The following is a 56,114-nucleotide window of genomic DNA, read 5'->3' as shown; positions in this document are numbered from 1 at the left end:
CAGCCGTGTGGCCGCCACAGGGCAAAGCGATGGCTTCATCGAAACCGCCCATGGCCATATCCCCCGTCAGCACCTCGCCCCCGTTGACAGCCTTCACGACGATCCGGCCGAGGTTGCGGCATTGTTCATCGGCACGCCGTACCTGTGGGGCGGCAACAGCCGTTGGGGCATCGACTGCTCTGGTCTGGTACAGGCGGCGTGTGCAGCCTGCGGCCTGATCTGCCCCGGCGACAGCGATCTGCAAGAGGGCGCGCTTGGGTCCGAAGTGACGGACGACAGCCCACCCCAGCGCAATGATCTGCTGTTTTGGAAAGGGCACGTGGCGCTTGTCTATGACGCGCAGACGCTGATCCACGCCAATGCGCACGCCATGGCCACCGTGTTCGAGCCGCTTCAGGACGCCATAGACCGCATCGCACAGGCGGACGGACCGGTGACAAGCCACCGTCGTCTCGCGGTCAGTCCACCGCGCGGATAAGCTTGCGCTCAAGCACGCGCAAAACTGTCTTCAGGTCGTTCCCGCGCTTGAGGATCTGGCCGTTCAGCCCGATCACCGCGTACTGCCCCTGTTTGCCACGCAGGCGGGGCCGCTTTTCTATGCGGTACATCGGCATTTCCGCCGTGCGGCGGAATACCGAAAAAACGGCGACATCGCGCAGGCACGAAATCCCGTAATCCCGCCACTCGCCCGCAGCGACCATGCGCCCGTAAAGCGACAGGATCACCGAAAGTTCGGTGCGGTGAAAAGCGACCTGATCGGGCGCCCGCGTCGCGGCGACGCCCATTCCGGTCTGGGGAGGGGGTGGAAAGCTCATACCGATACAATTGCCCTGCGCCCCCCGATTATCAAGGGGGATCCCGCACCTGACCGCCTGCTTGACAGACTTACAATTTGCTTGATCGCGTTACATCTATGTGCAGAATATCGAAAGCAATGAAACGTATTGGCACAGTATGACACCGCAAGACCGCGCCCAAAGGGCGGCCAAGACAATGATGGCCAACGACCGCGCCAGCCGCGCGCTGGGCATGCAGCTGACCACCATCGCGCCGGGCGAGGCGACGATGACGATGCAGGTCACCGGCGATATGCTCAACGGGCACGGTATCTGCCACGGCGGCTATATCTTTACACTCGCCGACAGTGCCTTCGCGTTCGCCTGCAACAGCTACAACCGCCTCACGGTCGCGCAACAGAACCAGATCACCTATATCACACCGGGCAAACCCGGCGAGACACTGACCGCCACGGCACGCGAGACAGCTCTTGCCGGTCGCTCCGGCGTCTACGATGTTGAGGTGACAGGCGACGATGGCCGCACGGTCGCCACCTTCCGCGGCCTGTCCCGCACGATCAAAGGCCAGCATTTCCCCGAAGACGGAGCGTCCGCATGAAAGATCTCACCCCCGACCGCGCCAGCCTTGATCCGATCGAGATCGCCAGCCGCGACGAGATCGAGGCGCTGCAACTCGACCGGCTGAAATGGTCGCTGCGCCACGCCTACGATAACGTGCCGTTCTACCGGAAATCCTTTGACGCGGCGGGCGTGCACCCGGACGATCTGCACACGCTCAGCGATCTGGCCAAATTCCCCTTCACCGTGAAAACCGACCTGCGCGACAATTATCCCTTTGATATGTTCGCCGTGCCGCGCGATCAGCTGCGGCGCATCCATGCTTCATCCGGCACCACGGGCCAGCCAACTGTCGTGGGGTACACCCAGAACGATCTGACGAATTGGGGCAATGTGGTCGCGCGCAGCCTGCGTGCGGCGGGCATGCGGCCCGGTGACATGCTGCACAACGCCTACGGCTACGGGTTGTTTACCGGTGGTCTGGGCATCCATCTGGGCGCAGACGCGCTGGGGCTGGCCACGATCCCGATTTCGGGCGGCATGACCCCGCGCCAGGTCCGTCTGATCACCGATTTCCAACCCAAGGGCATCACCGTGACGCCCTCCTATGCACTTTCCGTACTCGATGAATTCGCCGCGCAAGGGATCGATCCGCGCAGCTCCTCGCTTGAGGTCGGCATTTTCGGCGCCGAACCCTGGACCAACGCCATGCGCCGCGAGATCGAGCAGGCCTTTGATATGCACGCCGTCGACATCTATGGCCTGTCCGAAGTCATGGGCCCCGGCGTGTCGATGGAATGTGTGGAAAGCAAGGACGGCCTGCACATCTGGGAGGACCACTTCTACCCCGAGATCATCAATCCCGAGACCGGCCAACCCGTCGCCGATGGCGAGCGCGGCGAGCTGGTATTCACCTCTCTCACGAAAGAGGCGTTTCCGATCATCCGCTACCGCACCCGCGATCTGACGCGGCTTCTGGCAGGCACCGCGCGGACCATGCGCCGGATGGAGAAAGTCACCGGGCGCAGCGACGACATGATCATCCTGCGCGGCGTGAACGTCTTTCCCACCCAGATCGAAGAGCTGTTGATGCAGACCCCGGCGCTCGCCCCGCATTTTCAGATCGAATTGACCCAAGAGGGCCGCATGGATCGTATGCGCGTGCTCTGCGAAGCCTCTGACGCCGGGGTCGACGCACACACCCGTGAGGCTGCGGGGGCGGCCCTGTCGGCGGCGATCAAGCAGACGGTGGGCATCAGCGTCGCCATCACCGTGGGCGACGTCGGCGCCGTCCCGCGCTCGGAAGGAAAGGCCGTGCGCATCCTGGATGCTCGGCCAAAAGGTTGATCAGCCGCAGCTCACCGACACAATGACGTCCGTTTCATCAAGCAGGACGTTTACCCGTTCGGGCACCAAATCCTGCGTCACGGCCTCATCCGTGCGGTAGACCCGCTTGGGCTCCGGCACGATCAACGCGGCGGCGGCATCCTGCCCGATCAGCCCCTGCTGTGCGGCGGCGCCGCAGGTGTCAGGGCCGCCCGCCGGGGCGCCACCGCCCGCAGGGGGCACCACCGCGCCGCATCCGGCGACCAAAACTGCGGTCAATATCGCGTATCTCATGTGCCGTACCTCGCTAGAAAAACCTCGACCGCGCTGTCGACAACCCGGTCGATCTCGGTCGCGCTGACCCTATCGATAACCCCAAACGTCAGCTGCATCCAGACCTGCGCCTTGCACAGTTCCCCAAATTGATCCGCGGCCAACAGATCATCCGCAATCCGCAACTCACCCCGCGCCCTTGCCTCGCCGAAGTATTCCGCGATCTCCTGACGCATGACTGCCGGACCAGACTCGTAGAACGCGCGCCCCAGTTCGGGGAATCGCTCCGCCTCCGCCACACAGATCCGAAAGATCCGCTGCCCGAATTCAGTCGTGATGAAGCTCAAAAAATGCCGCCCGGTCTGGCCAAGCACCTCCCGCGGCGGCGCGGTCTTGTCGATGCTGTCCATGGCGGCACTGGCTTGACGCTGGCACTCGCTGTTCACGACTTCGATGAACAGGATCCGCTTGTCGGGGAAATACTTGTAAAGCGTCGCTTTCGACACCCCGGCAACCCGTGCGATCTCGTCCACGCTGGCGCCCTCAAACCCGTCCGACAGGAACACCTGCCGCGCGCCCGCCAGCACCTGCGCGTATTTGCGCCCGCGGTGCACCGGGGTATCGGCGTGTGTGACTGTCTGATCCATAGAGGCTCCAACTAGGGCGGAACGGCAGGATATAAACAGATCGGTTCAGTTCCAAGCCGCATTCGCCCGCGATTTACGCTAGCGCGACCGTCCGGCGCGCGTTATCGAGAGGGCATGCTTGCGATCTTCCTCAAAACGCTCCCGTTTTTTGCCATCATCGGGGTCGGCTACTGGGCAGGTCGCAGCCGCTTTTTCTCCGAAGAAGCGACCGCCTACCTCACCAAATTCGTCTTCTACTTCGCGCTCTCCGCGATGCTGTTCCGCTTTTCCGCAAATCTCAGCCTCGCGGACGTCTGGAACGGGCGCATGGTCGCCGCGTATCTCTGGGGCACGGCCTTTGTCTACGGGATTGCCACCATCGTGGCCTACCTGCGTGGGCTCAGCATCGAACACACCGCGATCGAGGCGCAATGCGCCGTCATCGGCAATGTGGGCTTTCTCGGCGTGCCGATGCTGACCCTTCTACTGGGCCCCGAAGCCATCGGCCCCGTGATGATGGCCCTCGCCGTCGATCTCATCGTGTTTTCCTCGCTGATCGTGATCCTGATCACCGGCTCGCGGGACGGACGCATGAGCCTCGGCATCCTGAAAACCGTGGGCCTCGGCCTGATCAAGAATCCGATGATCGTTGCCATCGTCGCGGGGCTGGCGTGGTCCGGCCTGAAAATCCCGATCCCCACACCCGTCAATGAATTCGTGACGATCCTCGGCGGTGCGGCCACTCCCGGCGCGCTTTTCGCCATCGGCGCCTCGCTCGCTTCCAAATCGGCAGAGCGTATTTCGGTCGCGGGCTGGCTCACCTTTTGCAAACTGGTGCTGCACCCGCTCTTTGTCGGGTTCGCCTGCCTCGTGCTGTTCCACGTAGAGCCCTATCAGGCGACGGTCATCATCGCTGCCGCTGCGCTGCCGGTTGCAGGCAACGTCTACATCCTCGCCCAACACTACGGTGTCGCTCCGCAACGGGTCTCGGCTGCGATCCTCGTTTCCACCGCCGTCAGCATCCTCACCGTCAGCCTCTGCATCGCCTGGCTGACAGGCTAGGCACCGTCCTGCCCCTGCACCCTTTTCCAAATACCTGACTCCCGCCCTTGCCGCACGCGCCGCCCCCGCGTACCCAATGACAAACAGATCAAGGAGCGCCAGATGCAAACCCTCTCTTCGAATGCCAGCTTTGGCGGCATACAGCACGTCATCCAGCACCCCTCCACAAGCTGCAACTGCGACATGACCTTCGGCCTCTTTCTCCCCGAAGAAGCCCGAGACGGCCCCGTCCCCGTCCTGTGGTTCCTCGCGGGCCTGACCTGCACCCATGAGAACGCGATGACCAAGGCAGGCGCACAGGCGTGGGCGGCGGAACAGGGCATCGCGCTGGTCTTCCCCGACACGTCCCCCCGCGGCGACAGCGTTGCCGACGACGATGCCTACGATCTTGGCAAGGGGGCGGGATTCTACGTCGATGCGACCCAGGAACCATGGGCCGCAAATTTTCAGATGTGGCAGTATCTCAGCCAGGAGCTCCCCGATCTGCTCGCCGCGCATTTCCCGCTCGATATGGCGCGTCAGGCGATCACCGGGCATTCCATGGGCGGGCACGGCGCGCTGACGCTGGCGATGCGGCTGCCGGGGCGCTTTGCGTCCGTGTCGGCCTTTGCCCCCATCGCGCACCCCACGGCAAGCGATTGGGGCCGCAAACAGCTTACCGCCTATCTCGGCACGAACGAGGCATCGTGGCAGCCCCATGACGCGACGCTGCTCATGCGCGAGGCGGGCTTTGACGGGCCAGTCCTCATCGATCAGGGCACCGACGATCAGTTCCTCGATCTGCTGATGCCCGAAGCGCTGAGCGAGGCGATGGCCAAGCGCCGCCAGCCGGGCAGCTTCCGGATGCAGCCGGGTTATGACCACAGCTATTTCTTCATTGCGAGCTTCATGGAAGAGCACGTGAATTTTCACGCCGACGCGCTCTGGTCGATATGACCGCCGTCTACGTCGACGCCGACGCCTGCCCCGTGAAGGCCGAAGCAGAGCGGGTGGCCACCCGTCACAAGCTCCGTCTCTTTATCGTCTCGAACGGCGGGCTGCGCCCTTCGCCAAACCCATTGGTCGAGACGGTGATCGTGCCCGACGGCCCCGATATCGCCGACATGTGGATCGCCGAACGCGCGGGGCCGGGCGATGTGGTCGTGACGGGTGACATCCCGCTGGCCGCCAAATGCGTCGAGGCCGGCGCACGGGTGATCAAACACAACGGCGAGGCGCTGACACAGGCCAATATCGGCAACGTGCTGGCAACCCGCGATCTGATGACCGATCTGCGCGCCGCAGATCCCTTTCGCCAGGGCGGCGGCAAAGGCTTTACAAAAGCGGATCGTTCCCGCTTTCTGGAGGCATTGGAGCGTGAAATCCGGGCGGCACAACGGCCAGCCTAGCCCGAGTTTTTCGAAAAAATCGATCCCCGCAGAGAGGTAGAACATGACACCCAAGGCCGTGATCTTTGATATCGGGAACGTGCTGATCGAATGGCAGCCTGAACGGTTCTTTGACGGCGTCATCGGCGAAGAACGCCGCCGCGCTTTCTTTGGCGCGATCGATCTGCACACCATGAACGACCGCGTCGACAGTGGTGAGAATTTTCATGCCGTTCTGGCAGAGACAGCCGCCGCGCACCCCGATTTTGCCGAAGAATTGGCGATCTGGCAGGACCGCTGGCTCGACATGGCCGCCCCCGCTATCGACCATTCCGCACGGCTTATGGCCGCGCTTCAGGCACGCAATGTGCCGGTCTTTTCGCTCACCAATTTCGGGATCGAAACGTATGAGATAGCGCGGACCAAATACCCCTTCCTCAGCGCCTTTGATCGCGACTTCATCTCGGGGCACATGGGCGTGATCAAACCCGATCCTCAAATATACCAAATGCTTGAGGACGCGACGGGCCTCTCCGGTGCCGATCTGCTGTTTGCAGATGACCGCGCCGACAACATCGCGGCGGCTAAGGCACGCGGCTGGCAGACGCATCTGTTCACCGATCCGCAAGGCTGGGCCGATAGGCTGGTGGCCGCGGGGCTTCTCACCGCGCAAGAGGCCGCATGACCGAAATCCCCTTCATCCCCTTCGAGGCAGGTGAGCGTCTGCTGGACTGGATCGCCTTGACTGACGCGCTCGCCGCCGGGCACGCGCTGCCCAAGGCCGAGATCGGCGATACCTTCCTCTACCGTGACCCCGATACGCTGCTCAGCCGCGCCGCGTGGATCGACGGGATGGGCATGGCGGTCAAGACGGCGACGATCTTTCCCGGCAATACCGACCGCCCGTCGATCAACGGCGGCGTGAACCTTTATTCCGACACCGACGGCACGCTTGAGGCAATCATCGACTTTCATCTCGTGACCAAGTGGAAAACCGCCGGTGACAGCCTGCTTGCCGCGCGCCGCCTTGCCCGTCCCGACAGTCGGCGCATCCTGCTGGTAGGGGCAGGCACCGTCGCCGCCTCACTACACGCGGCCTACAGCGCGGCGTTTCCCGATGCGTCCTTCACCATCTGGAACCGCACCGCATCGCGCGCCGAGGCTTTGGCCGCGCGCCTGCCAAACCTCACCGTCGCCCCCGACCTGCAAAGCGCCATCGCCGACGCCGACATCATCGGCTGCGCCACGATGAGCACCGAACCAATCATCAAGGGCGACTGGCTGCGCCCCGGTCAGCACCTCGATCTGATCGGCGCCTACCGCCCCGACATGCGCGAGGTCGACGATACCGCGCTCCTGCGGGCGCGGCTCTTCGTTGACAGCTACGACACCACCTGCGGCCACATCGGCGAGATCAAGATCCCGCTTGAGGCGGGCACCCTCACCCGCGACCACATTCTCGCCGACTATTACACGCTTGATGCCATCACCCGCACCGACGACGACCAGATCACCATCGCGAAAAACGGCGGCGGCGCGCATCTGGATCTGATGACCAGCCGCTATATCCTCGACCAATGGCGCAAGCGGGCGTGACCGCGCTTTTGCTCATCTGCCTGCTCTGCGCCGGGGGCGGCTGGCCCTTTTATACCGAACACCGCCGCACGGTCATGACCGATGGGCATCGAGGTGCCGCGCCGGGCAAATTTGCCGAGCTGTCGCAAGGCGTGACCCACTACCATTTCAGCGGCCCGGTTGACGGCCCCCTTGTGGTCCTCGTGCACGGGCTGACCACGCCCAGCTTTGTCTGGACCCCGATCGCGCGCGCGCTGGCCGCCCGAGGGTTTCGCGTGCTGGCCTACGATCTCTACGGGCGCGGCTTTTCCGACCGGCCACACGGACCACAGGACAAGGCCTTCTTTCTCACCCAACTCGACGATCTGCTGGCCCATCTCGGGATCGAGAAATCGTTTTGCCTGATCGGCTACTCCATGGGCGGCGCCATCGCAGCAGGGTTTGCCGCCGCCGCCCCGCAACTTGTGGAGCGTTTGATCCTCATCGCGCCCGCCGGAATGGGCCTCCCGGACAGCCGAACGCTGTCTTTCATACGGGATCGCGGGTTCTTGGGCGTATGGGCCATGCTCGCCCTCTATCCGCGTCAGTTCCGACAAGGCATCAGGGCTGAAGCCGGTCAGCCCAGCGCCGTGCCCGATATCGCCGAATTACAGCTGGGGCAGCTTGACTATCGCGGCTTCGTGCCCGCGGTTCTGGCAAGTCTGCGCGGTATCCTGGCCCGTCCTCTCGAAGGGGAACATCTGGCGCTCAAGAACGAAGCGCTGCCCATCCTCGCCATCTGGGGAGAGGACGACGATGTCATTCCCGCCAGCGCCATGGGCACGCTTGCCGCGTGGAACCGGGCCGTGCGCCATGAAGTCATCGCGGACGCGGCTCACGGACTGCCCTATACGCACAGCGCGCAGGTGATCGATCACATCACGCGGTTTCTGCCGCTGCCCCCGCCACGCGATTAGCGGAAGCGTCCCAGGCACGCGCCCGAGGTCGTGCTGATCTTGCAGGCGCGGCGCATGTAGGTCTCGTACCGCGCCTCGCTCTTGCCACGGAAACCGCCGCGCCGGTATTCCTGCGCGGTCATGTAGCAGCCCCAGGGGTGCCCCTCGTCGCACATCCGCGAAAAGGTGCGGAACTGGCACGCGGGCGTCGCGGCGGCGGCGGGCTTTCCCCCGCTCCAGCTGGTATTCTTGATCGTGGCCCCGGCGTTCACGCAGGCGTTGCCATCCCCCAGCGCGCAGCCCCGCATGTACAGCGGATAGGTCGCGAGGTTGTCGTCGGGGTTCTGCGACACCTCGACGATCTGTGCCGCGTCGAAACAGGCCTTCCGATTGCCGGCCTTGCATTGGCTCAGGCACTGGCGCGGGTTGGTCGTGCAATCGGCAACCGGACCGGGCCGGTTCGCACCCGTCTTGTATACCGCCGTCTGACACGCCTGCGGAAAGGCGCGCAGCACCGGGTCGGCCGCGACAAAGCCGATCATCGCACGCGCCTTGCTGTCGCGCGCGTTGTCGCCGCCGCTGCTGCCGGGGGTTTCATCACAGGCCGCCAGACCCAGCACCATCAGGATCGCGAAAAATATTCTCATATCCGCAGCTTGCGCGAAGCCGACCCGCGCGGTCAAGCCGGTTGCAGCCCCACGCGCCGCTCCCGCACCGGCAGGTGCACGATGGCGCTGAACGCGCCCACGGCCACGCCAATCCACCACACGGTCGTATAGGTGCCATACGCATCATACATCCGCCCACCTAGCCAGACGCCGACAAAGCTGCCCAACTGGTGGCTGAAAAAGATGATCCCGTAGAGCGTCCCCATGTAGCGCAGCCCGTAGATATGCGCGATCAATCCGGACGTCAGCGGCACCGTCGCCAGCCAGAGCGATCCCATCAACACCGAGAACACGATCACCGACACCGGCGTGATCGGCAACAGGATGAACACTGCCGCAACCACCGTGCGCCCGGTATAGATCCCCGCCAAAAGATACTTTTTCGAATACCGCTTGCCCGCCCAACCGGCCAGCAGCGTGCCCGCGATATTCGCCAGTCCAATCAGCGAGATCGCCACCGCCCCCAGCGCCGAGGTTGTCGTGATCCCGATATTATGCAGCACGCCACCCGCGAGGATCGGGCCACACATCTCGGTCACGAAGGCCGGGAAATGCGCGGTGATGAAGGCCAGTTGATACCCGCAGGAAAAGAAACCGAGAAATATCAGCGTATAGCTTGGATCGCGGAAGGCGCGCAGCAGGATCGTGCCCATGCTCTCTTCAAGCTCCGCCCGACCTGCCTGCACCGGGGCGCGCATGAAAGGCAGCGTAACCAGCACGGCGAGAATCGCCCCGGCGAACACCGTGAACACCATCTGCCAGCTCATCATCCCCAGCAGCCATTCCGCCACCGGCGCGCCGAATACCTGCCCCGCGCTGCCCGCTGCCGTCACCACCGCCAGCGCCATGGATCTGTTGTCGTCGCTCGCCGCGCGTCCTACCACCGCAAGGATCACGCCAAAGCCTGTGCCCGCGATGCCAAACCCCACCAGCCAGGCGTAGGTCTGATGCGCGATCGGCGTGTCAGATCCCGCCGACAGCACCAGCCCCAGCGCATAGATCACCGCCCCCGCAATGATCGCCTTTCGATCCCCGATCTTTTCGGCGAGCGCGCCAAAGATCGGCTGCCCGATCCCCCACGCTAGGTTCTGGATCGCGATGGCCAGCGAAAATTCGGTCCGCAGCCAGCCGTATTCCTCGGCGATGGGGATCTGGAACACGCCAAAGGACGCGCGGATCGCAAAGCTGACGACGATGATCACGCAGCCAACGATCAGGACGGGCGAGAAGAGAGGGGATTTTTCCATGGGTGTCGCTCGGGTTATGGCGACACCACGTTGCGCACCCATGCCCGCGACGTCAATCGCACGATTGTGTGGGTACACTTCCCCTCGGACCGCCATCGCGCTACGCAAGGGGCATGAGCATACGCGCAACATACGACCGGCTGGTGGCCGAGGGCACCCTGAAACACGACCCCGCGCAGGAAGCCGTGATGGCCGAATTCGACCGCATCCGCGAAGGACTGGCGCAGCCCGTCAAACGCGGATTGTTCCGCCGCGCGCCCGACCCTGTGCGGGGCCTGTACCTGTGGGGGGGCGTCGGGCGCGGCAAATCCATGTTGATGGATCTCTTTGTCGATGGTCTTGGCGATATCCCCGCACGCCGCGTGCATTTCCACGCCTTCATGCAGGAAATCCATACCGCCCTGCACGCCGCGCGCAAACAAGGCGTCGATGACGCCATCGCCCCCGTGGCCGCCGATGTCGTGGCCTCGGTCCGCCTGCTGGCCTTCGACGAGATGCAGATCACCGACATCACCGACGCCATGATCGTGGGTCGCCTGTTCGAGGCGCTGTTTGCCGGCGGTGTGACCGTCATCACCACCTCGAACCGGATCCCCGATGATCTGTACAAAGATGGGCTGAACCGCCAGATCTTTTTGCCCTTCATCGAGTTGATCAAGGACCGCATGGTCGTGCATGAGCTGGCCTCCCCCACCGACTACCGTCAGGACCGTTTGTCGGGCAGCCCGGTCTATTTCACCCCCGTCGACGCAGAGGCGCGCGCCACGATGCAGGCCGTGTGGACGGATCTGGCGGGCGGGGATGCCACCCCGCTGACCCTGCATGTGAAGGGCCGCGAAGTGACGCTGCCACGCTTTCGCAACGGTGTGGGGCGCGTGGGGTTTCACGCGCTGTGTGGCCTGCCGCTGGGTGCGGCGGATTATCTGGCCGTGGCCGACGCGGTCAAGGTTCTGATGATCGACGACATCCCAACCCTCGGGCGCAGCAATTTCAACGAGGCAAAACGTTTCGTCACCCTGATCGACGCGCTCTACGAGGCGCGCGTGCGGCTCATCTGCTCGGCGGCGGCGGCGCCAGAGATGCTGTACCTCGAAGGGGAAGGCACATTTGAATTCGAACGCACGGCCTCACGCCTGCGCGAAATGATGAGCGCCGACTGGGGCCGTTAATCGAGCGCGGCAATACCGCCCGCGTCACGGCTGACGTCCTGCAGCTCGAACGTGCCGCTCTCCGACATCTCGGCGGGGTGGTACGGCGCCATATCTGACCAGAGCGTCCAGACGCCCGCGCCCATCACGCACAACGCCACGCCGCAGACGATCATCTGGCGAAGGACGATATTCCTGGGGTGCGCAGCCAATCGCTGCGGTGCTTTTTCGGTGTTCATGCTCAAATCCTCGGGGTCGGTCTGCCCTTAACGACGGGCGATCCATACTCTTATTTGTACGAGTCTGCGGATGCTGTGCCCCAGCGTCAAGCTGACCCCCGATGAGTTGAAAAATCGTTACCCGTTTGTGCGCAGGATGTTGCCCGCAAGATACAGCGAGCCGCAGATGAGGATCCGGGCGTTGGGTGTCGTGCGGACGATTTCCTCCACCGCAGCGCCTACATCCGACGCCTCCGTCGCGGTCAGCCCCGCATCGCGCGCCGCCTGCGCTGTTTCAGCTGCGGGCAGGGTCGCGGCCTCACCGGGGATTGAAACGGCGTGCAGGCTTTGCGCCACGTCGGCCAGCGGGCGCAGGTAGCCACCGATATCCTTGGTGTTGAGCATGCCGCAAATCAGATACGTGGGCGCGGGCGGCAGGCTGCGCAGCAGATCGGCAATCGCCTCTCCCGCCGCCGGGTTGTGCCCCCCGTCGAGCCACAGCTGCGCCGTACCCGCCGCTTCCACCAATGGTCCGGTTTTCAAACGCTGCATCCGCGCGGGCCATTCGGCGCGGGCGGTGGCGGCGGCGCAGGCGTCTTCACCGTATCCCAGCGCACGCAGGGTGGCGATGGCGATGCCCGCGTTCTGGACCTGATGGGCACCGGGCAGCGCGGGCATCGGCAGATCCAGCAATCCGCCTTCATCTTCGAACACCAGCCGCCCCGCCTCGGCCCGCACGTGCCAGTGCTCACCGTAAACCGACAGGGGTGCGCCCAGCCGCGCGGCCTGCCGTTCGATCACCTCAAGGCCCGCGTCGTCCTGCGGACCGACAATGCAGGGCATACCGCGCTTGAGGATTCCCGCCTTTTCGCCCGCAATCTGCGCTAGCGTGTCCCCCAGAAACTGCTGATGGTCGATCGAGACGGGCGTGATGACCGTCGCCGCCGGTGCCTCGATCACATTGGTCGCGTCCAGACGACCGCCCAGACCAACCTCAAGCAAGGTATAGTCTGCGGGCGTGCGCGCAAAAGCCAGCAGCGCCGCCGCCGTCGTAATCTCGAAATAGGTGATGTTGCCACCATCGTTCGCGGCATAACATTCGTCCAGAACCGCGCTGAGCGCGTCCTCGTCGATCAGTGTTCCGGCCAGCCGGATCCGCTCATGGAAGCGCGCCAGATGCGGGGAGGTATAGGCGTGCACGGACCGCCCCGCCCCTTCGAGCCCCGCGCGGATCATCGCCTGAGTCGATCCTTTGCCATTGGTGCCCGCGATATGGATCACCGGCGGCAGATCGTTCTGCGGATTGCCAAGCGCCTCCAGCAGCCGCCACATCCGGTCCAGCGTCAGGTCAATGATCTTGGGGTGCAGCGCCATCATGCGCGCAAGGATCACGTCAGAGGAGGTATCGCGCATGGCTTTGCCCCTTCTCAGGGTTTGGGGGTCTCATCCTCGGCATCCGAAAGCCCATGCGGCAGCTCGGCGGGGGCGGGCAGATCTCCCTTCACCGCAGGCGGCAGCCCCATCAGCATGCGCGTGATCGTAATCAGCTCGTCCCGCATCTGCGGACGCGGCGTCACACGGTCCAACATGCCATGCTCCAGCAGATATTCCGCACGCTGAAACCCCTCGGGCAGCTTTTCGCGGATCGTCTGTTCGATCACCCGCGGCCCGGCAAAGCAGATCAGTGCGTTCGGCTCCGAGATATGTACGTCGCCCAGCATCGCATAGCTGGCCGTCACGCCGCCGGTCGTCGGATGGGTGAGCACAACGATATAGGGAAGGTCCGCTTCCTTGAGCATCTGCACGGCCACCGTCGTGCGCGGCATCTGCATCAGGCTCAGGATGCCTTCCTGCATGCGGGCGCCCCCGGCAGCGGAAAACAGGATCAGCGGGCGCTTGAGCTTTACCGCCTCTTCGGCGGCAGCGATGATCGCGTTGCCCACGTACATCCCCATGGATCCAGCCATGAAGCTGAAGTCCTGCGCGCAGGCGACGACAGGTGTGCGCCCGATCTCACCACTGGCGACCAGCATTGCCTCGCTCTCGCCGGTGTCCTTCTGCGCCGCGCGCAGGCGGTCGGGGTATTTCTTCTGATCGCGGAAATGCAGCGGATCCGGGGTCGGCGCCGGAACCTTGATCTCACTGAACACGCCCCCGTCGAACAACGCGACAAACCGCTCGCGCGGAGAGATATGCATGTGATGGCCGCAATTGGTGCAGACGTTCAGATTGTCGCTCACCTCGCGGTGAAACAGCATCGTGCCGCACTCGTCGCATTTGGTCCAAAGGTTCTCGGGCGTCTCCCGGCGCGAGAAGATCGAATTGATGCGGGGCCGGACGTAGTTGTTGATCCAGTTCATAGCGCCGAAGATCCTGACGTTGAGTTCACGCTCATCTAAGCGGGTGGGCGCGGAATTGCAATCAACGCCGCAACGCGAGCCGTGCCACCAGCCACATGCACAGGATCGACACGAAATCGACCGGCAGCCACGCGCGCAGAGCCTCCGCATCGTCCAGACCGAACGGCGTATGGTAGAGCGCGAGACCGCCAAGGGTGTCGGGCAGCGATGTGACCAGCAGGGCAAAGACGTTGTTGATGAAATGGATCGCCAGCGCGGGGCCCAGACTGCCAGACCGGGCCGTCAGATCCGCCATCAACAGGCCAAAGATCCCGGCCCAGACAACCAAAAGCACTGCATTCTCGCCCGCCGCTCCGGGCTGATAATGCCCGATGGCAAACAGGAACGAGGGCACCCCCATCCAGATCAGCGGCGAACGGAAACGCACCGCCATCTGCTGTTGCAGATAACCGCGAAACAAAAGCTCTTCGGCGCTGATCTGCACGAATACCGCGACGAGCCCCAGCGGCAGCAGCACCAGCCACAGCACGACGCCCAGATTGGGCACCAGTATCCCGCCCATCCCCCAGGGCGGCAGCACCGCTACTGCCGCCATGAATACCAAAAGCGCCCCCGTCACCCGCATGAACTGCGACAGCGCCAATTGCGCGGGTCCGAACAGCGTCGAGGTGCCGCGCGCGTGCATCATCTTGACCACCAGTGCCACACTCAGGCTGATCAGCGCAAAGTTGAACAGGATCACGAAGACCGCCAGCGGCGATGTTCCATCCTCGATAGTGTCGGTCAGGGCGGATGCACCGGCAAAGAGATTGAAAATCGCCTGCTGATAGAACAGCGACAACAGGATATACATCACTGTCATCGCCACCAGTGCGACGACCGTGCGCCACAACTCCGGCCGCGTCTCGGCCGGTTTGATGTGCAGGATATGGGCGTCGTAATCCGGGCGCAGCAACCACATCAGCGCGTTTCCTCTTCGACCGGCCGGCTTGGCCCCAACTCCCGCGGCAGCTCGATCCCCGCGTTGCGGATCACCTCACCCACGTTGTTGAGATGCCCCGACACCGTTCTGAGCAGGCTCATCATCACCGCCGTGTCATTTTCGATGACAGAGCGCAGCTCTTCGGCACCCAAACGCAGGAAGCGCGTGTCACTGCGCGTCGTCAGGCTGACCGTGCGCGGCTCATTGATGATCACCGCCAGATCCCCGATCACGCGGCCCGGCTCCACGGTCGAGATGTGCTGCTCCGCGCCGTCGTCGTCGGTAAAGGTGATCTCGGCTATCCCCTCAAGACACAGGTAGGCGGCATCCGGCGGCTCTCCGACGCTAAAGATCCGCGTATCGGCAGGCGCCTCGTACCACTGCGCGGCAAAGGCCAGAAGGCGCTGTGCGCGCGGTTGCAGATCGCCGAACAGATCATTGCGCTGGATGATCGCCAGCTTGCGGCGCAGATCGTCCGAGACGTCCTCGCTCTGCGCGGCGGGGCGTGGTGCCTCCACCCCGTCGATACGGCCGTGGTTGATCTCAACGAACATATCGTAGCTTTCGGGCAGATCGAACCGGTCGGAAATAAAGATTTGCGTGGTCTCGGGCATCAGATCACGCAACCGCGCACGCGTCGCCGCCTTGTCCTTGCCGATCAGCGACTGCTCGAACACCAGCAGGTCGGGGCGTTTGATGCCTGCCCGGGTAAAGGCCGCGCGTTCGTGAATGGATTGCGGCAGGTTGGTGCCGCCGATGGTCGTAGGCACGTCGAATACGTTGGTCGCCACCTGCTGACGCAGATTGTTACGGCTCAGCACATCGACAACCACATCCATGACCAGATCGCTTTGCAGACCCGCCATCGCTGAAATCCGCCCGTACAGAAGGTTATCGAGAAGCGTCAGTCGCGGCAGGTAATTCTCCGGCGCAATCGGGACAAACATGTCCGACGCGCGTTCGCGCAGGGCGGCGCCCTGGGTCTTGCGGATGCTCAGGATCTCTTTCTTGAAGGCTTCGGGAAAGGCCGGGCCGATCTGCTCGGCGGTGAAGGCAAAGGGCACCGTCAGCAGCAGCGCAAATTCATCCTCACTCAGCGCACCATCGCCGCTTTCGCGGCGCCGGGCCGCGATGTCCACCAACTGCTCATAGAGCTCTTCTTCGATTCCCAACGCGGTGAACAGCGGATGGTCCGTCCCGTCGCGGCCAAAGGTCTGGTGCAGCGTCTCGACCAGCGTTTGCGAGATCGCGATAGCCTGTTCCGCCAGCCCCTGCTCGGCGATCATGCCCAGCAGGACCTTTTCGGCGGCCAGACCCTTTTGGCTGATGTCGCGCTTTGGCGCGGCGAACATCAGATTGCCCCCCAGCGGGATCGCCGGGTTGAAGCTGTCGGCATCAAACCGGTGCACCGCGCCGTCAAGGTTGCGCTTTTTCAACTCCTCGTGGATCTCTTCGCGCAGCGGGACAAGCCGCGCGGCCAGATCGCTGTGCTTGTCCACATCCATGCGCGAGCGCAACATTCCGCGCAGGATCGCATCATCAGTGTTCAGCACGCGGCTCAGCTCGAACCACCAGGCATTGACGTCCTGCTGTGTCTCCAGCCCGGCAAGTCCGGGGTCGAGCCAATCCGCCTCAAGGCTGTCAAGACTGTTGCCCGCGCGCTTTGCCTCGATCCCTTTGCGGTCGCGCCGCTTGGGGTCCCACAGCACCGTCTTGGGCGAAGTGCGCAGCGACATCAGCAGGTTATCCCCGATGGTCCCGTTGAACAGATACGGCTGCGCCTGAACGTATCCCACACGCGCGGCAATGACCGACTGGTGCAACGTCGCCAGATCATGCCCCCCGATCACCACCTTCCCGCGTGTCGGCAGAACCTCGCGCGTCAACAGCTCTGCCAGCGCACGCCGTTCGGTTTGCGTCTGTGCCTTGATCGCGATCTGCGCGCCCTTCGGGATGGTCAGATTCAACTCCTCCAGCACCGGCGTACCGTCGCCACTGCGCACCAGCACATTGCTGATCTCGATCTCGCCCCTGAGGTGCGGGATCTCGTCCGGCGCGCCTTCAAACAGCGCCTCGTCGATCATGTCGCGCGGCGCAAAGCGTTCGGTCACGATGTCCCAGCGCAGCGCCATATCCTGCGTCTGGTTGTAATAGGCCAGCAGCTCTTTCCACGGGCTGCTCAGATCCTTGTAGGCGGCCAGCGCCGCTACCAGCGCGCCCACTGTAATCTCGCCTCGAATGACAAGGATACCGCCCACCAGGTAGAAAAAGAACGGCGTCAGTTGGGTGATGAAGTTGTTGAGGAACTTCATGAAGAACTTTTTCTGAAAGATCCGGAAGCGGATCCGGAAAAGCTCACCCAGCCGGTCGGTGAAGCCCGCCAGTCGGAAGCGCCACCCCCCGTTGGTGCGCAGATCGGTGATGCCCGCCGCGGTCTCGCCAATCTCGGCCGACAACAGGCGCACCTGCGCGATACGGTCCTTGTTGAGCAGGTTGATCTGCCGCTGCAACATCGGGATCACATAGGCCTGCAAAGGGATCAGCGCGACGCCCGCAAGCCCGAACCAGAACGATTGCAGAAACAGGAACACGACGATGATCAGCATCTGCCCGGCCTGAAACGCGGGCTGTGCAATGAAATCCCCCATCAGGCCGCCCATCGGCTCCGCCTCGGAGGTGATCATGCTCACCAATTCACCCTGGCTTGTGCTTTGGTAATACCGCTTGGGAAAGCGCATCATCCTTGAGATCAGCGTGAAGCGGAACCGCCGCAGCATCCGCTCGGACAGCACGCCTTTCATGGTGTTGAGCCGCATCTTCAGCAGCCCGTGCACCACCACGGCCGCCAGATACGCCAGACACAGGGCGATCAGAAACTGGATCTGCCCGATTTCATTGCCAAAAACGTCAACCGTCGCACTTTCGGCGCCGATAGCGTCGTTGATGATCCGCTTGGGCAGCTCAAGCGTCGCGTAGAGGAAGGGAAACGTAAAGATCGTAAAGGCCAACAGGCCGATCTGCTCGCGTTTGGAGTATTTCCAGATGAAGGCGAACAGGCTGCGTTCCATGGGCGGGCTTTCTGCAAGGCGCGGTGCGGCTAACCTAGGACGCGCCGCGCGCAGTTACAACGCACGCCGCCATGGGGCGCGTGCCAATATGAGGCGCCAACGCCCGCGCAGGGGATCGAAAAATTCGAATTTTTCGGCCCGGAATTTTCGAAAATTCCGGCACCTGTGGCAAGGGCTGCGCCCTCAGGCTTTCTTGCGCCAGCTTGCAAACCAGGCACTGATCCCGTTTGACGTCTCGGCCAGATCATCCTCGATCGCCTCAAGCGTCGGATCGATCCGCGCCCGCCGGAACCGGCGCCAACGCACCCAGATCGCCCAGACAATCGCAAAAAACAGCGTCAGGATGATGATGTTGGTCCAGGGGATTCCCTTTGCCGCATCCGGCCCCGCCACCGGACGCACCGAAATCGCGTTGGGAAAGATCGTCAGGAATTCGTTGCGCCAGCCATAATGTTTGAGCGCGACATAGCGCGCGTCCGCCTCCAGAGACCGCAGATCGCTCGCCTCCGCCTGCAGGTTGGACGTATCGAATTTGAAATAGGGCGGCCAGCCCCAGCCGGTATCCTCGTTGCGGTAGACCATCACATCCCCACCCGCGCGCCGCGTCTGGATAAAGAACACATCACGGTTCGCCAGCGTCCCGTCCGTTCCGACATCCGCCTGCGCCCAGAAGATCGAATTCTCCCCAAAATCCTGCCGCTTCTCATAGGTATCGGTGATCCGCACGATATCGACCTGCGGCAGCGTGTAGTGAAAGAACGCGGCCACGATCACCCAGATGGTGATCCAGAACGTCCAGCGTAGCAGTCCAAGCATTGCGCGCTCCTCAGGCGAAATTCGTCAGGTAGATGATCAACGAGACCAGAATGACAGGTATCACATAGACCGACAGGATCAATCGCCGCCGCAGCGAGCTGTCGTATTCCTCCAGCCCTTCCTCAAGAAACTGCTCCAGCGGGACGTCCTGCGGGCCCTCGTACCATTCCGCGCGCAGCTTGCCCTTGCGCACCGAACGCGAATAGAGCGACAGGCAGACGTAAACGATCGTCAGCACGATGAATCCGATGACCATCAGACGGGCGAGTGCGAACATCCTATCTTCTCCTCACGGCGCCCCAGGGGCCGACGTCCGCTATGCGGTCGGGCACGGGGGGTGGTTTCTTTTTCTGCCGCGGCAGACCGGTCTTGGGCAGCGGCGGCGGGGCGGGTGGCGCCATCGACGCCTCATGGCCAAAGAGTGCGTCGCGCACGCCCGCCTTGTCCACCTGATACTCCCGCGTCAGGAAATCCACGACATAGCCCTTTTTGGCGTCAGGCCAGCGCGCGTAGGTGCGATAAAACAGATCCTTGTGGCAGATATACAGCTGGCGGATATCCTTGGGCGCCAGTTCGGCCAGCAGCATGTTCACCAGCTCTGCGTCGGGCGTATCGGCGGCGCGCAGGGTGTAGAAATAGACCGGATCATCGCTGTCGATCCGTGGGAAGCGCCCACCGTTCTCGGCCCAGTTCACCAGCTGCCCGAGGCTGTGAAACTCCGGCGGCAGCTTGTCCGCGTGGCGCCGCGCCAGGCGCCGCAGATCGGCGCGGGTCAGGCCGCCCAGATCCACGCCCTCATCCGCCACCGCGTCGATGAGGATGAAATCCATTCGCTGGCGCAGGATCGCGGCGGAGTTAATCCCCCGCGCCTCCACAATCGTTTCGACCAACCCGTTGAGTCGCAGGAAATGCGCGATCTGGTTGGGCTGCGTGGCGTCAAAGGCATAGTCCACCGGCAATCCATCCGGCGCGCCACCGGGGGCGATCACCGCCGGATGCTCCACGTCCTGAAATACGTAGAGGCCGCCGAAATGCGCCGTCCAGAAATTGCGCTGCTCAAACGACATCTGCTTAAGCCGCACGGGGTTGCGCACCACATCGCCCGTCTTGCCCGCAAGCTCGATCATTTCCGCAATCAGCACGTCATCGTACCATCCCTCGGGCGTATCGCGAAACCGGCTGACCATCTCGCCCAACCGCTCGGCATCGCGCACGGTGCCGCCGGTCGTGTCGGCCTCCACCCGCACGGTGCGAATGTCGAACAGGCGCGCGGGGGTCGAGACGTCATAAACACTGTTGACCAGCTCCCCTGCGACCGCATCCTTCGCGGTAAGCGCGAACAACGCCGCCTCGTTCTCCGCGATGAACCGTTGCAGGATCCCCTTTGAGGTCGAGAATTTGGTGTTGAGCAACGGCGCCGTGCGCTGCTCCACGCTCAGCAGGATAAACTGCCGGTTCACGCCCGCATGGTTGAGATAGGCATCGTCCCCCAACTCTTCGCCCACCTCGGGCGAATAGCCGGAGATATCGACGTAGAAATCAGTGAGCTTGGTCGTCTGCCCCGTCAGGTGTTTCAGCGCGCGGTTATACCGCTCCACCAGCGCCGGAGAGGCGACATGAAAGAGGTTGCCGAACATCAGGCCCGCACGGATCAATCGCTGCATGATTCCCCCTCGCGGCCTTGCGACCGGCACATACGTTGGCCGGTCATCATGGGCACACCGTCGTGGCGATTGTCGTGGGCCCATCCGCATCGTGACGGATCAACTCCGGCTTGATGGGGCAGCCCGCCACATTGCGAATGCCGATCACATTGCGCGCGTAATACGCCGCGTCGAGCCGCGCGCGATCCCGGTTCGACGCGCCTTGCGCACGGTACGTCGGCGGATCGCCGTCGATCTGCTGCACCTTCACACCAAACCCATTCACCTGAGTGAAAGACGCAGGCGTCTCTACGGCACAGGCCGACAGCGCCGCCACCGGAAGGATCCACCAAAACCTACGCATCCCGCGACCCCAAATACCGCTTCTTCGCCTCTTCCATGCGACCCATCTCGCGCACGGCATTCTCGATTGCCACCTCGTCCGACTTGTCGGCATAGCGGAATTCCGAATCGGCGTAGCGGTTCACCTCCTGGATGACCATCTCCACCGTGATCGGCTGGCGCATGTCCTCGATCATCGCTTTCTTTTCGACGTAGGGTTTGAACAGGAACAGGTCCGGCTCGAACATCCACTCATCGGGCAGCTCGAAATCCATCGCGCGGACCTTCACCGCGTCGGTGATGTTCTTGATCGCGCGACCGGTGAAGCGCGGGTCGGCCTCCTGGATCCCCTTCAGGTAGGTGCCGATCTTGTTGATCGTGTCCAGCTCGCCCACGCGGGCGCGCACGTCGTCGTAGACCGCCAGCAGCCCCGTCTCGTGCGGTTTGCCATGGCTCTCAAAGGACGCGGCCACCGCGCGCTTGATCTCCTGCGCCTCGAACACCGTATGCTCGCCCAGCGGAATATCGTGGTTCTTGCCCATCAGCAGGTACAGGATATCGACGTAATCCTCCCGCGTTTGCGGCCCGTCCACCAGAAACCGCGCGCCCGCCCGCTGGCGCAGGGCGTCGTCGACGTTTTCGGGGTAGTTCGAGAACATGCCGAACGTGCAATTCCCGCGCACGACCGTGTTGGCGCCCGCAAAGCTTTCCATCAGCACCGCCGTGATCTCCAGCTGGCCCGCGCTTGACTGACGGTCGCCGCGTTTCCCCGCCAGCTGGTCGATGTCGTCGATAGTGCCGAACCCGATCACCGAGGGGTCGATCACATTGTTGATGAACGCCTTGGCGTTCTGGCCCGACTTGCCCTGATAGCTGTCGATGTTGTCGGTGCTCAGGTTCTGGTAGCGGAACGGATAACCCGCGACCTGACAATATTCGTTGATCAACCCGGCCATCATCTGAATAAGCGTCGTCTTGCCCGTACCCGGCGCGCCGTCGCCCATGAAGGTAAAGATGAAGCCGCCCAATTCGGCAAACGGATTGAGCCTGCGGTCAAAGTCATAGGCCATCAGCATCTTGGCGAGCTTCATCGCCTGATATTTGGCAATGTGGTTGCCGACGACCTCGTTGGGTTTCTTGAAGGTCATCGTCAGCGTGGTCGATTTCGCCTTGGACGCAGGCGAAAAACCGGCGACCGTGAAATCATCCGCCGCCACGTGCCAGGCGGCGGCCTCGAACGGCTCAAGCCGCGGTGCCGTGCTGGCACGCAGGGCGACCTTTTCCATGAGGCTTTCGGCAAAGGCGGCAACGGTCGCCGTGAGCCGCGCGTCATCGCTGGCGTGTTTGGCGATGTCGCGGTCCAGCTCCCACAGCGCGCCGTGCAGGGCGGTCTGGCCGTTGTCGGTCAGCACCTCCTCGACCTCACCCACATCCACCGTCACCTCGGGTAGATGCGCCGACAAAAGATAGGCCAGCGCGTTGCCGAAGGTATACAGCGTCACCAAGGCCTCGGCGGCCAGCAGCTCCTGAAATTCAGCCTTGCGCGCGCCGGGCAGCGACCCTTCGAGGTTGGCGCGTTTCAGATCGCCCAGCCCCGATTGCTCTGCCACGTTTTCGGCAATGGCGAGTGCGATCGCGATGGCGCGGCGGATCGCGTGCAGCACGGTCGCCTGCACCGGCGACATCAGCGCGTCATCGCCATCCGCCCCCTCAACCCGCGCGATCAGCTGCACCGCGCCCGAAGGCGTGCGCCGCTGCGTCACCAACCCCGGCGTGGTCGAGCGGAACCGCCGCCGCGTGCCGATCCCGCTGGAGCGTTCCTGCGCGGGCGCATCCGCCGCCTTGCCAATGCGCGGCGCGTGATCGAACCCCTCGATCAGCGATTGCGCCATCGCTACGTGGGCCGCGATGTCTTCCTCGCGCAATTCCATCCGATCCGACATATCCGTTCTCCCTCGTTGGCGCAGCGCCTAGTACCGCAGAACCCGGCCCGCATCACTCACGACAAATTTCCGTACCCCGGCAAATCCCGCCGGGTTCTTTTCCTCGAGCACCTGATAGGGGCGCTGCGGCAGGATGATGCTGCGCATGGTATGCGTCGCCCCCATGTCAGGCAGCGCCGCCCCGAAGGGATCGAGCGCAAAGATCTGCCGCTCCACGGTCGAAAACCAGCCCGCGCGCTCGGTGACCGTGCGCTCGGCCAGCAGCTCTTCCTCGGTCCAGACCATGGCCCAATCCTGCCCGGCGGGCGCGCGCGCCTCAGCCAGCACATCGCGCAACGGTCCGCTTTGCCGCGTGAAGGCGTGGCTGTAGAGCGGGCCAAGGTGGAAACGGCGCAGCCGCTTGGGGTGCAGATCGCTGAAATCCTCATCAAACCCGCGCGCGATGGTTACGAGTTTCAGCCCGCCCAGCGCCTGCGCGCTCAGATGCGCCTGCACCTCGGGCCAGCGGCGCGCGTCGCGGGGGAGCAATTCGCGGCCCGAATCCTCCAACTCCATGAGATAGATGACGGGAAGGTTCACTTCGCTGTCGTAGGTCGCCCAATGCAGCCGGTACCGGCGGCGGCCGCCGTCCTCGCCCATCCATTCGGCCTGCGCATCGTTGCGCACCCAGAACAGATCGCCCTTCGCCAGCTCTTCGTAATACAGCCGTTGCGACAGCCCGAATTGCAGCTTGGTCGGGACTTTCCGCTCGCTGAGGATGGCGCGCACCATCGCGTCCTTCATCTCCTCCACGCTATCCATTCCGCGCAGATGCTGCGCGGCCTGCAACGCGTCATTGGCCATCGTCATCAGCTCTGACGAGACGGGAAAGCCGCTTTCGATGCCATCCACGGTGAGCGAGCCGAAGAACCGCCCGGTCTCGCGCCCGACCAGCAGATATTTCCAGCCAAGCGCGCGAAAACTATGCGTCAGCATGGCCGCGTAGCGTGTCAGGATCGTCGTTTCCGCCCGCTCCAGACGCCCCTCGGCCTCCATCACGCCCGCAACTTTCAGCATGTGCTGAAAGATGCGCTCGAACTTGGCGAAATAGCGGCGACTGGCGAAGGTGTCCTTGAGATCGTAATGCGCAGCGTCGGGGGTCATGGCGTTGCCTGCCTAGCCACCGTAGGCATTGCTGTCATGCTTTTCGATGATCTTGGCAAAACGGCGGGCAAAGCGTTCGTCGGCCTTGGCCTTTTGCTCCAATACCTCGCGGGCAAACACCATGTGATCCTCGTGTTTCTCCATCATCTCGGCCATGCGCGCGTTGGTGGCCGCGCCGATGCCCGCCATGGCCGACTGCGCCTCCTGATCGGTTTTCACGCCGATCTCGTTGATGCGGTGGGCCACGTCCTGTTGTTGCGCGGTCTTGAGCGATTTGGTCAGGGCATCATAGAGCACCACGCGCTGCTTGGTGTCCGTCTGCAACTTGTTGATCAACACCATCTGCGTGGCCGCCTGGTTTTGCAGACTGTCGACCCAGGTCTTGCCCTTGTCGATGTAGCGCTCCAGCGTCTGGGACTTGGCCAGCTTGACCTGCTCCTCCTGCACCATGGCGTTGTAGCGGCTGTTGGCCTGCGCCAACTCCGTCTCAAGCGCGGTGCGTTTGGCCGCGTCGGTTTCCGAGGCGATGGCGTTCTCCAACTTGATGATCTCGGGATCCATCGCGCCGATCTCATCGCGCAACGTCTCAAGCTCCGCGACGGTCGCCTCGCGCACATCCAGCGTCTCCGTCAGGTTCACCTCGACCCTTTCGCGCTGCTCTTCGAGCACGGCAAGCTGGCCCTCGAGCAGTTGCACGATCGTGTCTGATTTGGCGATCAGATCCTGCAGCTTGTCGTCGATCGAGGCGGTACGGATCCGCTCCTGCCGCATGCTGTCGGATTTCGCGGAAGAGAAGATGCCGATGACGCTCTCCCATCCGGTCTTTGACCGCATCTCGTCGAATTCCTTGGAAAAACCGGAGGTGACGTCATCCAGCCCCATGATCAGCTCGGCGATATTGGCGTTCATCACTTCCGTATGGGCGTGCACCTCGTCGAGCGAGGCATTTTCGATGTCCATCTCGGCGGCTTCGCCCGCGTTCAGCTTGGCCCGCGCCGTCTCGATGCGGCTGGTCAGCTCCGCGATCTTGCTCTGCGCCTCGGCGACCTGCGCCTGCGATTCACGGACTTGCGTATCTAGATTGGCCATCTGAGCCTCCCCTCCTTTAATTTCTTATGTTCAATATAGGCTATGTAAATCAAATTAACATAACCAAAGCGGTATTTCTTTGATCCTTGCAAAAGCTCCGGGCAAAGGAAAGTCAGAACAACCTTACCTCGGACGCCGCAAAGTTTCGCAGAAACTTTGGGCCCAAAAATTCTGCGAATTTTTGCCCGCGCTACGACAGCAACGCGGCGAGCAGATCGCTTTCAGGATCCTCCAGCGCGTCAATCACGTCGAAATGATGCCGCTCCTCGACCAGATGGCAGCGCGCGCCCCAGCCGCGCCCCAATGCCTGCGCCTGCTCCACAAACACCGGGCGCTCGTCGGCCCCGACCCAGACCGACACCTGCAACCCGTGCGGCGGCTGCATGTTGACGGGGCTCTCAGCCGCAGCCTCGGCCGCATCTATCCGCAAGGTCTCGTTCATGCTGGTTTGCATCAGGGGCGCCAGATCCGCCACCGGAGAGATCGGCGCCAGCGCCGTGATGCGCCCGCGCGTCTCGGCATCCAGCACCAGCGGATCGGTCATCCGGCACACCAGATGCCCGCCCGCCGAATGGCCCGCGAGCGCCAGCGGCCCCATGCTGCGCAGCGCTATTGCCTGCACCGCCAGCGCGATCTGCGCCGTAATCTCGGAAATCCGCACATTCGGACACAGATCATAGCCGGGCATTGCCACAGCCCATCCCTTGGCCAGTGCGCCCGCCGCCAGATGCGACCAGCTGCTCTGGTCAAAGGCCTTCCAATAGCCGCCGTGCACAAAGATCAACGTGCCGCGCGCAACACCCTCGGGCTGAAAGATATCAAAGGTTTGGCGCGATGACGGCCCATAAGACACCCCCACCTGCGCCCGCGCGCCCAACGCGTCCCGAAACGCCGCCGCCTGCGCGGCCCAGCGCGGTGGATAGGCCTCCGCACCGTCGATATGAGCCCCGTTGGCGAAGGCATCGTCGTTTTGCATCGTGAACTCCCGTCAAAAAAGCGAACTGGACAAACATACGCAGAGTTGGTTTGCAGACCACAACCAAATTCACACCCCGGAGAGACCCATGACCGAGTCGACCACAGATCTCAAATCCATCCTCAACGATCCCAGCCTGCTGGAAACCCGCGCCTATATTGGCGGCCAGTGGGTCGATGGCGACGACGGGACCTTTGACGTCATCAACCCCGCCCGCGGCGATGTCGTCGCGAAAGTCGCCAATCTTAGCCGCGCGCAGATCGCCGATGCCGTGGCTCAGGCCGAGACCGCGCAAAAGGAGTGGGCCAGCTGGACGGGCAAAGAGCGCGCAGGCGTGCTGCGCAAGTGGTTCGATTTGATGATGGCCAACCAGGACGACCTTGGCGCGATCCTCACGGCCGAGCAGGGCAAGCCCCTGGCCGAAGCAAAGGGTGAGATCGGCTATGGCGCCTCCTTTATCGAATTCTTCGGCGAAGAGGCAAAACGTGTCTACGGCGAGACGATCCCCGGGCACCAGCGCGACAAACGCATCACTGTGATCAAGCAGCCCATCGGCGTCGCCGCCTCGATCACACCCTGGAACTTTCCCAACGCGATGATCACGCGCAAGGCCGCGCCCGCACTGGCCGCCGGCTGCGCCTTTGTCGCGCGCCCCGCTACCGAAACACCGCTGAGCGCGATCGTCATGGGCGTGCTGGCCGAACGCGCGGGCATCCCCGCAGGCGTGTTCAACGTGGTGCCCACGTCGTCATCCTCCGAGGCGGGCAAGGAATTCTGCGAAAACCCTGCCGTGCGCAAGCTGACCTTCACCGGCTCTACCGAAGTGGGGCGCATCCTGCTCAAACAGGCCGCCGATCAGGTCATGAAATGCTCGATGGAGCTGGGCGGCAACGCCCCCTTCATCGTCTTTGACGACGCCGATCTCGACGCCGCCGTCGAAGGCGCGATCCTGTGCAAATTCCGCAACAACGGCCAGACCTGCGTCTGCGCCAACCGCATCTACGTGCAGGCCGGCGTCTACGACACCTTCGCCGAAAAGCTTAAAGCGCGCGTGCAGGAGATGAAGATCGGCGACGGTTTTGAGGAGGGCGTCGAGCTTGGCCCTCTCATCAACGAAGACGCGGGCAAGAAGGTCCGCGAGCATATTGCGGACGCCAAAGCCAAGGGCGCCACAGTCATTCTGGGCGACAATGGCGATATGGAGGGCAATTTCCTCGCGCCGACCATCGTCACCGGTGTGACGCAGGACATGCAGGTCGCCACGGACGAGACATTCGGCCCGCTGGCCCCGCTGTTCAAATTCGACGATGTGGATGACGTGATCGCAATGGCCAATGACACGATCTTTGGCCTTGCGTCCTATTTCTACGCCAACGACCTCAGCCGCGTCTATAAAGTGGCCGAAGCGCTGGAATACGGTATCGTCGGCGTGAACACCGGCATCATCTCGACCGAAGTGGCGCCGTTCGGCGGGGTCAAGCAATCAGGCCTCGGCCGCGAAGGCTCGCACCACGGGATCGAGGACTACCTTGAGATGAAATACATCTGCATGAGCGTCTGAACGACCGTCCGGCGCCCCGCACCCGGGGCGCCGGATCCCTAGACCTTGTAGGACGGCAGGCTGTCCAGCGCCTCTTTCAACGCCTCGCCCCAGCCCGACGAAATCGTCTGATAAAGCGGATCATCCGCTTCGATCCGCGTGGTGACGGCGCCGTCGAAATCATCTGTCTCATACAGCTGAACGTCGAACGGCGGGCCGACCGAAAGGTTCGATTTCACCGTCGAATCGAACGAGACCAACAGCAGCTTGAGCGCATCGCCAAACTCAAGATCAGGCTCGAAGGCGCGCACGAGGATCGGCTTGCCGTATTTCGTCTCGCCAATCTGGAAAAACGGCGTGTCCTGCGACACTTCGATGAAATTCCCCTCCGGGTAGATCATAAAGATCGTAGGCTCCCCGCCCTTGATCTGGCCACCCACGATGATCGAGGCGCCAAAGGCATCCGCACTGCGCTGCCCGTCGGGCGCGCTGTAGGAAATCACCTCACGCAGGGTCGATCCGACCAGCCGCGCCACCTGAAACATCGTCGGTTGCGTCAGGATATCGGGGTCCCGGTCATCTGCCGCATGGGTGCGTTCGCGCAGCAGGCTGATCAGCGCCTGCGTCGTTGCCAGATTGCCCGCGGTCATCAGGGTGATATTCCGCTCCCCCGGAACGTTGAAATCGAACATCTTCCGCGTCGAGGCAAAATTGTCGACGCCCGCGTTGGTGCGCGTATCGGACATGAAAACAAGGCCCCGGTTCAACCGAAGGCCGACACAGTAGGTCATTGCGAATCATCCATTGTGAATGGTCCCGGCTTACTGCTGCACCTGTAAAGATACAATGAGCTGCTCATCCCCCGATCCCATCCGCAGCCCGGAAATCGGCGCTGCCTCCTGCGCATCCCGCCCCACGGCCAGACGCACGTAGCGTGGATCGGGCGAGATCCCGTTGGAGACGTCAAAGCCAACCCAGCCAAGATCATCCACATGCACCTCGGCCCAGGCGTGGCTCGCCTCCTGATCCACCCGGTCGTCCATGTACAGATAGCCACTGACATAGCGTGCGGGCATCCCCAGCTTGCGCGCGCCGGAGACAAAGATATTGGCGTGGTCCTGGCAGACGCCGCTGCGCTGGATCACCGCCTGCTCTGCCGTTGTCTCGACACCGGTCTGGTTCAGCACGTAAGGCACCCGCGCGATGATCGCCGCCGACAGCGCGTGTAGCGTGTCGATCTCATTGGCCTGATGCTCGAGCCCGTCGATCAGGGCGGTAATCTGCGTGCCCGCCTCGGTCAGCGCCGTTGGCTGGCGCCAGTACCATAGCGGCGCACGGCCATAAACCTTGCCCAGCGTGCCTGCCCGGTCGTGGGTATCCACCTCACCCGCAACGGTAATGCTCAGCGATTGTGTTCCCGCGTCCGCGCTCAACAGATCGACCCGATTGCCGTGGTGATCGCTATACCCGGTCTCGACCCGCCCTCCTTCGACGGTAACGCGCCAATCCGCCACCGTCTGCAACGCAGAATTCGACGGGCGCAGCCGGATACGTTGCAGCGCGTAAGAGACCGGCGTCTCGTAGCTATACGTCGTGCGGTGAGAGATCGAGATACGCATCTAACGCCAAAACCTGTATTGCTGCTCGATCTGCATGCCAATCGCGGCAAGGTCGATAATCGACTGGCTGACATATTCGTGCAGCCCCTGCTCAAAGATATCCGAAATCGTGTTCCCGTCGATACGCGCCTGAAACGCTTGCGCGGCGGTCAGGCAGGCGCTGTCGTCGCCGTAGGCCTTGTGCAACAGCGTGAGGTTCTCGTTGATCCGCTGGGCGCAGAAGGCCAGCGATCGCGGGAAACGCTCGTCAAGGATCAGGAACTCTGCGATGTTGGCTGCATTGAAATCATCCTCGACCGCGTGGCGAAAAGACCGATGCGCCGACACCGACCGCAGGATCATCTCCCACTGCACATTATCCAGCCTGCTGCCGACCGAGGCATGCGAGGGCAACAGCGCGTGATACTTCACGTCGATCAGCCGCGCAGTACTGTCCGCGCGTTCGATAAACGTGCCCAGACGACAGAAGTTATAGACATCGTTGCGCAGCATCGTGCCGTAAAGCGCGCCGCGCACCAGGCCCGATTGCTGGCGGATCGTATCGAGGATCAGCGGCAGCTCGGCTTCGGTCAGACTGTCCTTGAGCATCTCGGTAAGGACCATCCATGTCTCATTCACCGCGACCCAGACCTCACTGGTCAGCGCCGTTCGCACCATGCGCGCGTTGTCACGCGCCGCCTTGATGACCGAGAGGACCGAACTGGGGTTATCCAGATCCCGCAGCAGGAAATTACTGACCGTGCGGCTGGTATAGGCATCGTATTTCGCCTCGAACGCCGCCTGCTGGGCCGAGGTGGCAATGACCGATCGCCAGTCGGAAGCCGGATCGGTCGACCGCGTAAGCGCGATGCGAAAGCCCGCGTCGATCAGGCGCGCGGTATGCTCGGCCCTCTCAAGCCCGCGAAACATCCAGTAAAGACCACCTGCGGTTTTGCCCAGCATATCAGCGCTCCAACACCCAGGTATCCTTGGTCCCGCCGCCCTGGCTTGAATTCACCACCAGACTGCCTTCGGTCAGCGCCACGCGGGTCAGCCCGCCCGGCACGATGCTGATCTCATGCGGGGACGCCAGCGCAAAGGGGCGCAGATCGACATGCCGGGGCGCCAATCCCTGCTCGGTAAAGATCGGCACAGTCGACAGGCTCAGCGTCGGCTGCGCGATGTAGTTGCCGGGCCGCGCCTTGAGCTTCTCGCGGAAGCGCGCGATCTCGTCCTTGCTCGCCGCCGGGCCGACCAGCATCCCGTAGCCGCCCGAGCCGTGTACTTCCTTGACCACCAGTTCCGCCAGATTGTCGAGCACGTATTTCAGGCTGTCGGGGTCAGAGCAGCGGTGCGTTTCCACGTTCTTCAGGATCGCCCGCTCGCCGGTATAGAATTCCACGATCTGCGGCATGTAGCTATAGATCGCCTTGTCATCCGCGACGCCGGTGCCGGGCGCGTTGGCAATGGTAATATTGCCCGCACGGTAGACGTCCATGATCCCTGGCACACCCAGCATCGACTGCGGATTGAACGTGAGCGGATCCAGAAACGCGTCATCCACCCGGCGGTAGATCACATCGACCCTGCGATATCCCCGCGTGGTCCGCACCGCGATATGCCCGTCCACCACGCGCAGATCATGCCCCTCGACCAGCTCAACCCCCATCTGATCGGCGAGGAAGCTGTGCTCGAAATAGGCCGAGTTGTGGATGCCGGGGGTCAGCACCACCACAAACGGGCGCCCCTCACAGTTGGTTGGCGCCGACGCCTCAAGCGAGGCGCGCAGGTTCTTGGGATAATCGCTGACCCGCTGCACTTTGATCTGGCTGAAAAGCTCCGGAAACATCTGCAACATCGTCTCGCGATTTTCGAGCATGTAGCTGACGCCCGAGGGCGTGCGCGCGTTGTCCTCCAGCACAAAGAATTCATCATCCCCCGTGCGCACGATATCTGTGCCCACAATATGCGTATAGACCCCGCCCGGCGGCGTGAAATCCATCATCTGCGGCAAGAACGCGTCGTTGCGGGCGATCAATTCGGTCGGCACGATACCCGCGCGCAGGATTTCCTGACGGTTGTAGATGTCGTGCAGAAAGGCGTTGATCGCGCGGACCCTCTGTTCGACCCCGCGCGACAACGTGCTCCACTCCGCGTTCGACAGAATGCGCGGCACCAGATCGAAAGGGATCAATCGCTCTTCCGCATCGGCCTGCCCGTAGACGTTGAAAGTGATGCCCGTGCGGCGAAAGAATTGCTCTGCCTCGCGCGATTTCTGCGCCAACCGCGCAACATCCTGCTGACCAAACCACGCATCGTAGTCCGCATAAGGCGCCCGCGCGCCCGAAGCCGCCCGCATCTCGTCGAAAAATGCATCTTTGTTGCTCATGGGGTAGAATTGCGGCTAAGGACGGCGCTGACAACACCTCAATCGCGTTTCCGGTGACCGCAGGACCGGGCGCACAATCTTTAGGCCAAACTTCCCGGCAAATTCCCGCATGGGTAGCAGCTTTCCCGCGCAACGCTGCCCACTCCGGCCTCAATCGCGGGCTACCCTCCGCCAAACACCTTCGCTAGAGTTCCACCATGACACACGCGGACGCCCCAGACTCCCTCATCGTGATCGGCGGCTCCGCCGGTGCGCAGCAGCCCGTTCAGGAAATGCTGGCTGCGCTGCCGAACCCGCTTGCCGCGCCGATAATCATCGCTCTGCATTCTGTCCCGATGTCAAAGCTGACCGAGCTTTTGCAACGCAACTCCCACCATGATATTCGCCGGGTCGAGGATGGCGATACGCCAGAGGCCGGTGTGATCCACATCGTTCCCGGCGGGCGGCACGCGTTTCTGCGCGCGGGCAAGATCCGCCTTTCGGATGAGGTCGAGGACAGCGGCTTTCGCCCCTCTATCGACATGCTGTTCATGACAGCGGCCGCGCAATACGGGCCCGGCGCCATCGGCGTGATCCTGTCGGGCATGCTCAAGGACGGGATGCGCGGCTGTCAGGTGATCTACGATCTCGGTGGGCGCAGCATCGTGCAAAACCCCGACGATGCGCTTTACGACAGTATGCCCGCCGCCGTTATCCGCGCGGATCATCCCCGCGCGATCCTTTCCGCCAGCGAATTGAGCGAATGGCTGATCTCAAAGGTCGGCACGATCGAGACATAGAAAAAAGGCCCGGCGCTTGCGCACCGGGCCCCTGTTTCGGCTTGCCAGAAAGGCTCAGTTCACCTTTTCGGCGTCCACGACATCCTTGGCGATGGCGTTGCGGTCCGACTGGATCGCGATCTGACGGGGCTTCAGCGCATCGGGCACCTGACGCTCCAGCGTGATGTGCAGCATGCCATCGGCGTGCGACGCGCCGGTCACGATCACGTGGTCCGCAAGGTGGAAGCGACGCTCGAACGCGCGGGTCGCGATGCCACGGTGCAGATAGGTCTTGCCCTCGTCCTCTTCGGCCTTCCGGGCCGACACGATCAGCGCGCGCTCGCGCACTTCGACGCTCAGATCCGCCTCGGCAAAGCCTGCGACGGCGATGGTGATGCGGTACGCATCATCCTCAAGCTTTTCGATGTTATAGGGGGATAGCTCGGCTGGCTGGTTTCGGCGGTCAGCACGCGGTCCATCAGATTGGCGATCTGGTCGAAACCAACGGTGGAACGGTAGAGCGGAGCAAAATCAAAATTACGCATGGGTCATCCTCATGTTTGAGCGATTGATGTCTGGACCTTCCCAACGGACAGGCCCGGTCGTTTTGTCTCCGAAGCCTGCTGTGCAGCGCCCCGGATGACAGACATTTGGGAATTGCGCCGCGGGTTTCAAGGGGTCGGGCGCGAAATCCGTGCACCCCCCTCAAACCCCTTCAATTACTGATAAATTTCGCCCCACCGGAGGGTCTTTCACCCACCCCAATCCGCCGGATCGTCGGTACAACGCGCGGTTTTTCCGCGATCATGCGCGCCTGTAGGCGCCGGACCGTGGCGGGCAGTGCCATGCCGGTCGTGCGGCGCACGCCATCGAAGCGGGCCGAACCCGACACGATCGAGGCAATGCGAAACCGCTCCCCATCCCGGCGAAACACCGGCGCGCCGGAGGAGCCGAAGGTCGTGTCGCAATCCATCACCACCACGTCGCGCATCTGCCCCAACACCCCGCAGGTCAGCTGCAGCGACGGCAGCGCATCGCGCCCTTGCCCGTAGGAGACCACGCTGACCTCCCCGCCGTTCAGCGCCCGTGGCTCGATCGCGAAGGGCGCGATGACGTGGCTGGCAATCGGGCGTTCCAGCCGCAAAAGCGCCACATCCGCCGCGATGCGGTTCAGCGTCTTGGGGCCGGTGTGCTCGAACCCTTCGGCCCGAACGATCTGCGTGACCCGACGCTCCGCCTCGGCCGCAGATCCACGCAAACCGGCACGAAAGGTCACGATACCGGCGGCAAAGGGGGCGCCCGCCGCGTCATAGGTGCAATGCGCCGCCGTCAGCACGGTGTCGGGTGCGATGAGCGTGCCGGTGCAGTACCCTTGGTTGGCGATCTCCACCTTGCCTACCGCGCGCCAGGGGCGCAGCCGCTCGTCCCGGTCCAGCCCCACAAGCGCCTCCTGCGCCCAGACAGGCGCCGCGCAGAGCAATAGCACCGCGAGGATGGCCTTAAGGTTTGACAAATTTTGCCCCGATGTCGCGGCTCTCGCCGACCCGGATGCGCGCCTTGGCGCTATTGCCGTTCAGATAGACACCGCGCCCGGCCACCAATTCGGCCTGCAATTCCGCCAGCGGTTGGCCCAGCGCCGTCCCGAGGGAGACCGCCTCGCCTCGCACCTCCGCCTTGGCCGATACGACCGAGACAATCTGCGCCTCGCCGTCCTGCACGACAAAGATCGGCGCGCCGCTCGATCCGAAATCGACCGAACAGGACGTCACCAGCACCCCTCCTGACGCGACAGAACTTCGCAGACATCCTGCAACGAAGGTGCCTCTGCCCGGTCCATCGCATAGCTGACAACCCCGACACGATCCCCCTGCGCGGACGCGCGGCGGTGCGGAAAGGTTTGATGGTGGTGTTGTTGATCGGGCGCACTAGCTCCAGCAGCGCCAGATCGTTGCGGACCCGCGTCGATGACAGCTTTTCGGAGTATTCATAGTCTGGATGCACCACCGCGCGGGCCACATCACGATAGGCGCCCGCACGCCCGTTGCGCCATCCGGCCAGAAATTCGATCCGGCCCGCGCCCAGCGCGTCGCCGGTATCGCGATCGAACAGGCAATGCGCGGCGGTCAGCACCAATTTGGGCGCGATCAACGCCCCGGTGCAAAAGCCCGTGCCGTTGATATCGAGACGCCCCACCGCTTCCCACGCCTTGGCATCGTCCCCGGTGTCCAGCCGTTTGAGCGGCCCGTCCTGCGCCACCGCACCCGACGCAAGGCAGGCGCAAAGAAACAAAAATGCCGTGATCCGCCGATAAAACATCGTGCCCCGTTTTCCCCAAGTGCAGATCTAGGGGATATTCTGCACTTGGGGCAAAATTAGGGCAAGCCTACCGCAGTTTCGGAATTTCGGGCTCGGATGTGTCGCGCGACAAGGCGGGCGGTTTGGGTCCGCCCCACGCCCAATCGAGCAGTTCCACCGAATGCACCACCGGCACCCCGGTGCCCGAGCCGATTTGCATCATGCACCCGATGTTGCCGGCCGCAATGATGTCGGGGTTCTTGGCCTCCAGCGTACGGACCTTGCGCGCCTTCAGCTTGCCCGAGATTTCCGGCTGCATCAGGTTGTACGTGCCCGCAGAGCCGCAGCACAGATGCGGATCGGAAGGCTCCACAATGGTGAAACCGGCCTTTTTCAACAGCGTTTTGGGATGCGTCTTGATCTGCTGGCCGTGCTGCAACGAACAGGCTGCGTGATAGGCGACCACGGTGCCCTCGGCGGGGCGCTCGGGTGCCGTGCGCGCGTCGGTGCCCGCGATCCATTCCTTCGCGGGCTGCCATGCCGTGCCGTCGGGGGCATCGCCGGTCAGCTCCATGACCACCTCGGACACGTCGCGCGCGATGCCCGCCACGCGCGCGGCATCCTCCGCCAGCGGATCGTTGCGGAACATGTGGCCGTAGTCCTTCACCGTCGTACCGCAGCCCGAAGTGTTGATGACAATCGCGTCCAGCCCACCGTTGTCGATTTCCGTGCACCACGCGCGGATATTGGCCGCGGCACTGGCGTGGCTCTCATCCGCCTTGCCCATGTGATGGGTCAGCGCCCCGCAGCATCCCGCGCCCTCGGCCACGACCACCTCGGCGCCCAGCCGCGTCAGCAGGCGGATCGTTGCATCATTGATATCGGTGTTCAGCGCCTTTTGCGCGCAGCCCGTCATCAACGCCACCCGCATCCGCCTTGTCCCCTGCGGAGCAAAGCTTTGCGGATCATCGTTGCGGCTGACCGGCGGGATCTCCTTTGGCGCCATCTCGAGCATGGCGCGCAGCCGCGCGTCGGGCATCAGCCGGGCAAAGGGGCGGCCCAGCTTGGCGCCCAGCAAGGCCACCCGGAACCGCATCGGATGCGGCAGGATCCGCGCGAGGATCCAGCGCAGCGCGCGGTCGCTGAAGGGGCGTTTGTAGTTCTGCTCGATATAATCGCGCGCGTGATCGACCAGATGCATGTAGTGCACGCCCGAGGGGCAGGTCGTCATGCAGGCCAGGCAGCTCAGGCAGCGGTCGATATGTTTGACCGTCTTTTCGTCCGGCACGCGCTCGTTCTCGAGCATGTCCTTGATGAGGTAGATACGCCCGCGCGGGCTGTCCAATTCGTCGCCCAGCACCTGATAGGTCGGGCATGTCGCCGTGCAAAATCCGCAGTGCACGCAGGCGCGCAGGATCTCGTTGCTGCGCGCGGTGCCGGGATCTTTCAGCTGTTCTTCGGTGAATGTCGTCTGCATCTTTGTCCCCTACCCCGCAATCATGCTGGCACTCGCCAGGCCGAACCACGGCACCGTGGTGCCCACCGCGCCCATTACCGCCGTCCAGCGGCGCATCCGCAGCCCCGGATCGACCCGGCGCAACGCCTGCGCGCCGTAGGCCAGCACACCGATCCAGCCGCCCCAGATGAATGCCATGCCCGCGCCCGTCACCAACAGGTTCTGCCCCCACAGCTCCGCCATCCCATAGCGCAGCGTCAGTCCCGTCGCGGCACACAGCGCCGTAAACAGCGCCAGCCGCCGAAACGCCCGGGGTGATGGACCCGATGCCGTCAGCGCGCGAAACGCCAGCGGACCGCCGATAAAAACAAGCGCAAAGAGGACGATGTAGGTCATCCCATCAGCCCCGCGTTCAGGATCCCGCGCGGATCAAATCGCGCGCGCAATCCCTTGCTCAGCGCCGCAACGCCCGCCGCCTCCGGCTCGAACCGGGGATGCGCGTTGCCGCGCACCAGCGTCGCGTGCCCGTCGTAGCGGCCCAGCGCGGCGCGCAGGTCGTGCCCGGCCGCCGTGCGCAGCCACAACAGCCCGCCGCCCCAGTCATAAAACACGCCCTCCGCCCCGGATTTGGCGGCCAGCGCCGGACCGTCGGAGGGCTTACAGGACACCCGCCACACGTCGTCGCCGTCCTGTGCAAATCCGTGCACATCACGCCACGCAGCCCAGCGCTGCGTCGTCTCCTCCGCATCAAGCGTCGAGACCTCGCGCGCGCCAAGACGTTCGGTCAGGCTCTGGATCCGGTAGGCGACCGAAGCCTCAAACCCCTCCACCCGCAGCGCCGTCACACCGGCCGCGGGATCATGCACCGCGCCGCTTGTCTCGAACGGGCTGCCCAGCGCGCGCGACATCGCCTGCACCGCCTGTGCATCCGACAGGCCGTGCAGCAGGAGTGTCGCCTGCGTTTCGGGGCGCGGCAGCGTCTTGAACGACACCTCAGTCAACACCCCCAGCGTGCCATGCGCACCCGACATCAGCTTGACCAGATCATAGCCGGTGACGTTCTTCATCACGCGACCGCCGTTCTTGACCACCGCCCCGGCCCCGTCGACAAATCGCACGCCCAGCAGGAAATCCCGCGCCGCACCCACCGAAATCCGCCGGGGGCCTGAGGCATTGGCCGCCATCACGCCGCCGATTGTCGGCGTACCGTCCGTGCCCATCAGTACCCGCGCATCCATCGGCTCAAACGCGAGGCGCTGGTTTTCGGCGGCAAGCGTCGCCTCGATCTCCGACACCGGTGTGCCCGCCTGTGCGACCATCGTCATCGCGCCGGGCTCGTACAGCGTCACCTCGCGCAGCCCGGCGACGCTGAGCGCATCCCCCGCAACCGCGATACCGCGCGTGCCGCCACCCGCAATCGCCAGCGGACCCCCGGCACCCTTTATAATCTCGGCGACCGCCGTCTCTGTCTGTGGAGTATGCATGATCTGCCTTTGCGTTTATTCAGCGGCCATCGCCCGCGCGCGCCGCGCGTCGGAGGCGTCGAGCGGAAAGACCTTGGCCGGGTTCAGAAGCCACTGCGGATCGAACACGTCCTTCACGGCCATCTGCGCCTCAAGGTCGGCGGGCGCGTATTGCACGTGCATCAGATCGCGTTTTTCGATGCCCACGCCATGCTCGCCGGTCAGGCAGCCGCCAACCTCGACGCACAGGCGCAGAATATCCGCGCCGAACGCCTCGCAAAGCTCCAGATCGCCGGGCTTGTTGGCATCAAACAGGATCAGCGGGTGCATATTGCCGTCGCCCGCGTGGAAAACGTTGCCCACCTTGAGCCCGTATTCCTTCGACATCTCCCCGATGCGTCCCAGCACATGCGGCAGGCTCGACACCGGGATCGTGCCGTCGAGACACATGTAATCGTTGATCTGCCCCATTGCGCCAAACGCGCTCTTGCGGCCCAGCCAGATTGCGGCGCTTTCCTCGGCAGAGCGACTCTCGCGCAGCTCGACCGGGTCGTGACGCCGCGCAATCTCCATGATCAGGCTCAGCTGGTGATCGATTTCCGCGTCCGATCCTTCGACCTCCACGATCAGCAGCGCCTCGCACATGGGATAACCCGCGTGGGCGAATGCTTCCGTCGCCTCGATGCACGGGCGGTCCATGAATTCGATGGCGACGGGCAGCACACCCGCCTTGATAATGTCGCTGACACAGGCCCCGGCGACAACCGGATCGTCAAAGCCCATGAGCACGGGCCGCGCGCCTTCCGGCTTGTGCAGAATGCGCAGCGTGGCTTCGGTCACGACGCCCAGCTGCCCTTCGGAGCCGCAGATCAGCCCCAGCAGGTCCAACCCGCCCGCATCCAGATGCCCGCCACCGATCTCAACCACCTCGCCGTCCATCATCACCATGGTGACGCCCATCAGGTTGTTAGTCGTCACCCCGTATTTCAGGCAATGCGCCCCGCCCGAATTCATCGCGATGTTGCCCGCAATGGCGCAGGCCAACTGGCTCGACGGGTCAGGCGCGTAGAAAAATCCGTCTTCCTCGACCGCGCCGGTGACGCTGAGGTTGGTGCGGCCGGTCTGCACACGGATGATGCGGTTGTCGTAATCCGTCTCGATCACGTCATTCATGCGCGCCACGCCAAGGATGACGCAATCCGCCGTGGGCAGCGCCCCTCCGGCCAGCGACGTGCCGGAGCCGCGCGGCACGACGGGCACACCTTCCTCGTGGCAAATGCGCAGGGCGGCGGCGACCTCCTGCGTGCTGGCGGGCAGCACCGCCGCCATCGGCGGGCAGCGATAGGCCGTCAGCGCGTCACATTCGTAGGCGCGGGTTTCGGCCACATCGTCAATGACCGCATCCGCAGGGAGTACCGATCGCAACCGCGCGACGACCCGCGCCTTGCGCGACAGAATAACGGGATTTGGGGCAGGCATTTCCATGGGGCGTCCTCCGCTCGCAGTATTGGTAAAATAATATGACCAATTTCACCCCAGCACAAGCATCAACCCTTGGGGGCGCCTCAATGCCGCAACGGCGGATCTGTCCTCGGGCGCGCCAGCGCCAGATCTTCGGGCGGCCACTGCGTCGCCAGGTTGCGCTGCTCGGCGGCCAGGAACCGCTTGATCAGCTCCAGCCGAAACCGCACCTCATGGGCGTGGGCGATGATCCGGCGCGCGAATTCCGGTGCCAGCGTGCGCGCGTCCAGCAGCCCCGCGTCAGAAGCTTCGCACAGATCCAGCAGCGGCAGACCCACGTCACACAGAATGTCCAGCGCACACCGATCCGGAAGATCCGCCACGGGCTCCGACATGCCCATATGCGGCTGAAACGCCCGCTGCACACTGCCCACGACCATCCGGAAGCGAAAGATCACCATGCGGCTGCCGTCCTCTTCGGGCTTGCGCACCATCAGATGCACGCCGCCCAGCACAAGCCCGTCGATCTGGATCACCAAATCCGGCAGCGCCAACACCTTGTCATCCGCGCTGAGCCGCGACAGGCAGCCGTGCAGCGCCGCCGCCAGCCGCGCCTCGAACACCGCGTCGATCGCCGAAAGCTCCGTGAACGATGTCCGGTGCCGCACGTGGCGCCCCTGAACCTCGCAGGAGCGGACCATCGGCGCGCCTCCCGGCGTGCTCAACACGTTGACCACGAACCTCTGTTGAGGGGCAGCCGCTGCCGGTGGTGTATCGAGAGTGCACATTTCCATTTGAATACCCGTAAACTTGAACGCTATTCCTTTGGAGATAGGCAAAAGAGATTTACACCCGGTAAACGCAGCACGCCTCTGGATCCGCGCGAAAACAGCGGCGCAGTCACTGCTAATTACTTGCGAGTTTTCAAAAAATCCCGCTAAGATAGAAGCCTGTGGCGGACCGACGCCGCCCGTACAATTGGAAATTTTCCCGTGTCCAGCAGCGAAAATCAGGATCTGACCATCATCGCCATCGGCTCTTCGGCCGGTGGGCTTGAGGCCATTCGCGAGCTGGTGACCGCCCTGCCCACCGATCTTCCGGTCAGCTACGTGGTGGTGCAGCACATGTCGCCGCACCACAAAAGCCTAATGACAGAGCTTGTCGCGCGCCAGACCAGCCTCGCGGTGCGGGATGTCGTCGACGGCATGGTGCCCGAGCGCAACGTGATCCACGTCACCCCGCCCCGCACGGATATCCTGTTTGAAGCCGGTAAGTTACGCCTTGTCGATCCCAGCCCCGAACCGGCTTCACCGAAACCCTCGGTCGACCGTTTCCTGACCAGCCTCGCCGATGAATACGGCGAGAAAACCGTGGCGATCATCCTCTCGGGCACGGGCAGCGACGGCTCCTACGGGATCCAGGCCGTGCGCGAGGCGGGCGGCATCACCATCGCCCAAGACAACGAATCGGCCAAATACGACGGGATGCCGCACAACGCGGTGCAGACCGGTTGCATCGACCTGATCCTGCCCCCCGCCGACATCGGCACACACCTGCAGAAAATCCTGTCCTCGCCCCGCGACTTCGGCGAATTCCGCAAGAAGGAACTGCTCGAAAGCCCGGTCTCGGATCTGTTGCAGATCCTGCTGGCGCGCACCCGTGTGGATTTCCGCGAATACAAGCAGGCCACCATCAACCGGCGGATCGAACGCCGGATGGTCGCCCTCGGCATTGAGACACAGGAAGAATACACTCAATTCTGCCGCACCAACCCTTCCGCCCTGGATGCGCTGTTCAAGGATCTGCTGATTTCGGTCACGCGCTTTTTCCGCGACAAGGACGAATTCGAAGAACTACGCCAGCTCCTGCCGCAGCTTGTCTCCTCACGCAACGGCGCGCCGCTGCGCGTCTGGATCGCGGGCTGCGCCACGGGGGAGGAAGCCTATTCCATCGCCATGCTGCTCTCTGAGGCGCTCGGCGGCAATGAGGTGCAGCTGAAAAACCACGTCCAGATCTTTGCCACCGACATCGACAAGGACGCGTTGCAAGTCGCGCGGCGCGGGGTCTACGGGCTTTCGGCACTCAACGAGATACCCAAGGATCTGGCCGACAAATACCTCATCCGGCAAAGCGACGGCGTGCGTGTCGTCGACAGTCTGCGCAACGCGATCCTGTTTTCCGATCACAACGTCTGCCAGGATCCGCCCTTCCAGAAAATCGACCTTTTGTGCTGTCGCAACCTGCTGATCTATTTCGGCAACCCGTTGCAACACAAGGTCATGTCGCGCTTTCACTATTCGCTGGCCAGCGACGGTCTGCTGTTTCTGGGCACCGCCGAATCCGTGGCCGGGGCCGACGACATGTTCACCCCCGAACGGCAGGCCTCTCACATCTTCCGCAAACGCACCCTGCGCGGCCAGAACCGCAATAGCTATCCCGGTCCCCGCAACACCCCGGTGCTCAGCCGTCGGCAGGTCGAACAGACCAAAACCGAACACTCCACCGAACGCCACCTCTTTGAGGCGCTGGCAAGCTCGCTGGGTGACGATTCGATCCTCGTGACCGAGGATTACGCCATCGCGCGGGTTTACGGCGACATCAGCAAATATATCGAGATCACGGCGAGCAGTTCTCTGCGTATGCACCTCGATCTGCTGCGCTCCCCCCTGCGGGAGGAGGCGCGCAGCCTTGTGACCATCGCCATGCGCAACAACGCTCACCGCGCGGGCGTGCGCCACCTCCTCGGTGACGGTGACGAAACGGAAACCCGCATCGACGTCTATCCGATCATCGCCAAGGACATAAACGAGAACGCGGCGCTTGTGGTTTTCTCGAAACTGCCCGTCGACCACACTCGCCTGAGCCGCCAAAAAAAGATATCCGAAGAATCCGGTGCCGATTCTTCCGAACGCATCCAGGCCCTCGAAAGCGAGATCGCCACCACCCGCGAGGCGCTGCAGCAAACCATCGAAGAGCTCGAGACCTCCAACGAGGAGCTGCAATCGCTCAACGAGGAACTGCAATCCACCAACGAGGAATTGCAGGCCACCAACGAAGAGCTCGAAACCTCCAACGAAGAGCTGCAATCGACCAACGAAGAGCTCATCACCGTCAACGAAGAGCTGCAGGTGACCGCCGCCGAACTGTCGGGCCGCACCGGGGAGCTGACCAGCGTGATCGAAAGCACCCCGCTCGCCGTGGTGGTCATGGATAACGCGCTCCAGATCAGTCAGGCGACCAATGCGGCGGCCAACCGCTTCCAGATCCGGCGCCCGATCTCGAATCCGCACATCAGCCAATGCGTCCTGCCCGAAGGGTATCCCAGCCTCGCGCCCATCTGCTCCGAGGCGCTCAAGGTCGGTGAAACCGTCTCGTCCGAGTTCAACTCGAACGACACGCGCGTGCTGCTGACCTGCTCGCCCTATTTCAACGTGCATGGCCAGATCCTCGGCGTGACGATGGTCATCACCGAATTCCCCGGCCTCGCGCGCGAGATGGAATTGCTGCTCAACAACTCCAAGGTCTACGTCACCCACCAGACCATCGACGGCACGATCCTGCGGATTTCCGAAAGCGCTGCAAAACTGCTGGGGAAGGCCCGCGATGCCGCGCTGGGTCTCAATCTCTACGATCTGCTCCCCGAGGAAACCGCCACGGAGCTGCGCCAGGTCGACCGCGAACTGCTGTACAATCGCAAGGGCTCTACCCGCGCCGTCTACCGCATCCCGCGCGAGGATCAGCCCGATCTGTGGCTCAGCGAAGACAAGGTCATCTACCAGCACCCCGCGCAGGAGGACGATTCGATCTATTCCGTCGCCGTGGACGTGACCGAGATGATGCAGGCCCGCACCGAGGCAGAGCAGCTGATCAAGCAGCTGACGCTCCTTCAGGACATGGCGCACGTCGGCTACTGGTCCGTCGATCTCGATGGCGAAAAGGTGCATTGGTCGCAGGAGGTTTACCGCATCCACGGCGTCGATCCGTCAGAGGCGGAGCCGCCACTGGCCGACGCGATTGATTTCTACCACCCCGACGACCGCGCCGATGTCAGCGCCGCCGTCGAAAAAGCCATCTCAGACGGGGGCGAATTCGAGTTCACCAAGCGTATCGTGCAAAAGGACGGCACGGAGGTCGAAGTGCTCAGCCACGGCATCGCGATCACCGACGCGGACGGGCGGGTCAACCGCCTGATCGGGGTGTTCAAGCAGCTTTAACATCGTCGCCCGCTTGTCTATGCAGCGGACATGACTTGGACCGACCTTGCCCCGCTCCGCGCCCTTGGTGCGCTTGATCTGCTCGCCGTTGCCCTGCTGGTGATCCCCTGGGCGCTAATCGGCTGGCGCATAGATCACGCGACGGCGAAACGCCCCTCGGTGTCGATGATCATGGCCAACTACCGCCGCGAGTGGATGCACCGGATGATCGCCCGCGATGTGCGGATCTTTGACGCTCAGGTGATCGCCACCCTGCGGCAGGGCACGTCCTTTTTCGCCTCCACCAGCGTGATCGCCATCGGCGGGGTGCTGGCGCTGCTTGGCAATGCCGACCGGGTGGCGGGGCTGGCCGAGGATCTGACCGCCACGCGCGATCCCGCCATCCTGTGGGAGATCAAGCTGCTGCTGATCGTTGTATTCCTGACAAATGGATTTCTGAAATTCGTCTGGTCGAACCGTCTTTTTGGCTATTGCTCCGTCATCATGGCCGCCGTGCCCAATGATGTGACCGACCCCGCAGGCCCCGAGTACGCCAGAAAAGCGGGTGAATTGAATGTCACCGCCGCGCGCAGCTTTAATCGCGGCCTGCGCTCGATCTACATGGCACTCGCCTCTGTCGCGTGGCTTGCCGGGCCTTTTGCCCTCATTGTTGCAAGCTTTGTGACATGCGTGATCATCTGGCGGCGGGAATTCGCCTCCCAATCGCGCGCCGCCCTCTTGGATGACGGCGGAAAGCCCCTTATTTAGGGGATGTTAATCGGCGCATTTCCGCGCTCCACTGGATCCATTATGAAAAAACTGATTCCCCTCGCTTTCGCCCTGCTCGCAATGCCTGCCCTTGCAGACGATGCAAAGGTACAAAGCGTCAGCATGTCCAACTCCGGTGGCAGCTATACGTTCAGCGTCACCATCAGCCACCCCGATACCGGCTGGGACCATTACGTCGATGCGTGGCGTGTGGTGGCCCCCGACGGCACCGTGCTTGGCATGCGCAAGCTCGCGCATCCCCACGTCGACGAACAGCCCTTCACGCGCTCGCTTTCCGGTGTGTCGATCCCCGAAGGGATCACATCGGTCGTGATCGAGGCGCATGACAACGTCGACGGGTGGAGCCCGAACACCAAGACGGTAACACTGCGCTGACGTCTAGGCGCGGTGGTAGGGTCCACCGCTCAGAATGGTGGCCGCGCGGTACAACTGCTCGGCCAGCATGACGCGCACCAGCATGTGCGGCCAGACCATGGACCCAAACGACAGCAAATGGTCCGCCCGGTCGCGCAGCGCCGGGTCGATCCCGTCCGCGCCCCCGATCACAAAACTCACATCTGATTGCCCCGCATCGCGCCACCCGGCCAACCGTTTGGCAAAATCTGGTGAACTCTCGATCCGCCCGCGTTCATCCAGCGCGCAGAGCACGGCGCCCGACGGGATCGCCCGCTCCAGCAGCGCGGCCTCACCGGCCATACCACCGCCCTTGCGGTCATCCACTTCCGACACGACAACAGGGCCGAGGGACAGCCCCCGACCCGTGCGGTCAAACCGTTTGAGATAATCGTCGATCAGCGTCTTTTCCGGCCCGGCACGCAACCGACCGACGGCACAGATCTGTACCTTCATCTACCGGATCAGGAGGCAGCGTCGCCTTGCGGCAGCCACATCTTCTCCAGCTGATAAAACTCGCGCACTTCGGGGCGGAACACGTGCACGATGATATCGCCCGTGTCGATCAGAACCCAATCGCCGGAGTCCTTGCCCTCGGTGCGCGCGGTCAGACCGTATTCATCCTTGATCCGCTGCGCCAGCTTCTCCGAGATGGCCGCGACCTGACGCGTCGACCGACCCGAGCAGATGACCATGTGGTCGCCAATCTCGGTCTTGCCGCGCAGATCAATCTGCACGATCTCTTCGGCTTTATCGTCGTTGAGTGAGGAAAGTACGGTTTCCAACAGCAGTTCGCTGGTGGCTGTTTTCTGGCCCGCCATCACGGCAGCGCCCGGGTTCCCCGCCTGCGCGGAGCTGGTTTGCATAGACAGGACATTGCCCTCCTTAGATTGCGCCGCCTGAATCCCCGGCGCTGGGATAGTCTATAGTAACTACCCCAACGCGAGATTTCAACGATGCTGCGATGCGGCGCAGATCACCAGCCTTCTTCGGTGACGATCTTGTCCTCATCCGCGCCAAGCGCACGGAGCGCGTCACGAATATCATCCACAAACGCCTGCGGGCCACAGATATAGAATGTCTGGCCAAAATCGCTGACATGCGCCTTGAGGAAGTCCTGATCGACGACCTGTGTCTCGACACCTGCGTCCTTCTGGTCGGTGACGGTAAAGACTGTGCGCAGCCCCTCCATACGCTTCCATTTGTCGCGCAGGATGATGTCCTTCTCCGTCTCGTTGGTAAAGATCAGGGTGCAGTCCATCTGCCCCTTGGCGTCGTGCGACTCGAGAATCGGGATGAACGGCGTGATGCCCGCGCCTGCCGCGATGAACACGCCGGGGCCGTGATCGGTGATCGCGCCGAAGGGCTCGGTGATCTCCACCTCGTCGCCCGGCTCCATCATCGCCATTTGCTCGGTCACGCCGTCGTGGTCGGGATAGCTCTTGATCACGAATTCCAGCGCGTTCTCATCGGGCAGCGAGGTAAAGGTGAACGGACGCCCCTCGTCCTTCCAGCCCTCTTTCAGCAGTGTCAGCTCCGTCGCCTGTCCGGGTTTGAAATCCAGATTGGCGGGCCGCTCGAACACATAGCGGTGGGTGTCGGGGGTCAGTTGTTCCTTGGCTTTCAGCTTCAGTGTATGGGTCATTGGGATCTCCTTTGAGGGGACAACCCCGCCCGGCACTCAACCGTTCCCGTCCTCCAGCATCCGCACCTCGCGCTGCGGGAAGGGGATCGAGATGCCGTGCTCCTGAAACGCATCCCACAGCGCCAGATAGACGTTGCCGCGAATGTTGGTCAGCCCGCCGGTGGGATCGCGGATCCAGAAGCGCAGGATGTAATCGACGCTGCTGTCGCCAAAGCCCACGATATGACACACCGGCAGCTTGGGATGGTTCAGCACCCGGTCCACGCCCGCCGCCGCATCAATCGCCAGCTTGCGTACCTTGTGCGGATCGTCGCCGTAGGCCGTACCGAAAAAGATATCGAGCCGCACAAAATCGTTTGAGTGGGACCAGTTCACCACCTGCCCGGTAATCAGGTCCTCGTTCGGGATCAGGTATTCCTTCCCGTCCCGCGTGACCACGGAGGCATAGCGCGCGCCCAGCGTCTGGATCCAGCCGAACGTCTCGCCAAGCGAGATCACGTCGCCCGGCTTGATCGACTTGTCGAGCAGGATGATCACCCCCGACACAAGGTTCGACACCACCTTTTGCAGACCAAAACCAAGGCCCACACCGATCGCACCCGACAGTACCGCAAGCCCGGTAAGGTCGATCCCCACCGCCTTCACGCCCAGATAAAAGGCGATCCCGTACATCGCCAGCTGCACGCCCTTGACCGCCAGCACCTGCATCGAGGGGCTGATATCCTCGTTGCGGCGGATCGTGCTGGCCGTTGCCTGGCTGGCAAAGCGCGCCAGCGTGATCAACAGCCCGATCACCACGATCGCGGTGATCAGCGTCAGCAGCGACAGCCGGAAATCCCCCAGCTCCAGCGCAAGCCCGTCCATGAACGCCGCCACATCGTCAGAGACATTCAGGAAGTAAAGCGTGGCATAGATCCACAGCGCCCAGGTCACGATCCGCCGCAACGGACGGTTGCGCACCAGCTGCGCGGCAAAGGCGATACAGACCCAGACAAACGCCAGCGTCGCCGCCAACCCAATGAGATACGACCGCGACGGCCAGGTAATCTCCTGCATGATCGCATAGACGATGCCCGCCAGCGCCGCGAACCACATCAGCCCCAGCCGCCGCTTGAGCTGCACGATGACCCGCAGCTGCCACTTGGCCCAGCCCTCGCGCGAGCGTACCCAGCGCTGCAACAGATTACCGCTCGACCGGTGCAAACCCCAGCTGACAATCGCCAGCGCCAGAACGATCAACACCTGATTCTGCCGCCAGCCGGGTTCGATCACCCCGGAAAAGAACGCGGTGGCATTCGTCCACAGCGCCTGAAGGGTCACCAGAAACTCGGCAAAGGGGTCGACGGGATCTTCCATAGGTGCTCCTTGCATCTGCGCGACACCATAGCGCGCACGCGGCTTGCGGCAAACGGTCATCCGCTGTATTCACCGGCCCATGACCCATGTCTTTGATCAGACCGACCGCGCCCGCCTGCCGGACCGCTTTTTCGGCGCCACGCACAGCGTGCTGGCCCGGCTAGTCGGCTGACCCGCCCGCATCCGCGCGCGCCCCGTTTCCAAACAGATACCACATATCCAAATAGGGAGAGGACCAGCCATGTCCCCCAAAACGCTCTACGATAAAATCTGGGATGCCCATGTCGCGCACGAGGCCGACGACGGCACCTGCCTTCTGTATATCGACCGCCATCTGGTGCACGAAGTCACCTCGCCTCAGGCCTTCGAAGGGCTGCGCATGACGGGCCGCACCGTGCGCGCCCCCGACAAGACAATCGCCGTGCCAGACCACAACGTGCCGACCACACCGGGCCGTGACGACCCCAAGAACATGACCGAGGATTCGGCCATTCAGGTCGCCGCCCTCGACACGAACGCCAAGGAATTCGGCATCCACTACTACCCCGTGTCCGACGTGCGCCAAGGCATCGTGCACATCGTCGGCCCTGAGCAGGGCTGGACCCTGCCGGGCATGACCGTGGTCTGCGGCGACAGCCATACCGCCACTCACGGTGCCTTTGGCGCGCTGGCTCACGGCATCGGCACGTCCGAGGTCGAGCATGTGCTGGCCACGCAAACGCTGATCCAGAAGAAATCCAAGAACATGAAGGTCGAGATCACCGGCAAGCTGGCGCCGGGTGTGACGGCCAAGGATATCGTGCTGACCATCATCGGCGCGACCGGCACCGCCGGCGGCACCGGCTACGTCATCGAATACTGCGGCGAGGCGATCCGCGATCTGTCGATGGAAGGCCGCATGACCATCTGCAACATGGCGATCGAGGGGGGCGCACGTGCGGGCCTGATCGCGCCGGACGAAACGACATTCCAGTACTGCAAGGGCCGCCCCCACGCGCCCAAGGGCGCCCAGTGGGAAGCCGCGCTCAACTGGTGGAAAACCCTCTATTCCGACGATGATGCGGCATGGGACAAGGTGCTGACCATCCGCGCCGAGGACATAGCACCCACCGTCACCTGGGGCACCTCGCCCGAGGACGTTCTGCCGATCACCGCCAGTGTGCCCGCCGCCGACAGCTTTACCGGTGGCAAGGTGGGCGCCGCCCAGCGCGCGCTCGACTACATGGGCCTGACCGCGGGCACACCCCTGCGCGACGTCGAAATCGACACCGTGTTCATCGGGTCGTGCACCAATGGCCGCATCGAGGATCTGCGCGCCGCCGCCGCGATCCTGAAGGGCAAGAAGATCGCCGTGAAACGCGCGATGATCGTGCCGGGCTCCGGCCTCGTGCGCGCGCAAGCCGAAGAGGAAGGTCTGGCGGACATCTTCAAGGAGGCCGGTTTTGAATGGCGCCTTGCGGGCTGTTCGATGTGTCTGGCGATGAACCCCGATCAGCTGGCGCCGGGAGAGCGCTGCGCGGCCACGTCCAACCGCAACTTCGAGGGCCGTCAGGGCCGCGGCGGGCGCACCCACCTGATGAGCCCCGCAATGGCCGCCGCCGCCGCCGTCACCGGCAAGCTCACGGATGTACGCGAACTGATGTAGGGCCACGCCGGTCCCCTCGCCCGCCCGCACGGGCAGGGGGCCGATCACATATCGTATGCACGTGCGGTGCACATCCTGTGCACGGCGATCATACCCCAGATACCGGAGTTTCCGACCATGGAAAAATTCACCACCCTCAGCGGCATCGCCGCCCCCATGCCCCTGATCAACATCGACACGGACATGATCATCCCCAAGCAGTTCCTCAAGACGATCAAACGCTCGGGCCTTGGCGTTAACCTCTTTGACGAGATGCGCTATGACGACGACGGCAACGAAATCCCCGATTTCGTGCTGAACAAACCCGCCTACCGGGACGCCCAGATCATCGTCGCGGGCGACAATTTCGGCTGCGGCTCCAGCCGCGAACATGCGCCTTGGGCCATCGCCGATTTCGGCATCCGCTGCGTGATCTCCACCAGCTTTGCCGACATCTTCTACAACAACTGTTTCAAGAACGGCATCCTGCCCATCGTGCTCCCCGCCGAGCAGGTCGAGGCGCTGATGAAGGACGCCGAAAAAGGCGCCAACGCCCGCATCGAGGTGGATCTGGAAAAACAGGAAGTCACCTCCTCCGAGGGCGAAACCTATAGCTTCGAGCTGGACGCCTTCAAAAAGCACTGCCTGCTCAACGGTCTCGACGATATCGGTCTGACCATGGAAAAGGTCGCGTCCATCGACACATTCGAGGCAGAAGCCGCGCAAAGCCGCCCCTGGATCTGATCCAGCCGGCAAAAACACCCAAGGGGTCGGCCCGGCGCCGGCCCTTTTTTCGTGCGCACGCGCCGTTTGTGGTTAACCCCACCACACACACAACATCTTGCAGCCGCCGCATTTTTGCCCGCGAAATGATGCAAGTTCGCACCACCCCCTCCCTCAAAATGCCCGGCCAATCCGGTTCAGTCACTTTACGGACTTGAGCAATAAGGCGAAAGAAGGCACGATTGTGACAGCAATGAGGCAGGCCTTCCCACCCCGAAGGCATCAAGTTGGAACAAGCACGCGGCACTGTATCGCGGCTGGCCAGTTTGAAGGGAATAGAATGTGATTACTCGTATGGCGAGCGCCGCACTGCGCGGCGTTTTTGTGGCCTTGATGATCCTGACGCCGGCGCTCACGCTGCCCGGGATGGCAAGCGATTCGACGCAGATCGTGATCCTCGTGGCCCTGCTGGCCGCCGTGCTGACCTTTGTCGAATACAACTCCGTCTTTCCCAGCATCGTCGAATTCCGCGACGCGGCCCCGTTCAACCGCCTGCGTTTCTTTGCCCTTTTCTTTACCGTCCTGCTGGTCAGCCTGATCCTCAAGGGCATGACCGATCCGACACCGCTGACAAATGCCCTGACCAATTTCGGCAAGATGATTGGCAACGCGATTGATTTCCCCTTCTCGCCCGTGCGGCTGATGGTGCTGATGCTGCCCGACGACGCGCCCGCGCAGACGGTCGAATTCATGCGCACCGCCGCCGGGCTGGCCTATGTAATCTCGCTCTTTGCGATGGCGCAGTTCCTGATCCTCGTGCGCATCCTCAACTGGCCCGCCAAATCCGGTGCGTTCAATGTCTGGGTCAACCTGCCCCTTTTTGACCCCACCGCAGGCGGTGACGTGCTCGAGCGTCTGCAACGCGATGCACGCGTGAATATCGCGCTGGGTTTCCTGCTGCCGTTCCTTGTGCCCGCAGTGGTCAAGATGGCGTCGGATCTGCTAGACCCGATCACACTCGCAAATCCGCAAACCCTTATCTGGACAATGGCAGCATGGGCCTTTCTTCCCGCCAGCATCATCATGCGCGGCATCGCCATGGGCAAGATTGCCGACATGATCGAGCAAAAGCGCCGTCAGGCCTATGCCGACGCGGAAGAGATCGGCTTGCAGCCGGCCTGATCGCCGCCTTCCTGACGGGTGCCGCCAATGCAGAGCCGCTGCGCATCGCCACCTTCAACGCCGAACTGTCGCGCAAGGGTCCGGGCCTTCTGCTGCGCGACACATTGCGCGGACAGGACGCACAGATCACCGCCGTTCTGGCCCTGATCGCCCAAGCCGCCCCCGACATCATCGCCCTGCAAGGCATCGACTTTGACGCCGAGATGCGCGCGCTGACCGCGCTGCGCGATGCGCTGGCCGCACGGGGGCACGACATGCCCCACGCCTATGCCCTGCCCTCTAACGCGGGGCTGGCCAGCGGCCTTGATCTCAACGGCAACGGGCGGTTGGGCGACGCAGACGACAACCACGGCTACGGGCGCTTTACCGGCGCGGGCGCCATGGCGCTGCTGTCACGCCACCCCATCGACCGCGACGCCGTGCAGGATTTCACGCCGATGCTCTGGCGCGATCTGCCCGGGCACCTCTACCCAACCGACGGCAACACCCCCTTCGCGGGCACCCGCGCCTTTGCCGCGCACCGCCTGTCATCCAAAGGGCACTGGAGCGTGCCCGTCGACACCCCCCAGGGGCCGGTTACCCTCTGGACATGGCACGCCACGCCGCCGGTCTTTGACGGCCCCGAAGACCGCAACGGTCGCCGCAACCACGACGAGGCGGCATTCTGGCTGTCCCGTCTGGGTACCACCGACGCGCCATTGGTCCTGCTGGGCACGGCCAACATCGACCCCGACCGCGGCGAGGGGCGTCCCGCCGCGATCACCTCCCTGCTGACCCACCCGCGCCTGCAAGACGCCCACGGCCCGGCCCCCACCGCCGATTTCCGCGATCCGTCGCCGGGTGATCTGCGCGTCGATTACCTGCTGCCCTCGACCCACTGGCGCATCACCGATCACGGGCGGCTCACCGATCCCGAGGCCAGCCGCCACGACCTGTTGTGGGTCGATCTGGAGCCCGCCGATCCTTGACCGCCCGGCCCACGCGCGCTACGCCGCGAGGGACATTTTTCAAGGAGCATCCGCATGGCCAATCCCACCCTTCTGATCCTCGCCGGCGACGGCATCGGCCCCGAGGTCATGGGCCAGGTCACCCGCGTCATCGACTGGTTTGGCGCCAAGCGCGATCTTGCCTTCGACGTCGAACACGACCTCGTGGGCGGCGCGGCCTACGACGCGCACGGCACCCCCCTGCACGACGACACGATGGCCAAGGCGCTGGCGGCGGATGCCGTGCTGCTCGGCGCCGTGGGCGGGCCGAAATACGACGACCTCGATTTCTCCGTCAAACCTGAACGCGGCCTGCTGCGCCTGCGCAAGGAGATGGACCTGTTTTCAAACCTGCGCCCGGCGCAGTGCTTTGACGCGCTGGCCGATTTCTCATCGCTGAAGAAAGACCTCATCGCCGGGCTCGACATCATGATCGTGCGCGAGCTGACCTCGGGCGTCTATTTCGGCGAGCCGCGCGGCATCCATATCGAAGACAACATGCGCGTGGGCATCAACACCCAACGCTACACCGAAGCCGAGATCGAGCGTGTCGCACGCTCCGCGTTTGAGCTCGCCCGCCGTCGCAGCAACAAGGTCTGCTCGATGGAGAAGGCCAACGTGATGGAAAGCGGCATCCTGTGGCGCGACGTCGTGAACGAAGTGCACCAGGCGGACTACGCCGATGTTGAGCTGAGCCATATGTACGCCGACAACGGCGCCATGCAGCTGGTGCGCGCGCCCAAGCAGTTCGACGTGATCCTTACCGACAACCTCTTTGGCGACATCCTCAGCGACTGCGCGGCGATGCTCACCGGCTCGCTGGGCATGCTGCCCTCGGCGTCGCTCGGTGCGCCGGATGCCAACGGACGACCCAAGGCGCTGTACGAGCCCGTGCACGGCTCCGCCCCGATATCACCGGGCAGGGCAAGGCGAACCCGATCGCCTGTATCCTCAGCTTTGCCATGGCGCTGCGCTATTCCTTCGATCAGGGCGACGAGGCCGCGCGCCTTGAGGCCGCGATTGAAAAAGTGCTCGCCGATGGTGCCCGCACCGCCGATCTGATGGGCGCGGAAGGCGGCACGCCGATCTCGACCACCGACATGGGCGACGCGATCCTCGCCGCCCTCGACGCAAGCCTCTGACCCGCGCCCCCCGCGCCGGATCTGCCCAAATGCCGGGCGGTCCGGCGCGGAACATCCATTTTGCGTGCCTGCCGCGCCACGCTCCCTTAGGCTCACCGCATGAGCGATCCCACGACCCCTCCCGCCGCAAAACCCCTTCAGGGCATCCTGATGGGGCTGTTGGCCTTTGCCGTCTACGCCACACATGACGCGGCGATCAAAACCCTCGGCGGGGTCTACGCGCCGTTCCAGATCATCTTTTTCGTGGTGCTGTTCAGCTTTCCCTTCGTCACGCTGATGCTGTTGCGCAGCGATACAAAAGACACGCTGCGCCCGCACCTGCCCCTCTGGACGGGGGTCCGCACCGCCGCCGTGGTCATCGGCGGCTTTTGCGCCTTCTACAGCTTTTCGGTGCTGCCGCTCACGCAGACCTACGCGATCCTCTTTGCCACGCCGCTGATGATTACCCTGCTGTCGATCCCGATCCTGGGCGAAGTCGTACGCCTGCACCGCTGGTTTGCCGTGCTCTTGGGGCTTGCGGGCGTGATGGTGGTGCTGCAACCCGGCTCGGCTGTATTCGGGCTGGGCCATTTGGCAGCTCTTGTGGCCGCCTTCTGCGGCGCGCTCAGCGGCGTGGTCATGCGCAAGATCGGCGGGGTCGAGCGGCGCGAGGTGCTGCTGCTCTACCCGCTGCTGGCGAATTTCGCCCTTATGCTGTGCATCCTGCCATTCGTCTACGTGCCCATGCCCCTGCGCGATCTGGCGCTGGTGCTGTTTGTCGCCGTGCTGGCCGTGGTCGCCATGTCGCTGCTCATCCGCGCCTACGCGCTTGCCGACGCGGCCATCGTCGCACCCATGCAATACAGCCAGATCCTCTGGGCCGCGTTTTTTGGCTGGCTGCTGTTCGATACGGTCTCAACCGCGACGACCTTTATCGGGGCGGGCATCATCATCGCCTCGGGCGCCTATATCGTGCTGCGCGAGACCCGAGGCAAGTCGTCCAATCAGCCCGTTCTGCGCACCCTCAACCGGCGCCCCGAAATGGGCGGCGCACCCCGCGTGGGACTGGTGATGGACGCCGATCCGGTTGAGCCCGCGCGCGAATGATGGCACCGTCCCCGCGACCCCAGCGCGGAGACACCCATGCCCCAGCCCCCTCTCGCGGAATTCCTGCTGCCCACAGACGAGCTGCGCGATGATCTGCCATTCTTCACCAAAACGCTCGGCATGCGGCTTGAGACGATTTTTCCCGCCGATGATCCGTCGGTCGCCAGCTTTTCCGGTCATGGCATCCGCCTGCGCATCGAAAAAGGCGCCGATGCCGCCCCCGGCCACCTGCGCATCCTCACCGACGATCCCGACAGCTTTGCCGGCGGCGCGCGGGAGCTGACCGCTCCAAACGGCACCCGCATCACCCTCGCCCCGCTGACCCCGCAGGTCGCGCGGATCGAGACACAGCACGAATTCGCCGTGCGCCGCCTCGCGGACGAGGCGCCTTGGGTCATCGGGCGCGCGGGCATGCATTACCGCGATCTGATCCCCTCGCGGCTGGGCGGCTCGATCATCGCCAGCCACATCCGCATCCCCGACGGCGGCCCGGTGCCCGACATGGTACATTACCACACGGTCGGGTTTCAGCTGATCTTTTGCTATCGCGGTTGGGTCGACGTCCTGTACGAAGATCAGGGCGACGTGATGCGCCTGCACGCCGGCGATTGCGTGACCCAGCCGCCCGGCATCCGCCACCGCGTCGTCGAAGCCTCCCCCAACATCGAGGTGATCGAGATCGGCGTGCCGGCCGAACATGTCACCACCATCGACCATGATTTCACGCTGCCCAACGGGGTGGGCGATCCCAACCGCGAATGGGACGGCCAGACCTTCGTGCACCACACCAAGGACGCGGCGACCTGGACGCCCTTCCGCCTCCCGGGCTTCACCGCCCGCGACACCGGCATCACCAAGGGCACCAAGGGCATCGCGGGCATTCAGGTCGTCCGCCGGGCCGAGGGCGAAACCCGGCCCTTCACCCACGACGCGGATATCCATTTTACCTTTGTGATGGAGGGCACGATGACCCTGCACGCCGACGGCCACGCGCCCCGCACGCTCGAGGCCGGGGATGGATTCGTGATCCCACCGGGGCTGCAGGCCGCCTACCGCGACGCCTCCGCTGATCTGGAACTGCTCGAGGTCGCGCTGCGCGGCGACTATACCACCACGCTGCGCTAACTGCGCGCCAGCGTCAGCCGGGCGGCCACGCCGCTGGCGGTATCCTCAAACGACAGGCTGCCGCCGTGCAGCTCCGCAATGGTCGCCACGATGGTCAGTCCAAGGCCGTAGCCCTCGACCGTCGCCGTGTTCTCGCCGCGCTGGAATGGCGCCATCAGCGCCTCGATCTGCGCGGCGGAGGTCTCCGCCCCTCGTCCTCTACCACAATCGTGGCCGTGCGCGCGTCCGTCTCCAGCGCCACCGTGGCGCGGCGCCCGTATTTGAGCGCATTGTCGATAAGGTTGCTCATCGCGCGCTCCAGCGCGACGGGGCGGCCCATCACCGTCACCTCCCCCTCGCGGGCGAGCGTCGCCTGCCCCTGCCGCGACATGAACACCGACGCACCGCCCCGCACCACCACCTGCGCAGGCGCGCGGAACGTCACCGGGCGGCCCACATCGGCGTAATTGGCGATCACCGCGTCGATCAGCGCCGACAGCGACAGCCGCCGGGGCGCTTCGGAGTTCATCTCGGCCCTTGTGTAGGTCAGCACGCTTTCGATCATGCCGGTCATGCTGTCGATATCGGCCTCCAGCTTGGCGCGCAGCTCTGCATCCTCGATCAGCGCCGCGCGCAGGCGCAGCCGCGTGGCGGGCGTGCCCAGATCATGGCTCACCCCCGACAGGATCGCCGCACGACGGGCGAGTGCTGCGCGCTCGTCCTCCAGCTGGGTGTTCACCGCCGTGACGATCTGCTGCAATTCGCGCGG

The 56,114-nt window shown here is 63.5% G+C and carries 54 protein-coding genes and 4 pseudogenes (1 of these 58 only partly in view); 23 read left to right on the top strand and 35 right to left on the bottom strand.

What is annotated here, in order from left to right; translation table 11 throughout:
* Nucleotides 1–478, top strand: the 3' portion of a protein-coding gene (locus KDD17_RS16380; protein ID WP_212704634.1) for a C40 family peptidase. Its footprint begins 323 nt before the window's first position; 478 of the gene's 801 nt are visible here — the last part of the coding sequence; the start codon falls outside the window, past its left edge; its stop codon occupies nt 476–478.
* Here the strand turns inward: KDD17_RS16380 and KDD17_RS16375 are convergent.
* The gene (locus KDD17_RS16375) at nt 459–815 is read right to left on the bottom strand and encodes a DUF2794 domain-containing protein (protein ID WP_254796830.1); all 357 of its coding nucleotides are present in this window, start codon (nt 813–815) and stop codon (nt 459–461) included. The genes KDD17_RS16380 and KDD17_RS16375 overlap by 20 nt on opposite strands.
* Nucleotides 816–954: 139 nt before the next feature.
* Between KDD17_RS16375 and paaI the strand changes: the two genes are divergently transcribed.
* Nucleotides 955–1,395 (top strand): hydroxyphenylacetyl-CoA thioesterase PaaI, encoded by a 441-nt coding sequence (paaI, locus tag KDD17_RS16370; protein WP_212704633.1) that lies wholly within the window; start codon nt 955–957, stop codon nt 1,393–1,395.
* The gene (gene paaK / locus KDD17_RS16365; protein ID WP_212704632.1) at nt 1,392–2,702 is read left to right on the top strand and encodes a phenylacetate--CoA ligase PaaK; all 1,311 of its coding nucleotides are present in this window, start codon (nt 1,392–1,394) and stop codon (nt 2,700–2,702) included. Before paaI ends, paaK begins: the two co-directional genes overlap by 4 nt.
* Here paaK and KDD17_RS16360 read toward each other — a convergent pair whose 3' ends face one another.
* Nucleotides 2,703–2,975 (bottom strand): I78 family peptidase inhibitor, encoded by a 273-nt coding sequence (locus KDD17_RS16360; protein ID WP_212704631.1) that lies wholly within the window; start codon nt 2,973–2,975, stop codon nt 2,703–2,705.
* On the bottom strand, nt 2,972–3,601 hold the full coding sequence (locus KDD17_RS16355; RefSeq protein ID WP_212704630.1) for a TetR/AcrR family transcriptional regulator: 630 nt from the start codon (nt 3,599–3,601) through the stop codon (nt 2,972–2,974). The genes KDD17_RS16360 and KDD17_RS16355 overlap by 4 nt, the downstream gene beginning before the upstream one ends.
* A gap of 114 nt (nt 3,602–3,715) precedes the next feature.
* On the opposite strand from KDD17_RS16355, the gene KDD17_RS16350 reads away from it, so the two are divergent.
* The 6 genes from KDD17_RS16350 (at nt 3,716) to KDD17_RS16325 (ending at nt 8,540) form a co-directional block, all read left to right on the top strand.
* Nucleotides 3,716–4,642 (top strand): AEC family transporter, encoded by a 927-nt coding sequence (locus KDD17_RS16350; protein WP_212704629.1) that lies wholly within the window; start codon nt 3,716–3,718, stop codon nt 4,640–4,642.
* 102 nt (nt 4,643–4,744) lie between these two features.
* On the top strand, nt 4,745–5,578 hold the full coding sequence (gene fghA, locus KDD17_RS16345) for an S-formylglutathione hydrolase (protein WP_212704628.1): 834 nt from the start codon (nt 4,745–4,747) through the stop codon (nt 5,576–5,578).
* Nucleotides 5,575–6,030 (top strand): YaiI/YqxD family protein, encoded by a 456-nt coding sequence (locus KDD17_RS16340; RefSeq protein ID WP_212704627.1) that lies wholly within the window; start codon nt 5,575–5,577, stop codon nt 6,028–6,030. The genes fghA and KDD17_RS16340 overlap by 4 nt, the downstream gene beginning before the upstream one ends.
* A gap of 43 nt (nt 6,031–6,073) precedes the next feature.
* The gene (locus KDD17_RS16335) at nt 6,074–6,694 is read left to right on the top strand and encodes an HAD family hydrolase (RefSeq protein WP_212704626.1); all 621 of its coding nucleotides are present in this window, start codon (nt 6,074–6,076) and stop codon (nt 6,692–6,694) included.
* Entirely contained in the window at nt 6,691–7,605 is a 915-nt protein-coding gene (locus tag KDD17_RS16330; RefSeq protein ID WP_212704625.1) for an ornithine cyclodeaminase family protein, read from the top strand. The genes KDD17_RS16335 and KDD17_RS16330 overlap by 4 nt, the downstream gene beginning before the upstream one ends.
* Nucleotides 7,587–8,540, top strand: coding sequence for an alpha/beta fold hydrolase (locus KDD17_RS16325; protein ID WP_212704624.1), 954 nt, complete (start codon nt 7,587–7,589; stop codon nt 8,538–8,540). The genes KDD17_RS16330 and KDD17_RS16325 overlap by 19 nt, the downstream gene beginning before the upstream one ends.
* On the opposite strand, the gene KDD17_RS16320 is transcribed toward KDD17_RS16325, so the two are convergent.
* Nucleotides 8,537–9,166, bottom strand: coding sequence for a hypothetical protein (locus tag KDD17_RS16320; RefSeq protein ID WP_212704623.1), 630 nt, complete (start codon nt 9,164–9,166; stop codon nt 8,537–8,539). The two genes, KDD17_RS16325 and KDD17_RS16320, sit on opposite strands and share 4 nt — an antisense overlap.
* Nucleotides 9,167–9,198: 32 nt before the next feature.
* Nucleotides 9,199–10,434: an MFS transporter gene (locus KDD17_RS16315; protein ID WP_212704622.1), complete on the bottom strand. Its 1,236-nt coding sequence runs from the start codon at nt 10,432–10,434 to the stop codon at nt 9,199–9,201.
* Between the two features lie 113 nt (nt 10,435–10,547).
* On the opposite strand from KDD17_RS16315, the gene zapE reads away from it, so the two are divergent.
* Nucleotides 10,548–11,603 (top strand): cell division protein ZapE, encoded by a 1,056-nt coding sequence (zapE, locus tag KDD17_RS16310; protein WP_212704621.1) that lies wholly within the window; start codon nt 10,548–10,550, stop codon nt 11,601–11,603.
* Here the strand turns inward: zapE and KDD17_RS16305 are convergent.
* From KDD17_RS16305 to KDD17_RS16245, 13 genes are all read right to left on the bottom strand, one after another.
* Nucleotides 11,600–11,821: a hypothetical protein gene (locus KDD17_RS16305; protein WP_212704620.1), complete on the bottom strand. Its 222-nt coding sequence runs from the start codon at nt 11,819–11,821 to the stop codon at nt 11,600–11,602. The two genes, zapE and KDD17_RS16305, sit on opposite strands and share 4 nt — an antisense overlap.
* Nucleotides 11,822–11,938: 117 nt before the next feature.
* Nucleotides 11,939–13,213 carry a bifunctional folylpolyglutamate synthase/dihydrofolate synthase gene (locus tag KDD17_RS16300; RefSeq protein WP_212704619.1) on the bottom strand — a complete coding sequence of 425 codons (1,275 nt, stop codon included), beginning with the start codon at nt 13,211–13,213 and terminating at the stop codon, nt 11,939–11,941.
* A gap of 14 nt (nt 13,214–13,227) precedes the next feature.
* Nucleotides 13,228–14,160, bottom strand: coding sequence for an acetyl-CoA carboxylase, carboxyltransferase subunit beta (accD, locus tag KDD17_RS16295; protein WP_212704618.1), 933 nt, complete (start codon nt 14,158–14,160; stop codon nt 13,228–13,230).
* Nucleotides 14,161–14,221: 61 nt separating this feature from the next.
* Complete coding sequence (locus KDD17_RS16290; protein WP_212704617.1) at nt 14,222–15,121, bottom strand: CPBP family intramembrane glutamic endopeptidase; 900 nt, start codon at nt 15,119–15,121, stop codon at nt 14,222–14,224.
* Nucleotides 15,121–18,210, bottom strand: coding sequence for an ABC transporter transmembrane domain-containing protein (locus KDD17_RS16285; RefSeq protein WP_212704616.1), 3,090 nt, complete (start codon nt 18,208–18,210; stop codon nt 15,121–15,123). Before KDD17_RS16285 ends, KDD17_RS16290 begins: the two co-directional genes overlap by 1 nt.
* A 183-nt stretch (nt 18,211–18,393) precedes the next feature.
* Nucleotides 18,394–19,026, bottom strand: a complete 633-nt coding sequence (locus KDD17_RS16280) for a DUF1523 family protein (RefSeq protein WP_212704615.1) — start codon at nt 19,024–19,026, stop codon at nt 18,394–18,396.
* Between the two features lie 10 nt (nt 19,027–19,036).
* Nucleotides 19,037–19,303, bottom strand: coding sequence for a hypothetical protein (locus KDD17_RS16275; RefSeq protein ID WP_212704614.1), 267 nt, complete (start codon nt 19,301–19,303; stop codon nt 19,037–19,039).
* A 1-nt stretch (nt 19,304) separates the two neighbouring features.
* Entirely contained in the window at nt 19,305–20,690 is a 1,386-nt protein-coding gene (locus tag KDD17_RS16270; protein WP_212704613.1) for a DUF6638 family protein, read from the bottom strand.
* Between the two features lie 46 nt (nt 20,691–20,736).
* Complete coding sequence (locus KDD17_RS16265; protein WP_212704612.1) at nt 20,737–21,033, bottom strand: hypothetical protein; 297 nt, start codon at nt 21,031–21,033, stop codon at nt 20,737–20,739.
* A complete protein-coding gene (locus KDD17_RS16260; RefSeq protein WP_212704611.1) occupies nt 21,026–22,954 on the bottom strand; it encodes an AAA family ATPase in 1,929 nt (642 codons plus the stop codon). Before KDD17_RS16260 ends, KDD17_RS16265 begins: the two co-directional genes overlap by 8 nt.
* Nucleotides 22,955–22,981: 27 nt before the next feature.
* On the bottom strand, nt 22,982–24,097 hold the full coding sequence (locus KDD17_RS16255) for a hypothetical protein (protein ID WP_212704610.1): 1,116 nt from the start codon (nt 24,095–24,097) through the stop codon (nt 22,982–22,984).
* A gap of 12 nt (nt 24,098–24,109) precedes the next feature.
* On the bottom strand, nt 24,110–25,186 hold the full coding sequence (locus KDD17_RS16250; protein WP_212704609.1) for a coiled-coil domain-containing protein: 1,077 nt from the start codon (nt 25,184–25,186) through the stop codon (nt 24,110–24,112).
* A gap of 190 nt (nt 25,187–25,376) precedes the next feature.
* On the bottom strand, nt 25,377–26,162 hold the full coding sequence (locus KDD17_RS16245; protein WP_212704608.1) for an alpha/beta hydrolase: 786 nt from the start codon (nt 26,160–26,162) through the stop codon (nt 25,377–25,379).
* 88 nt (nt 26,163–26,250) lie between these two features.
* Between KDD17_RS16245 and KDD17_RS16240 the strand changes: the two genes are divergently transcribed.
* Complete coding sequence (locus KDD17_RS16240) at nt 26,251–27,723, top strand: NAD-dependent succinate-semialdehyde dehydrogenase (protein WP_212704607.1); 1,473 nt, start codon at nt 26,251–26,253, stop codon at nt 27,721–27,723.
* A 38-nt stretch (nt 27,724–27,761) separates the two neighbouring features.
* On the opposite strand, the gene KDD17_RS16235 is transcribed toward KDD17_RS16240, so the two are convergent.
* The 4 genes from KDD17_RS16235 to KDD17_RS16220 are packed head-to-tail and all read right to left on the bottom strand — an operon-like array spanning nt 27,762 to nt 31,689.
* On the bottom strand, nt 27,762–28,493 hold the full coding sequence (locus KDD17_RS16235; protein WP_212704606.1) for a proteasome-type protease: 732 nt from the start codon (nt 28,491–28,493) through the stop codon (nt 27,762–27,764).
* Nucleotides 28,494–28,523: 30 nt separating this feature from the next.
* Nucleotides 28,524–29,321: a transglutaminase family protein gene (locus KDD17_RS16230; protein ID WP_212704605.1), complete on the bottom strand. Its 798-nt coding sequence runs from the start codon at nt 29,319–29,321 to the stop codon at nt 28,524–28,526.
* The gene (locus KDD17_RS16225) at nt 29,322–30,263 is read right to left on the bottom strand and encodes an alpha-E domain-containing protein (protein WP_212704604.1); all 942 of its coding nucleotides are present in this window, start codon (nt 30,261–30,263) and stop codon (nt 29,322–29,324) included.
* Nucleotide 30,264: 1 nt separating this feature from the next.
* Nucleotides 30,265–31,689 carry a circularly permuted type 2 ATP-grasp protein gene (locus tag KDD17_RS16220; protein ID WP_212704603.1) on the bottom strand — a complete coding sequence of 475 codons (1,425 nt, stop codon included), beginning with the start codon at nt 31,687–31,689 and terminating at the stop codon, nt 30,265–30,267.
* A 197-nt stretch (nt 31,690–31,886) separates the two neighbouring features.
* Here KDD17_RS16220 and KDD17_RS16215 point away from each other — a divergent pair, with 197 nt between their 5' ends.
* On the top strand, nt 31,887–32,468 hold the full coding sequence (locus KDD17_RS16215; protein WP_212704602.1) for a chemotaxis protein CheB: 582 nt from the start codon (nt 31,887–31,889) through the stop codon (nt 32,466–32,468).
* A gap of 54 nt (nt 32,469–32,522) precedes the next feature.
* Here the strand turns inward: KDD17_RS16215 and KDD17_RS16210 are convergent.
* The 8 genes and pseudogenes from KDD17_RS16210 to KDD17_RS16175 form a co-directional block, all read right to left on the bottom strand.
* Nucleotides 32,523–32,992: pseudogene (locus KDD17_RS16210) on the bottom strand (Hsp20 family protein).
* Nucleotides 32,993–33,162: 170 nt separating this feature from the next.
* Nucleotides 33,163–33,960: a trypsin-like serine peptidase gene (locus KDD17_RS16205; protein WP_212704601.1), complete on the bottom strand. Its 798-nt coding sequence runs from the start codon at nt 33,958–33,960 to the stop codon at nt 33,163–33,165.
* Nucleotides 33,947–34,763: pseudogene (locus KDD17_RS16200) on the bottom strand (trypsin-like serine peptidase). The gene KDD17_RS16205 and the pseudogene KDD17_RS16200 overlap by 14 nt, the downstream one beginning before the upstream one ends.
* Before the next feature lie 67 nt (nt 34,764–34,830).
* On the bottom strand, nt 34,831–36,219 hold the full coding sequence (gene glcF / locus KDD17_RS16195) for a glycolate oxidase subunit GlcF (protein ID WP_212704600.1): 1,389 nt from the start codon (nt 36,217–36,219) through the stop codon (nt 34,831–34,833).
* Between the two features lie 9 nt (nt 36,220–36,228).
* The gene (locus KDD17_RS16190; protein ID WP_212704599.1) at nt 36,229–36,594 is read right to left on the bottom strand and encodes a hypothetical protein; all 366 of its coding nucleotides are present in this window, start codon (nt 36,592–36,594) and stop codon (nt 36,229–36,231) included.
* The gene (locus KDD17_RS16185; RefSeq protein WP_212704598.1) at nt 36,591–37,682 is read right to left on the bottom strand and encodes an FAD-binding protein; all 1,092 of its coding nucleotides are present in this window, start codon (nt 37,680–37,682) and stop codon (nt 36,591–36,593) included. The genes KDD17_RS16190 and KDD17_RS16185 overlap by 4 nt, the downstream gene beginning before the upstream one ends.
* Before the next feature lie 15 nt (nt 37,683–37,697).
* Nucleotides 37,698–39,146 carry an FAD-linked oxidase C-terminal domain-containing protein gene (locus KDD17_RS16180; protein ID WP_212704597.1) on the bottom strand — a complete coding sequence of 483 codons (1,449 nt, stop codon included), beginning with the start codon at nt 39,144–39,146 and terminating at the stop codon, nt 37,698–37,700.
* Nucleotides 39,147–39,226: 80 nt separating this feature from the next.
* Nucleotides 39,227–39,823, bottom strand: a complete 597-nt coding sequence (locus tag KDD17_RS16175) for a hypothetical protein (protein ID WP_212704596.1) — start codon at nt 39,821–39,823, stop codon at nt 39,227–39,229.
* Nucleotides 39,824–40,114: 291 nt separating this feature from the next.
* Here KDD17_RS16175 and KDD17_RS16170 point away from each other — a divergent pair, with 291 nt between their 5' ends.
* From KDD17_RS16170 to KDD17_RS16160, 3 genes are read left to right on the top strand one after another with little or no spacing between them, the layout of a single operon-like run.
* Nucleotides 40,115–43,336, top strand: a complete 3,222-nt coding sequence (locus tag KDD17_RS16170; RefSeq protein WP_212704595.1) for a chemotaxis protein CheB — start codon at nt 40,115–40,117, stop codon at nt 43,334–43,336.
* 30 nt (nt 43,337–43,366) lie between these two features.
* Nucleotides 43,367–44,083 carry a DUF599 domain-containing protein gene (locus KDD17_RS16165; protein WP_212704594.1) on the top strand — a complete coding sequence of 239 codons (717 nt, stop codon included), beginning with the start codon at nt 43,367–43,369 and terminating at the stop codon, nt 44,081–44,083.
* 42 nt (nt 44,084–44,125) lie between these two features.
* A complete protein-coding gene (locus KDD17_RS16160; RefSeq protein WP_212704593.1) occupies nt 44,126–44,479 on the top strand; it encodes a hypothetical protein in 354 nt (117 codons plus the stop codon).
* 3 nt (nt 44,480–44,482) lie between these two features.
* Here KDD17_RS16160 and rlmH read toward each other — a convergent pair whose 3' ends face one another.
* The 4 genes from rlmH to KDD17_RS16140 all read right to left on the bottom strand — a co-directional run bounded on the left by rlmH (nt 44,483) and on the right by KDD17_RS16140 (nt 47,498).
* A complete protein-coding gene (rlmH, locus tag KDD17_RS16155; protein WP_212704592.1) occupies nt 44,483–44,953 on the bottom strand; it encodes a 23S rRNA (pseudouridine(1915)-N(3))-methyltransferase RlmH in 471 nt (156 codons plus the stop codon).
* Between the two features lie 8 nt (nt 44,954–44,961).
* On the bottom strand, nt 44,962–45,363 hold the full coding sequence (rsfS, locus tag KDD17_RS16150) for a ribosome silencing factor (protein WP_212704591.1): 402 nt from the start codon (nt 45,361–45,363) through the stop codon (nt 44,962–44,964).
* A 110-nt stretch (nt 45,364–45,473) separates the two neighbouring features.
* Nucleotides 45,474–46,142, bottom strand: coding sequence for an FAD-binding oxidoreductase (locus tag KDD17_RS16145; RefSeq protein WP_212704590.1), 669 nt, complete (start codon nt 46,140–46,142; stop codon nt 45,474–45,476).
* A gap of 36 nt (nt 46,143–46,178) precedes the next feature.
* Nucleotides 46,179–47,498, bottom strand: coding sequence for a mechanosensitive ion channel family protein (locus KDD17_RS16140; RefSeq protein WP_212704589.1), 1,320 nt, complete (start codon nt 47,496–47,498; stop codon nt 46,179–46,181).
* 79 nt (nt 47,499–47,577) lie between these two features.
* On the opposite strand from KDD17_RS16140, the gene KDD17_RS16135 reads away from it, so the two are divergent.
* The 8 genes and pseudogenes from KDD17_RS16135 to KDD17_RS16100 all read left to right on the top strand — a co-directional run bounded on the left by KDD17_RS16135 (nt 47,578) and on the right by KDD17_RS16100 (nt 55,366).
* Nucleotides 47,578–47,670 carry an isopropylmalate isomerase gene (locus KDD17_RS16135; RefSeq protein WP_212704588.1) on the top strand — a complete coding sequence of 31 codons (93 nt, stop codon included), beginning with the start codon at nt 47,578–47,580 and terminating at the stop codon, nt 47,668–47,670.
* A 69-nt stretch (nt 47,671–47,739) separates the two neighbouring features.
* Nucleotides 47,740–49,143, top strand: coding sequence for a 3-isopropylmalate dehydratase large subunit (gene leuC, locus KDD17_RS16130; protein ID WP_212704587.1), 1,404 nt, complete (start codon nt 47,740–47,742; stop codon nt 49,141–49,143).
* Between the two features lie 117 nt (nt 49,144–49,260).
* Nucleotides 49,261–49,866: a 3-isopropylmalate dehydratase small subunit gene (leuD, locus tag KDD17_RS16125; protein ID WP_212704586.1), complete on the top strand. Its 606-nt coding sequence runs from the start codon at nt 49,261–49,263 to the stop codon at nt 49,864–49,866.
* Between the two features lie 321 nt (nt 49,867–50,187).
* Nucleotides 50,188–51,027, top strand: coding sequence for a hypothetical protein (locus tag KDD17_RS16120; protein WP_212704585.1), 840 nt, complete (start codon nt 50,188–50,190; stop codon nt 51,025–51,027).
* Between the two features lie 104 nt (nt 51,028–51,131).
* Entirely contained in the window at nt 51,132–51,995 is an 864-nt protein-coding gene (locus KDD17_RS16115) for an endonuclease/exonuclease/phosphatase family protein (RefSeq protein ID WP_254796829.1), read from the top strand.
* 54 nt (nt 51,996–52,049) lie between these two features.
* Nucleotides 52,050–53,155, top strand: a pseudogene (leuB, locus tag KDD17_RS16110) (3-isopropylmalate dehydrogenase).
* A gap of 99 nt (nt 53,156–53,254) precedes the next feature.
* The gene (locus KDD17_RS16105) at nt 53,255–54,241 is read left to right on the top strand and encodes a DMT family transporter (protein ID WP_212704584.1); all 987 of its coding nucleotides are present in this window, start codon (nt 53,255–53,257) and stop codon (nt 54,239–54,241) included.
* 36 nt (nt 54,242–54,277) lie between these two features.
* Nucleotides 54,278–55,366, top strand: a complete 1,089-nt coding sequence (locus KDD17_RS16100) for a cupin domain-containing protein (protein WP_212704583.1) — start codon at nt 54,278–54,280, stop codon at nt 55,364–55,366.
* Here KDD17_RS16100 and KDD17_RS19335 read toward each other — a convergent pair.
* Nucleotides 55,363–55,655 (bottom strand): annotated as a pseudogene (locus tag KDD17_RS19335) (sensor histidine kinase). The gene KDD17_RS16100 and the pseudogene KDD17_RS19335 sit on opposite strands and share 4 nt — an antisense overlap.
* Nucleotides 55,656–56,114: the final 459 nt, after the last annotated feature.

The organism is Sulfitobacter albidus (assembly GCF_018200035.1).
Taxonomy (GTDB): Bacteria; Pseudomonadota; Alphaproteobacteria; order Rhodobacterales; family Rhodobacteraceae; genus Sulfitobacter; species Sulfitobacter albidus.
The sequence above is the reverse complement of the archived record's forward strand: the minus strand, read 5'-3'. Positions and strand labels throughout refer to the sequence as shown.

Excerpts from the sequence above, each read along its gene's own strand:
- KDD17_RS16375 (WP_254796830.1), bottom strand. The coding sequence starts at position 815 with ATGAGCTTTCCACCCCCTCCCCAGACCGGAATGGGCGTCGCCGCGACG.
- paaI (WP_212704633.1), top strand. The coding sequence starts at position 955 with ATGACACCGCAAGACCGCGCCCAAAGGGCGGCCAAGACAATGATGGCC.
- paaK (WP_212704632.1), top strand. The coding sequence starts at position 1,392 with ATGAAAGATCTCACCCCCGACCGCGCCAGCCTTGATCCGATCGAGATC.
- KDD17_RS16360 (WP_212704631.1), bottom strand. The coding sequence starts at position 2,975 with ATGAGATACGCGATATTGACCGCAGTTTTGGTCGCCGGATGCGGCGCG.
- KDD17_RS16355 (WP_212704630.1), bottom strand. The coding sequence starts at position 3,601 with ATGGATCAGACAGTCACACACGCCGATACCCCGGTGCACCGCGGGCGC.
- KDD17_RS16350 (WP_212704629.1), top strand. The coding sequence starts at position 3,716 with ATGCTTGCGATCTTCCTCAAAACGCTCCCGTTTTTTGCCATCATCGGG.
- fghA (WP_212704628.1), top strand. The coding sequence starts at position 4,745 with ATGCAAACCCTCTCTTCGAATGCCAGCTTTGGCGGCATACAGCACGTC.
- KDD17_RS16340 (WP_212704627.1), top strand. The coding sequence starts at position 5,575 with ATGACCGCCGTCTACGTCGACGCCGACGCCTGCCCCGTGAAGGCCGAA.
- KDD17_RS16335 (WP_212704626.1), top strand. The coding sequence starts at position 6,074 with ATGACACCCAAGGCCGTGATCTTTGATATCGGGAACGTGCTGATCGAA.
- KDD17_RS16330 (WP_212704625.1), top strand. The coding sequence starts at position 6,691 with ATGACCGAAATCCCCTTCATCCCCTTCGAGGCAGGTGAGCGTCTGCTG.
- KDD17_RS16325 (WP_212704624.1), top strand. The coding sequence starts at position 7,587 with ATGGCGCAAGCGGGCGTGACCGCGCTTTTGCTCATCTGCCTGCTCTGC.
- KDD17_RS16320 (WP_212704623.1), bottom strand. The coding sequence starts at position 9,166 with ATGAGAATATTTTTCGCGATCCTGATGGTGCTGGGTCTGGCGGCCTGT.
- KDD17_RS16315 (WP_212704622.1), bottom strand. The coding sequence starts at position 10,434 with ATGGAAAAATCCCCTCTCTTCTCGCCCGTCCTGATCGTTGGCTGCGTG.
- zapE (WP_212704621.1), top strand. The coding sequence starts at position 10,548 with ATGAGCATACGCGCAACATACGACCGGCTGGTGGCCGAGGGCACCCTG.
- KDD17_RS16305 (WP_212704620.1), bottom strand. The coding sequence starts at position 11,821 with ATGAACACCGAAAAAGCACCGCAGCGATTGGCTGCGCACCCCAGGAAT.
- KDD17_RS16300 (WP_212704619.1), bottom strand. The coding sequence starts at position 13,213 with ATGCGCGATACCTCCTCTGACGTGATCCTTGCGCGCATGATGGCGCTG.
- accD (WP_212704618.1), bottom strand. The coding sequence starts at position 14,160 with ATGAACTGGATCAACAACTACGTCCGGCCCCGCATCAATTCGATCTTC.
- KDD17_RS16290 (WP_212704617.1), bottom strand. The coding sequence starts at position 15,121 with ATGTGGTTGCTGCGCCCGGATTACGACGCCCATATCCTGCACATCAAA.
- KDD17_RS16285 (WP_212704616.1), bottom strand. The coding sequence starts at position 18,210 with ATGGAACGCAGCCTGTTCGCCTTCATCTGGAAATACTCCAAACGCGAG.
- KDD17_RS16280 (WP_212704615.1), bottom strand. The coding sequence starts at position 19,026 with ATGCTTGGACTGCTACGCTGGACGTTCTGGATCACCATCTGGGTGATC.
- KDD17_RS16275 (WP_212704614.1), bottom strand. The coding sequence starts at position 19,303 with ATGTTCGCACTCGCCCGTCTGATGGTCATCGGATTCATCGTGCTGACG.
- KDD17_RS16270 (WP_212704613.1), bottom strand. The coding sequence starts at position 20,690 with ATGCAGCGATTGATCCGTGCGGGCCTGATGTTCGGCAACCTCTTTCAT.
- KDD17_RS16265 (WP_212704612.1), bottom strand. The coding sequence starts at position 21,033 with ATGCGTAGGTTTTGGTGGATCCTTCCGGTGGCGGCGCTGTCGGCCTGT.
- KDD17_RS16260 (WP_212704611.1), bottom strand. The coding sequence starts at position 22,954 with ATGTCGGATCGGATGGAATTGCGCGAGGAAGACATCGCGGCCCACGTA.
- KDD17_RS16255 (WP_212704610.1), bottom strand. The coding sequence starts at position 24,097 with ATGACCCCCGACGCTGCGCATTACGATCTCAAGGACACCTTCGCCAGT.
- KDD17_RS16250 (WP_212704609.1), bottom strand. The coding sequence starts at position 25,186 with ATGGCCAATCTAGATACGCAAGTCCGTGAATCGCAGGCGCAGGTCGCC.
- KDD17_RS16245 (WP_212704608.1), bottom strand. The coding sequence starts at position 26,162 with ATGCAAAACGACGATGCCTTCGCCAACGGGGCTCATATCGACGGTGCG.
- KDD17_RS16240 (WP_212704607.1), top strand. The coding sequence starts at position 26,251 with ATGACCGAGTCGACCACAGATCTCAAATCCATCCTCAACGATCCCAGC.
- KDD17_RS16235 (WP_212704606.1), bottom strand. The coding sequence starts at position 28,493 with ATGACCTACTGTGTCGGCCTTCGGTTGAACCGGGGCCTTGTTTTCATG.
- KDD17_RS16230 (WP_212704605.1), bottom strand. The coding sequence starts at position 29,321 with ATGCGTATCTCGATCTCTCACCGCACGACGTATAGCTACGAGACGCCG.
- KDD17_RS16225 (WP_212704604.1), bottom strand. The coding sequence starts at position 30,263 with ATGCTGGGCAAAACCGCAGGTGGTCTTTACTGGATGTTTCGCGGGCTT.
- KDD17_RS16220 (WP_212704603.1), bottom strand. The coding sequence starts at position 31,689 with ATGAGCAACAAAGATGCATTTTTCGACGAGATGCGGGCGGCTTCGGGC.
- KDD17_RS16215 (WP_212704602.1), top strand. The coding sequence starts at position 31,887 with ATGACACACGCGGACGCCCCAGACTCCCTCATCGTGATCGGCGGCTCC.
- glcF (WP_212704600.1), bottom strand. The coding sequence starts at position 36,219 with ATGCAGACGACATTCACCGAAGAACAGCTGAAAGATCCCGGCACCGCG.
- KDD17_RS16190 (WP_212704599.1), bottom strand. The coding sequence starts at position 36,594 with ATGACCTACATCGTCCTCTTTGCGCTTGTTTTTATCGGCGGTCCGCTG.
- KDD17_RS16185 (WP_212704598.1), bottom strand. The coding sequence starts at position 37,682 with ATGCATACTCCACAGACAGAGACGGCGGTCGCCGAGATTATAAAGGGT.
- KDD17_RS16180 (WP_212704597.1), bottom strand. The coding sequence starts at position 39,146 with ATGGAAATGCCTGCCCCAAATCCCGTTATTCTGTCGCGCAAGGCGCGG.
- KDD17_RS16175 (WP_212704596.1), bottom strand. The coding sequence starts at position 39,823 with ATGGTCCGCTCCTGCGAGGTTCAGGGGCGCCACGTGCGGCACCGGACA.
- KDD17_RS16165 (WP_212704594.1), top strand. The coding sequence starts at position 43,367 with ATGACTTGGACCGACCTTGCCCCGCTCCGCGCCCTTGGTGCGCTTGAT.
- KDD17_RS16160 (WP_212704593.1), top strand. The coding sequence starts at position 44,126 with ATGAAAAAACTGATTCCCCTCGCTTTCGCCCTGCTCGCAATGCCTGCC.
- rlmH (WP_212704592.1), bottom strand. The coding sequence starts at position 44,953 with ATGAAGGTACAGATCTGTGCCGTCGGTCGGTTGCGTGCCGGGCCGGAA.
- rsfS (WP_212704591.1), bottom strand. The coding sequence starts at position 45,363 with ATGCAAACCAGCTCCGCGCAGGCGGGGAACCCGGGCGCTGCCGTGATG.
- KDD17_RS16145 (WP_212704590.1), bottom strand. The coding sequence starts at position 46,142 with ATGACCCATACACTGAAGCTGAAAGCCAAGGAACAACTGACCCCCGAC.
- KDD17_RS16140 (WP_212704589.1), bottom strand. The coding sequence starts at position 47,498 with ATGGAAGATCCCGTCGACCCCTTTGCCGAGTTTCTGGTGACCCTTCAG.
- KDD17_RS16135 (WP_212704588.1), top strand. The coding sequence starts at position 47,578 with ATGACCCATGTCTTTGATCAGACCGACCGCGCCCGCCTGCCGGACCGC.
- leuC (WP_212704587.1), top strand. The coding sequence starts at position 47,740 with ATGTCCCCCAAAACGCTCTACGATAAAATCTGGGATGCCCATGTCGCG.
- leuD (WP_212704586.1), top strand. The coding sequence starts at position 49,261 with ATGGAAAAATTCACCACCCTCAGCGGCATCGCCGCCCCCATGCCCCTG.
- KDD17_RS16105 (WP_212704584.1), top strand. The coding sequence starts at position 53,255 with ATGAGCGATCCCACGACCCCTCCCGCCGCAAAACCCCTTCAGGGCATC.
- KDD17_RS16100 (WP_212704583.1), top strand. The coding sequence starts at position 54,278 with ATGCCCCAGCCCCCTCTCGCGGAATTCCTGCTGCCCACAGACGAGCTG.